We start from the raw sequence: 52,842 nt of genomic DNA, 5'->3' as shown, positions 1-52,842 counted from the left end.
GCCCTGACCCCGCCGCCCCACGATCCCCGTAGCAGCACCTGTCTTGTGGGAGCTGGCTTGCCAGCGAGCTTTTATGGCCCCAACAGCTCGCTGGCAAGCCAGCTCCCACAGGCCGCATCCCATTCCCCACGATTTCATCAAACGGCACTGGACAGATCTCAATATTGCAATGTTATAGTGTAACAAATCTTGTCGAGTAACCCTCCGTGGCTCCCTATCCTCTCTCCACCCTGACCCGCTCCGCGCTCCAGCGCCTGGCCCTGTCATTGCTGCCCCTGGCCCTGCTGTGGGCCGCTGTCGCCTGGGCGGTGGCCATTCCATGAGCGCCGCCGTCATCCTTGAAGACCTGACCGTCACCTACGAACGCCGCGCTGCCGTGCACCACGTCAGCGGCCGGTTCGACGCCGGCAGCCTCACCGCCGTGGTCGGCCCCAACGGCGCCGGCAAGTCGACGCTGATCAAGGCTATCGTCGGTGTGATGAAGCCGGCTCAGGGCCAGGTACGCCTGGGCGGCCTCAGCGCTCGCGCCATCGGCTACCTGCCGCAGGCCGCCGAGATCGACCGCAGCTTTCCCATCAGCGTCGCCGACACTGTGGCAATGGGCGCCTGGGGCCAGATCGGCGCCTGGCACGCGCTCACCGGCGGCCAGGCCCGGCGCACTCGCGAGGCGTTGGTTGCCGTGGGGCTGGAAGGCTTCGAGGCGCGCAACATCGGCTCGCTGTCCTCCGGGCAGTTGCAACGCGTGTTGTTCGCCCGCCTGCTGGTGCAGGACGCACAACTGATTGTGCTGGACGAGCCCTTCACCGCCATCGACGCGCGCACCACCCACGACCTGCTGCGGCTGGTGCGCACCTGGCACGGCCAGGGCCGCACGGTGATCGCGGTGCTGCACGACCTTGAGCAGGTACGCGAACACTTCCCGCAGACCCTGTTGCTGGCCCGCGAAAACATTGGCTGGGGCGCCACCGCCCAGGTGCTGTGCAGCGCCAACCTGCGCCAGGCCCGCAACATGGCCGAGTTCTGGAGCGCCGATGCCGAGCTGTGCCACGCCGATACGGGAGAGCGCCCATGATGCTCTATACCAACCTGGTGCAGCCGTTCGTGGAGTTCGGTTTCATGCGCCGCGCGCTGGTGGCGTGCCTGGCGCTGGGCATTGGCTCGGGGCCGGTGGGCGTGCTGCTGATGCTGCGGCGCATGAGCCTGGTGGGCGACGCCATGAGCCACGCGGTGCTGCCGGGGGCGGCGCTGGGCTTTCTGGTGGCCGGCCTGTCGCTGCCGGCCATGGGCCTGGGCGGGCTGATCGCCGGGCTCACCGTGGCGCTGCTGGCCGGGCTGGTCAGCCGCCTGACCACGCTGAAGGAAGACGCCAGCTTCGCCAGTTTCTACCTGACCTCGCTGGCCGCAGGCGTGATGATCGTCTCGCTGCACGGCTCCAACATTGACCTGCTGCACGTGCTGTTCGGCACCATCCTGGCCATTGATGACCAGGCCATCTACATGGTCGCCGGCATCGCCTCGTTCACCCTGATGCTGCTGGCGCTGATCTTCCGGCCACTGGTGCTGGAGTGTTTCGACCCCGGCTTCCTGCGCGCCGTGGGCGGCCGCGGCTCGCTGTACCACGTGCTGTTCTTGCTGCTGGTGGTGCTCAATCTGGTGTCCGGTTTCCAGGCCCTGGGCACGCTGATGGCGGTGGGCATGATGATGCTGCCGGCCACCGCCGCGCGCTTCTGGGCCACCTCGCTGACCGCGCTGATGCTGATCTCGACCCTGATCGCGACGCTGTCAGGGCTGATTGGACTGATCGTCTCTTATCACTTGGGCGTGGCTTCCGGCCCCGCCATAGTGCTCACCGCCAGCGCTTTCTACGGCGTGTCGGTGCTGTTCGGTCGCAGCGGCATGCTGCGGCGCTTCTTCCCCCAACCCCACCTGTCAAACTGAAGGACCACCATGAAACGCACCCCCCTTGTGGCTGCCGCCGTGTTCACCCTGTCCGCGTTCAGCAGCCTGGCCCAGGCCAAGCCCCTGGAAGCGGTGGCCTCGTTCACCGTGATTGCCGACATGGTGCACACCGTGGGTGGCGAGCACGTGCACGTGACCTCGCTGATCGGCCCAAACGGCGACCCCCATGTGTACGAGCCGACCCCGGCGGATGCCCAGGCCCTGCGCCACGCCGACCTCACCTTCGTCAGCGGCCTGCACCTGGAAGGCTGGATGGACCGCCTGATCACCGCCTCGGGCTACCAGGGCACGCCGGTGGTGCTGTCCACGGGCATCAAGACCCGCAGCATGGAGGAGGACGGCCAGCAGATCACCGACCCGCACGCCTGGAACAGCGCCGCCAATGGCGTGGTGTATGTGCGTAACATCGTCGCCGCGCTGAAGCAGGCCGACCCCGCCGACGCCGCCGAATTCCAGGCCAATGGCGACCGTTACATCGACCAGTTGCAGGCGCTGGACCGCTACGCCCGCAGCGAGATTGCCAGCATCCCCAAGGCCCAGCGCAAGGTGCTGACTTCCCACGACGCCTTCGGTTATTTCGGTGATGCCTATGGCGTGACGTTCCTGTCGCCGCTGGGCTTCTCCACGGAGAACGAAGCGTCGGCGGCGGACGTGTCGAAGCTGATCCGGCAGATCAAGGGCGAGCACGTCAGCGCCTACTTCTTCGAGAACTCCGGCGACCCGCGCCTGGTCAAGCAGATTGCCGCGGCCACCGGCGCGCAGCCGGGTGGCGAGCTGTACGTGGAGGCCCTGAGCCCGGCGGACGGCCCGGCGCCCACCTACGCGAAGATGTTCCATTACAACGTCGACAAGTTGGTGGCGGCGATGAAGGCAGGGCATTGATCCCGAACGCAATCGCGTAGCAGCGGCCGCCACGCCGCGTCATATCAACGCCAGCGCCGCCAGCAACGCCGGCGGCATCACCAGCGCCCCCAGCCGCAGGAACCCCAGGGCGCTGACGTGCCCCCCCTCGCGCCGTACCGCGATCAGCCACAGCAGCGTCGCCAGCGAACCGGTCACCGACAGGTTTGGGCCCAGGTCCACGCCAATCAGCAACGCGGCGGTGGTGGCCGTGGGCAGCGGCGCGATCTGGTTCATTGAGCCGGCGATCAATCCCGCCGGCAGGTTGTTGATCAGGTTGCTGGCCACGCCAATCACTACGCCACCCAGCCAGCCGGCCTGGGTGGGTGACTGTGCGGCCAGCGCTGCCAATTCCCGCGCCAGCCAGGTGGTGAGCCCGGTTTGGGTCAGCCCGGCCACCAGCACGAACAGCCCGGCCACCAGCGGCAACACCCCCCACGCCACATGGCGCAGCACCGGCAGCGGGCTGGCGCGTTCCAGCAGGTGCACGCCCAGCACGGTGGCCAGGCCGGCGCAGAACGTTGGCAGCCCCAGTTGCCAGTCCAGTGCCGAGGCCAGCAATAACACTGCCGCCGTCAGGCCGATGCCCCAGGCCGTCAGCCGCGCGCTGGTGGTCAGCGGCTGCGTGGTGAACTCGGTAGCCAGCGGCGCGCGCAGCGCATGGCGCTGGGTGAAGCGCAGCACCGCGTAGGTCAGCACGATGGCGGCCAGCGACGGCAGGCCGAAGTGTGCCAGCCAGGTCAGCAGCGGCGGCATGTGGCTGCCGAACACCACCAGGTTGGCGGGGTTGGAAATCGGCAGCACGAAGCTGGCAGCGTTGGCGATGAAGGCACAGACGAACAGGTACGGCAGCGGCTCGGCGCGAGCCGCGCGGGCGGCTGCGTACACCGCCGGGGTCAGCACCACGGCGGTGGCGTCGTTGGACAGCAGTACGGTCACCAGGGTGCCGACCAGAAACACCAGGTCGAACAGCCGCGTTGCCGAGCCCCTGGCGTGGCCGGCGGCGACCATGGCCAGCCAGTCGAACAGGCCTTTCTGCCGGGCCAGTTCCGCCAGCGCCATCATGCCGATGAGGAACAGGTAGACGTCGGTGCCCTTGGCCACTGCCGCCAGCGCGCTGGGCAGCGGGATCAGCCCGGTGACGGTCAACAACAGCGCGGCGCCTGCGGCCCAGGCGTATTCCGGCGAGCGCCAGGGGCGCAGGACAATACCCAGGGTGGCCAGCAGGGCGACGGCCCAGATCAGCAGTTGCGTGGGGGTGAAGGGCATTCAGCGGGCTCGGGCAAGGGTAGGGGAAGTGTCTGTGGCGGGCAGTGTCTCCGGCATTTTCAACCACAGCAACAGCAATGCCGCGCAGGCCACTGCGGCCAGGGTCAGGAAGCCGGCGCTGTAGCCGCCCCATTGCACCACCAGCCCGGCTAGCCCGGCGCTCAGTGCGGCGCCCAGGCCGAAGACGGTGGTCACTGCGCCCAGGGCCACGTTGAAGTGGCCGGTGCCACGGGTCAGGTCCTTGACCATCAGTGGCAACAGCGCGCCGAACAGGCCGGCGCCGATGCCGTCGAGGGTCTGGATGGCCACCAGCCAGACAGCGTCATCGGACAGGGTATACAGCACCCCGCGCAACGGCAGAATCAGGAAGCCGGCCAGCAGCAGCGGCTTGCGCCCCCACTGGTCGGCGCGGGCACCGACCAGCCAGGCCATGGGCACCATCACCAGCTGGGCGGCGATGATACAGGCCGAGGTGAGTGGCGTGGCCAGGGCCAGGTCATGCAACGCCAGCTTCTGGCTGACCAGCGGCAGCATGGCTGCGTTGGCCAGGTGGAACAGCGCGCAGCACAGCGCCAGGGTACGCAGCGGGCGGTTGCCCAGCAGCACGTCGAGGGCCGGGGTGGTGGCGGCTTGCGCGGTGTGCGCAAGGCCGCGGGCCTGTTCATGGTCGATGGCGCTGGCGTCGATGCGCCAGGTGGCGAACACACTGGCCAACGCCATGAACGCCATCAGGTAAAACACTGCCGTGGGCCCCAGCCACAGGGCCAGGGCGCCGGCCAGTAGCGCGGCCACGGCGTTGCCGGCATGGTTGAAGCCTTCGTTGCGCCCGGTGCGGCGGGTGAACGCCTGCGGCCCCACAAGGCCCAGGGACAGGGCAGCGATGGCCGGGGCGAACACCGATGCCGCCACGGCGCTGAGCGACTGGGTGATGGCCACCCAGGTGAACGACGCGGTCCAGGGCAGCACCAGGCAGCTGGCGGTCACCAGCAGGGCGGCGATGATCACCGTGGCGCGCTTGGCGTGGGTGCCGTCGATGAGCGCGCCGGCGGGCGTCTGCGCCACCAGTGCGGCGAGGCCGGCCAGGGTCATCACCGTGCCGATCTGCGCGGCGGTCCAGTGATGTTCGGCCAGCAGGTAAATGGCCAGGTACGGCCCCAGGCCGTCGCGCACATCGGCCAGGAAGAAGTTCAGCGCGTCCAGCGCCACACCGCTCTGGTGGGACGAATTGGTGTTCAAGCGCAAGCCTCGGGGCGGGGCCGCGACCGGTGTGGACGGGCGTCACAATGACTGACCGAAGCGGCGCGCAAGTAGTTTCAGCGGCGCGCAAAAAATGCCTGTGCCAGTTGAAATCCCGGCAGCACCCCGACAGAATCGCCGCCCGATCCGGCCGCCAGGGCTGGACGTTCGCGGTAGCAAGGGGTTTGCAGTTGAACCAACAGACATTGTCCGCGCGCCTTGCGCGCGTGGCCGCGCAGGTGCCGGCCGGGGCGCGCCTAGCCGATATCGGCTCCGACCACGGCTACCTGCCGGTGGCGCTGCTGCGCCGTGGTGCGATTGCCGCGGCGGTGGCCGGCGAGGTGGCGCTGACGCCGTTCCAGGCGGCCCAGCGCACGGTGCGCGACAACGGCCTGGAGGCGCTGGTGACCGTGCGCCTGGCCAATGGCCTGGCGGCCATCGAGGCGGGCGACGGCATTACCGCCATCACCCTGTGCGGCATGGGCGGAGAGACCATCCGCGATATCCTCACGGCTGGCGCCACGCGGCTGAGCGGCCGCGAGCGGCTGATTCTGCAGCCCAATGGTGGCGAGCAGCCGTTGCGGCAGTGGTTGATGGACAACCACTACCGCATCCTCCACGAGGAAGTGCTGCGCGAGAACCGGTTCGACTACGAGATCATCGTTGCCGAACGCAGCGGGCCGGTCAGCTACAGCGACCGCGAGCTGTATTTTGGCCCGTTGCAACTGCAGGCGCGCAGCCCGGCGTTTTTGCTCAAGTGGCAGCATGTGCTGCGCCAGCGGCGTAAAACCCTGGCGCAGTTTGCCCGTGCGCGGCAGCCGGTGCCGGCGGCGAAGCTGGCGGAGGTGAACCAGCAGGTGGGGTGGATCAGCGAGTTGTTTGGCGCGCCCTGACGCCGCCTTCGGGTTCTGTGGGAGCTGGCTTGCCAGCGAGCTTTTGGGGCTTCAACAACTCGCTGGCAAGCCAGCTCCCACAAAAAACCGGTTGCGGTGCTCAACCGGCCTTGCGCAGGGTGAAGTTGATGCGCTGCGGGCCCATCACCGCGTGCGTGCCTTCCTTGAGCGGCAGCACGCCGTGGAAGCGCAGGCGATCCACGCCGCCCCATACCATCACGTCGCCGTGCAGCAGCGGCACCCGCAACGGGCGGTCGCTGCGCGCAAGGCCGCCCATCTGGAACATGGCCGGCAGGCCCAGGGACACCGACACGATGGGGGCGTCGTAGTCGCGCTCGTTTTTGTCCTGGTGCAGGGACATGCGCGCGCCGGGCACGTAGCGGTTGATCAGGCAGGCGTCGGGCACGAAACCTGCGAACCCTGCCTGCGCGGCGGCTTCGCTGGCCAGGCGGCGGAACACCTCGGGCAGGCTTGGCCAGGGCAGGCCGGTGCTTGGGTCGCGCGGGGTGTAGCGGTAGCCGTGGCTGTCGGTGGTCCAGCCCAGGGCGCCGCAGTTGCTCAGCGCCACCGACATGGTCTGGCCGCCGGGGGTGACCATGCGCCGGAACGGCGCGGCCTTGAGCACGCTGCGCAAGGGGGGCAGCAGCTCATCGACGAAAGGCAGGGCGAAGGCGCGCAGCACGAAGGTCTGCGGGCCTATTTGCTCGGCCCGTGGCGGCTGGCGCGTGGCCGCCTCGTCGAACAGTTCCAGGCTCATGGCATGGCAGGCGGGGCAGGGCGCCTACAGCGCCTTGCTGACGCGGATCTCGGTGATGGGCTCGTCGCTGTCACCGTGGATGGCCGCCAGGGCCGCCTGGGCTTCTTCCAGCGAGCCGGTTTCCAGGTGGGCGAAGTCCCAGCGGCGTTCGCCGTTGATTTTGTAATGGATCACGTACTTGGTCACGAGGGTTACCTGCGAAGGGAATCAGCTGAACTTGGAGGCCGAGCGGCGCACGATCTTGATCTTGTGGGTGAACGCCTTGCGGTGCGCGCCCATGGCCAGCTTGGCGCCGGTGGTGTCGATGGTGATGTTCCAGAAACCGGTGCTGGGCGCGGTGATCTTGGCCGGGAAGGTATCGAACTGGCCGCCATGGTAGGTGTGACGCCCGCCGTTCTTGAAGCTGCGGAAGTTGGCGTCGCTCATCAGGCGGATGTTGCAGCGCTGGGAGCACTCGATGACGACCAGGTCATCTTCGTTGAGGTGCTCGCGCTGGTGTACGAATTTCATGTGAATCTCCGGGATGCATCTTTTGGCAAACCAAAACGATACCATGGCAGGCTTCGCGACGCCGCGTTTCATGCAGTGCGCAGGAAAATTTGCGACCAGGTGGAGCAAATGGCCACTTGAGCGGTCACAGAGTCTTTTGCAAGGGAGTTCGTCTATGAAATGGGCGTGGGTGGCAGTGGTGGCTTTGCTGGGCGGTTGCGCCAGTGTCTCGGACATCGAGAAAACGCCCGAGACAATGGGCGTCATTTCCGGGAAATCGCCCCGCGAATACAGTGATTGCGTGGTCAAGCACCTGGCCCAGACCCGCAAGCCGTCGACGGTCGAACCCTGGCGTGAAGGGTACCGGGTGATCGTGCCGCAGAAACTGTCGTCGGACCCGGCGGCGGTTATCGACATCGAGAAGCGCTCCAACGACGGCAGCAGCATTCGGCTGCATGAACGTATCGCCAACGTGCCGATTCGCCCGCATGACGTGCAGCGGGCGGTTACGGCGTGTATCTCTGGCGAGTAGGGCTACGGGTTATTTGCACATGATGGTCAGGGTGCGGCTGGTGTAGTTGCCGAGGTCGGCGCCCAGGGTCTTGTCGCTGTCCTTGGGCCCGGCGCCGCTGGTGCCCACGGTGTCATAGCGGCCACTGGTGCAGGCGTCGGCGGCTTTCTGGTAGCAGGCATCCCAGGACGCGGCGGCGCCCGAGCAGTCGATGCTCACGCCCTGCTTGCCGTTCTTCAGCACCGTGGGGGTAGCGGACGCGCACCCACCCAGGGCCAGGACCGCGAAAAGTACCAGGAATCTGTTCATCGATTGTTTCATCACAGGAAAATGTGGAAGGGCGGCGGCACGAGCGGCGGCCATCCTGCCGGGGCGCAGGCTGCGCCATCGGGGACGCCTGATGCTATACAAGGCGGTGGGCGGCGAATAGCCCTGGCGTGAAATTCTGCCTTGCGCCTGGCGCAATTGCTGCTAAAACCAGTACGGTGGCGTAAATTTGTATCCCGCGCGGAACTATCCGTAACAGGTTTTCTCTATTTCTCCATTGGTTGGCCGGGGGGCGGGGCATTGTAACGTGGCCTCCGCCTGATTAGACTGCGCCGAAACTCGTAAGCACAGCCCTTTGTAAGGACTCATATGATCAAGAAATGCTTGTTCCCAGCAGCCGGTTACGGCACTCGCTTCCTCCCAGCGACCAAAGCCATGCCCAAGGAAATGCTGCCGGTGGTCAACAAGCCACTGATCCAATACGGTGTCGAAGAGGCATTGGAAGCTGGCCTGAACCAGATTTCCATCGTGACCGGCCGCGGCAAGCGCGCCCTGGAAGACCACTTCGACATCAGCTATGAGCTGGAAAACCAGATCAAGGGCACCGACAAGGAAAAATACCTGGTCGGTATTCGCAAGCTGTTGGACGAATGCACCTTCTCGTACACCCGCCAGACCGAAATGAAAGGCCTGGGCCACGCCATCCTCACCGGCCGCCCGCTGATCGGTGACGAACCGTTCGCCGTGGTACTGGCGGACGACCTGTGCGTGAACCTGGAAGGCGACGGCGTGCTGGCCCAGATGGTCAAGCTGTACAACCAGTTCCGTTGCTCGATCGTGGCCATCCAGGAAGTCGACCCGTCGGAAACCAACAAGTACGGCGTCATCGCCGGCGAAATGATTCGCGACGACATCTACCGCGTCAACAGCATGGTCGAGAAGCCAAAGCCTGAAGATGCGCCGTCGAACCTGGCCATCATTGGCCGCTACATCCTGACCCCGGACATCTTCGACCTGATCGAACAGACCGAGCCAGGCAAGGGTGGCGAGATCCAGATCACCGACGCCCTGATGAAACAGGCCCAGGCCGGTTGCGTGCTGGCGTACAAGTTCAAGGGCCAGCGTTTCGACTGCGGCGGCGCCGAAGGCTACATCGACGCCACCAACTTCTGCTTCGAAAACTTCTACAAGACCGGCAAGGCGTTCTGACGCCAGGCGGGTAAGCGCAGTACCTGACGCCGCGGCCCCCAAAGGCCGCGGCGTTTTCGTTTGCGCTTTGCGATATATTGGCCCTCTGCCAAGGAGACTCAAGCAATGGCCCACGATTTTGATCTGTTCGTAATAGGCGCCGGTTCCGGCGGTGTACGCGCGGCGCGCTTTGCCGCCGGTTTTGGCGCCAAGGTGGCCGTGGCGGAAAGCCGCTACCTGGGCGGTACCTGCGTCAACGTTGGCTGCGTGCCGAAAAAACTACTGGTGTACGGCGCCCACTTCGCCGAGGACTTCGAGCAGGCCCAAGGCTTCGGCTGGACCCTGGGCGAAGCCGATTTCAACTGGCAAACCCTGATCGGCAACAAGAACCGCGAGATCCAGCGCCTCAACGGCATCTACCGCAACCTGCTGGTCAACAGCGGCGTGACGCTGCTCGAAGGCCATGCGCGTATCGTCGATGCCCACCACGTGGAAGTCGATGGCCAGCGTTTCAGCACCGAACGCATTCTGATCGCCACCGGTGGCTGGCCGCAGATTCCGGACATTCCGGGCCGCGAGTACGCCATCACCTCCAACGAGGCGTTCTTCCTGCCCCAGTTGCCCAAGCGCGTGCTGGTGGTGGGCGGCGGCTACATCGCCGTGGAGTTCGCCGGGATTTTCCACGGCCTGGGCGCCGATACCACGCTGCTGTACCGCAAGGACCTGTTCCTGCGCGGCTTCGACCGCTCGGTGCGCGAGCACTTGAGCGAAGAACTGACCAAGCGCGGCCTGAACCTGCAGTTCAACAGCGACATCCAGCGCATCGACAAGCAGGCCGACGGCACCCTGGCCGCCACCCTCAAGGATGGCCGCGTGCTGGAGGCGGACTGCATCTTCTACGCCACCGGGCGCCGCCCGATGCTCGACAACCTGGGCCTTGAGAACGTCTCGGTGAAGCTCGACGACAAGGGCTTCATCGCCGTGGACGAGCAGTTCCAGACCAGCGAGCCGTCGATCCTGGCCCTGGGTGACGTGATTGGCCGCGTGCAGCTGACGCCGGTGGCCCTGGCCGAAGGCATGGCCGTGGCCCGCCGCCTGTTCAAGCCCGAGCAGTACCGCCCGGTGGACTATGCCTACATCCCCACTGCCGTATTCAGCCTGCCGAACATTGGCACCGTGGGCCTCACCGAGGAACAGGCGCTGGAGCAAGGCCATGAGGTGAAAATCTTCGAAAGCCGCTTCCGCCCCATGAAGCTGACCCTCACCGAGTGCCAGGAACGCACGCTGATGAAATTGGTGGTGGATGCCAACACCGATCGCGTCCTGGGCGTGCACATGGTCGGCCCGGAGGCCGGCGAAATCATCCAGGGGCTGGCGGTGGCCTTGAAGGCCGGCGCGACCAAGCAGGTGTTCGACGAAACCATCGGCGTGCACCCGACGGCAGCGGAGGAATTCGTGACCATGCGGACTGCTACACGCTGATACGTATCAAAATGTACTGCGTGTAAGGTTCAGGAGGTCTCGGTGGATCCCTTTCAGGGCATCTGCCGGGGCCTTTTTTTTGCCTTTTACGTTTCCAGTTACATCTTTTAAAACCGCGGTTTAGCGCTGCCATGCCGGGGTTGAAAATCCTTTCCGATAATCTCGGCACGTAGTTCCTACACGTTCGGCAGCTTCCTCTGACGTTCCTTTTGAGTAGCCAAATTACATACTGGCTGGGCGCACTACTGCGCTCCGGCAGCGATTGAACGCTGTCGGTCATCTCAATCTGGACGAGGAACACTTCCATGAAAACTCACTATGCTGCGTTGCTGGCTGGCGTTTGTGCCGTGCTGGCCCTGCCGGCTGCCATGGCCGCCGATGGCAAGATCCAATTCAACGGTGAAGTCACCGGCAGTACCTGCGACATCAACGCCGGCCATCCCGATTTAATCGTCACCCTGCCGCCTGTTTCCACTACCGCGCTGAAGGTGGCGGGTGCCGGGGCAGGCACCACTCGTTTCAACCTGGTGTTGAGCAACTGCGACCCCGATACCGGCAAGGTTGCCACCTACTTCGAGGCGGGTCCCACCATCAACCCTGATACCGGCCGGTTGATCAATGGTTTCGGTGTGAACCAGGCGAGCAATGTCGAAGTGGCCCTGCTCAATGACCGCGCCGAGCCGATGTTGCTGAACCGTGCAGCCGGGGCGCAGAACTCCCAGGTGGTGGACATCGCGGGTGGCGGCGCCTCGCTCGATTACTTCGCCCAGTACGTCGCTACTGCAGACAACAGCGTGACCGCTGGCCAGGTCAGTACTCACGTCTTCTACTCCCTCGTGTACCAGTGATAGACCTGCGCCGGCCCGGCTCTGCGCCGGCCGGCGCACCCCGTTGTGTGTGAAGGGAAGCCCTCGATGTTCAAACCTGTTCTTGTGCTGCTCGCCGCCTTGCTGCTGGCAGGGCCTGCCTGCGCCAGCGTGATCATTGGCGCCACGCGTGTGATCTACCCGGCTCATTCAGCCGAAGTGACGGTGCAATTGCTCAACCGCGACCCTACGCCTGCGTTGCTGCAGGTATGGGTGGACGAGGGGGATGCGAATGCCGATCCCCAGACCCTCAAGGTGCCGTTTCTGGTCACCCCGGCCATGTTTCGCATGGAGGCCGGCAACGGCCAGGCCTTGCGGCTGATGCACACCGGCGAGCCCCAGGCGGCCGACCGGGAAACCTTGTACTGGCTGAACGTGCTACAGATTCCGCCGCGCGGTGAGGAGGCCGGAAACTCGTTGCAGATGGCCATCCGTACCCGCATCAAACTGATATTCCGCCCTGATGGGCTCGCCGGCCAGGCCGCCCTGGCGCCTGCAGGCGTTGGCTGGACGGTGGTGCGCGACGGTGCGCAATGGTTCGTCGAGGCAAGCAACCCAAGCCCGTTCTTCGTCAACCTGGGCGCGGTCAGCCTGGAGGTCGCAGGCGGTATTCTGGACGCCGGTGCAGGCTACGTGCCGCCGCTGGGGCACATGCGCTTTGCGCTGCAGGGTAATCCTGGACGAGGCGGTACCGCCCAGGTGAGCTACATCGCCCTGGATGATTATGGTGCGGGTCGGCCCGGCAAGGTTGCGGTCGGGGTGCCATGAACTGCCTGTGCAAGCGCCTGCTGGCTGCGCTGGCGGGCGGTTATCTGCACATGGCCTGGGCCACCGAAGCCACCCATTTCGAGCAGCGTTTCCTGCGCCCCGGGGTTGCCGGCGATGTCGACCTGAGCGCTTTCGCCCAGCCGGCGCGGGTACTGCCTGGCGAATACTGGCTGCAGGTGGCGGTGAACCAGCAGCCGGTAGGGCGGCTGCTGGTTCCCTACCGGCTCGCCCCAGGCGAAGACAGCGCACAGGCCTGCCTCGATGTGCCGTTGCTGCGGCGCCTGGGCGTGGCGGTGGAGGCGTTGCCAGACGATGCCGCGCAGTGCCGCGCGCTGCATCAATGGATCGCCGAGGCCGCCGAGCACCTGGATTTTTCCGAGCAACGCCTGGCGCTCGACATTCCCCAGGCCTGGCTGGTGCGCCAGCCCAGTGGCTACGTGCCCGCCGACCTCTGGGACTGGGGCGTGAGCACCGCCTTCAGCAGCTACGACCTGAGCCTGTACGACGTGAACGGTGATCAGGGGGGCACCACCCAGGGGTATGCCGGGTTTTCCAGTGGGGTCAACCTGGGCACTTGGCAATGGCGCCACCAGGGTAATGTGTCGAGTAGCGGCGGCTATCAACCCCTGAGCCATTACCTGCAGCGCGAGCTGGCGCCTTGGGGCGCGCAGTTGCGCGTGGGCCAGGTTCGCACTCAGGGTGACCTGTTGGACGCCCAGCCCCTGCTGGGGCTGCACTTGTTCAGCGACGAGCGCATGCTGCCGGCCTCGCGCCGCGGCTTTGCACCGGTGGTACGTGGTGTGGCACGGGGCAGCGCCAGGGTGGCGATCCGTCAGGGTGACCGGCTATTGCGCGAGGTGCTGGTGCCCCCGGGCCCCTATGTGATCGACGACCTGTACAGCGCCAGCCAGGGGGCCGACCTGGCGGTCACCGTTACCGAAGCCGATGGCAGCAATCAGCATTTTACCGTGACCAACGCCGCCGCGCCGCTGGCTTTGCGCGCAGGGCAGTCGCGCTTTGGCCTGAGCGTGGGCCAGTTGGATGATCGTACGCTGGGCACCTCGCCGTGGTTTGGCCAAGGTACCTGGCAACGGGGTTTGAACGACCAGGTGACTGCTTACACCGGTGTGACCATGGCCGTTGAATACCGCCAGCTGCTGTTGGGCGCTGCGTTGAATACCACGGCGGGTGCCGTGGGCCTGGACGTGGCGCGCGCCCAGGCACAGTCGGCGCAGGGCGAGCGCCTGCGCCTGTCATACGCAACCGTGCTGACGGCCAGCGACACGCGCCTGGGGTTGGCCTATCAGCAGGCCACCAACCCTGGCTACCAGCCGATGGCTGAGGCCTACCGCCGGCAAACCGGGGCCTGGCACGAGCGTGCGCGTGCCTCGGCGTCGCTAAACCAGCCCTTGGGCAGCCGCTGGGGGCAGCTCAATGCCAGTGCCTGGCAGTCCAGCGCCTGGCAAGGCGCGGTTCGCCAAGGGTATTCGCTGGGGTATGCCCACCGCTTTGGTGTGCTCAGCTACAGCCTTGGCGCCAGTCGTGAGCATGACCGCCTTGGCGTGCAGGACACTGTGTGGCAGCTGAGCCTGAGCCTGCCTTTGGCCGAGCGCCAGGGCAGCCTCTCGGCCGGCGTCAACCACGGGGCGCTGGGTAGCCAGGCGCAGTTGGGCTTGCGCACCGGCAGCGAGCGCTTCAACTACGGCGCGACGGCCAGCGCCAGCGACCGCCCGGGCGCCGGCAGCGTAGCCGCTCATGGTGGTTGGCGCGAACCCTTTGGCGAGTTCAGTGCCTCGCTGGGGCAAGGCCAGCACAGCCGGCAGCTGTCGCTGGGCGCGCGCGGCGGCGTGGTCGCGCACCCGGGCGGTTTCACCTTGTCCCAGCCGTTGGCGGAAACATTCGCCGTGGTCCAGGTGCCCGATGCCAAGGGCGCACGGGTGGTCAACGGTAGCCAGCTGCGGGTCGACCGCAACGGTCATGCCGTGGTGCCGCACCTGGCGCCCTACCAGCTCAACCGCATCGACATAGACCCCAAGGGCTTGCCGCTGGAAGTGGAACTGAGCACCAACAGCCAGGAAGTGGCCCCCCGCGCCGGCGCGGTGGCGTTCGTGCGCTACCCGACCCGCTCGGGGCGCACGGCGGTGATCGAGCTGAGCCTGGCTGATGGCGGCACGTTGCCGTTTGGTGCCCAGGTCACCGATGCCAGTGGCGAGGTGCTGGGCAGGGTGGGGCAGGCCAGTCGCGTACTGGCCCGGGGCGTGCAGCGCCAAGGCCGACTGCACGCCCGTTGGGGCGAGCAGGGCAGCCAGGGCTGCGTCGCCGACTACGAAATCAAGGAGGAGGGCGCAGCGTGGCAGATGATCAGCGCGCTGTGCCTGCCAGAGCAAGGAGAGCGGTCATGAAAGCATTGATGAAACATGTTCTGGCCAGCCTGGTGGTCGTCGCCGGCGTGGCCCGGGCCGAGTGCGAATTCTACCCGGGCAGTGGCACGGCGGTGACCCAGGCGGTGCTGGCGGAACGCATCGTGGTGTCGGCGCAGATCAGTGATGGTGGGGTGCTGTTCAGCCAGAGTTTTTCCGGTGCTGGTGCCGGATTGCAGTGCAGCCAGGCCGATACCCTGGATGTCGGCTGGACCGTTGAACCCGGTCCCCAGCAGGGCGGTGATGGGGTTTATGCCACCAGCGTGCCAGGGGTGGGGTTGCGCATCAGGGAACTGGCCGAGCAGCAGACGCAGTACTGGCCACGGCGCGTCAGCCCGGTGAATGCCGGCCATTACACACCGTTTGCATCCTATATCGTTGAATTGATCAAGACCGGGCCTTTGCAGGAGGGGCGCCTGCAGCTGGCGAACCTGGCCGCTTCGCGACGTTATGGCACGCTCCAGGCTACTCGCCTGGAGCTTTCGGGCGCCCCGTTGGTGGTGCTCGATAAACCCACCTGCAGCGTGGCGCCCGCCAGCACCGAGCTCAGGGTCAACCTGGGCGAGCACCGCGCGCAGGATTTCAACGGGCCGGGCAGCGGCTCGCCACTGGTGCCATTCAGCGTGCGCATGAACTGCGAAGGCGGCGGTGGTGGCGGCAGGTTGTTCGTGTGGATGACCCTCACTGACGCCACCGACCCGGGCAACCGCAGTACCGTGCTCAACTTGAGCAACGATGCCACTGCCCGCGGCATCGGCGTGCAGGTACTGCGCGCCGATGGCCAGGTCGTCAGCCTGGGCGCCGATTCCAGCCAGCTCGGCAACCCTGGGCAATGGCACGCAGGCTCCGTGGCCCATGGCCAGGCAGTGTTCGAAGTGCCGCTGCGGGCGCGCTACATCCAGACAGCGCCGGCGGTTTCCGCCGGCAGCGCCGGGGCCCTGGCGACATTCACCTTCGCCTACAACTGATCTTCATGCAATTCTTCTATATATTAGGTTCCGTGATAGGGAAAACCAATCACGCACATCAGCTTTGCCAATGAGCGCTCGGGTGCTCACTTGGCTAGGATGAGCCCTACAAAGTTTTCACCCCCTTCGACAACCCATGGAGATTTACTGATGCCGATCATCAACAGCCAAGTCAAACCTTTCAAAGCCCAGGCTTACCACGGCGGCAAGTTCGTAGAAGTCACCGAAGCCGATCTGAAAGGCAAATGGTCTGTCGTGTTCTTCTACCCAGCCGACTTCACCTTCGTCTGCCCAACCGAACTGGGCGACCTGGCTGACAACTACGCTCAATTCAAAGACCTGGGCGTAGAGATCTACGGCGTGTCCACCGACACCCACTTCACCCACAAAGCCTGGCACGACACCTCGGAAACCATCGCCAAGATCCAGTACCCACTGATCGGCGACCCGACCCACGTCATCTCGCGCAACTTCGACGTGCTGATCGAAGAAGCCGGTATCGCTGACCGTGGCACCTTCGTGATCAACCCTGAAGGCCAGATCAAAATCGTTGAACTGAACGACGGCGGCGTTGGCCGTGATGCTTCCGAGCTGCTGCGCAAGGTCAAGGCTGCCCAGTACGTCGCTGCCCACCCAGGCGAAGTCTGCCCAGCCAAGTGGAAAGAAGGCGAAGCCACCCTGGCTCCATCGCTGGACCTGGTCGGCAAGATCTAAGACCTCATGACGATGATGAGTCGCGTCATCCCGTAACACCATCATCGCCCTGAAAGCGCCCGGGCGAATTCGCCCGGGCGTTGTTTTTTATACTGTATTGAAAAGGAATCGCCCGCATGTTGGACGCCAATCTTAAAGCCCAGTTGAAGTCGTACCTGGAACGGGTCACCCAACCGATCGAGATCGTCGCGTCCCTTGATGACGGCGCGAAATCCCAGGAATTGCTCGCCCTGCTGCGTGACATTCAGTCCGCTTCGGACAAGATCACGCTGCTGGACAATGGGAATGATGCGCGCAAGCCGTCGTTCTCCATCAACCGCCCTGGCGCGGATATCAGCCTGCGTTTTGCCGGTATCCCCATGGGCCACGAGTTCACCTCGCTGGTGCTGGCCCTGCTGCAGGTGGGCGGCCACCCTTCGAAAGCGAGCGCCGATGTGATCGAACAGATCGCCGGGCTCAAGGGTGAATTCAACTTTGAAACCTACTTCTCGCTGTCGTGCCAGAACTGCCCGGACGTGGTCCAGGCCCTGAACCTGATGGCTGTGCTCAACCCCAACGTGCGCCACGTGGCTATCGACGGCGCGCTGTTCCAGGCCGAAGTCGACGCCCGCCAGGTGATGGCGGTGCCCAGCCTGTACCTCAACGGTGAGGTGTTCGGCCAGGGCCGCATGGGCCTGGAAGAAATCCTCGCGAAGATCGACACCAGCGCCGGCGACAAGGCCGCCGAGAAACTCAACGCCAAAGAGGCGTTCGACGTACTGGTAGTGGGCGGTGGCCCGGCCGGTTCCGCAGCGGCCATCTACGCCGCGCGCAAAGGTATCCGCACCGGCGTTGCTGCCGAGCGCTTTGGCGGCCAGGTGCTGGACACCATGGCCATCGAAAACTTCATCTCGGTACAGCACACCGAAGGCCCGAAACTGGCCGTGGCGCTGGAAGAACACGTCAAGCAGTACGACGTCGACATCATGAACCTGCAGCGCGCCGAGGCGCTGATTCCGGGCAAGGACGGCCAGCTGCATGAAGTGCGCTTCGCCAGCGGCGCGAGCCTGAAGGCCAAGACCGTGATCCTGGCCACCGGCGCGCGCTGGCGCGAAATGAACGTGCCAGGCGAGAAAGAGTACCGCAACCGCGGCGTGGCCTACTGCCCGCACTGCGACGGCCCGCTGTTCAAGGGCAAGCGCGTGGCGGTGATCGGCGGCGGCAACTCGGGTGTCGAGGCGGCCATCGACCTGGCCGGTATCGTTGCCCACGTGACCTTGCTCGAATACGACAGCCAATTGCGTGCCGACGCGGTGCTGCAGCGCAAGCTGCACAGCCTGCCCAACGTCACCGTGATCACCAGCGCCTTGACCACCGAAGTGACTGGCGATGGCCAGAAGGTCAACGGCCTGCGCTACAAGGACCGTCAGGGCGGTGAAACCCACACCGTGGAGCTGGAAGGTATCTTCGTGCAGATTGGCCTGTTGCCAAACACCGATTGGCTCAAGGGCACCATCGAGTTGTCGCCGCGTGGCGAGATCATGGTGGATGCGCGGGGTGAGACGGACTTGCCGGGTATTTTTGCGGCGGGGGATGTGACCACGGTGCCGTTCAAGCAGATCGTGATTGCGTTGGGGGAGGGGGCCAAGGCTTCGTTGGCGGCGTTTGATCACTTGATTCGGACTTCTGCGCCGGCCTGATTGCATCTGGCCATAAAAAAGCCCGCTGACCGTGAGGTCTGCGGGCTTTTTTAATCCCCGCAGAACGCGAAAACGCCGCGGACTGCGTTTGATCTTGATCCCGTGCGGCCGTTGATCTTGATGGTGTTCCCCATAAAGCGTCAGGGCCGACTGGAGTAATGGATATGTTCGCGGATTCTGTATCCCGCTTCGGCGATGTCGAATATATCCATTTTCGCGGTGCGACCACCGACCGTTTCGGCCTTACGCCGACTCACTTTTTTTCAGACGCCAAAAAAAGTAAGCAAAAAACGCTTGCCCCTGCTTGGGCCCTACGCTGCGCTACGGGTCCCCTCCTTCCGGCGCCGCTCAACGGGCAGACGGTACCCGCTATAGAAGCCTGCGGGTTACCGTCTCTTCGGCCTGCGGCCTCGGCCCTTCGGGCAGCCCGTTGATCGACGCCTCCAATCGGCCCGGGCGCTTTACGGGGCATACAATCAAGATCAGAAGCCAGATCAAGATCACAAGCAGATCACAAGCAGATCACAAGCAGATCACAAGCAGATCACAAGCAGATCACAAGCAGATCACAAGCAGATCAAACGCGGTTGCGCGGCGCTTGGCTGGGTTTAGAAGTTCGGCTGGATAATCTCTACCCAGTAAGCATCCGGGTCCTTGATAAACGCAATATTCTTCATGCGCCCATCAGTCAAACGCTTCTGGAAGTCCACGCCCAGCGCTTCAAAGCGCTCACACGCCGCCTGAATGTCAGGCACCGACACGCAGATGTGACCAAACCCACGCGGGTCGGTGTTGCCGTTGTGGTAAGCGAAGTCGGCGTCGTTTTCGGTGCCGTGGTTGTGGGTCAGTTCCAGGATGCCTGGCATCGACTTCATCCAGGTGTGGCGCTGGGCGTCGTCGGTCGGGATCTGGGCCTTGTCCACCAGGGCCAGGAAGTACAGGCTGAACTCGGCTTCAGGGAAGTCGCGTTTTTCAACCAGGCTGAAACCCAGCACGCGGGTATAGAAGTCCAGCGACTTCTCGATGTTCTTCACGCGCAGCATGGTGTGGTTGAAGACGAAGTTGCGGGTGGCGGCATCAGGTTCGGCGGTGACGCCAGGGAAGGTGTTCAAATCGTGCAGGCTCATGGGAACTCCAGAACAGGAAAAAAGAATATCGACGCAACGACCGGGCATGGCGCCGTGGCGGGATAAGAGTTCTTGTAAGGGCTGCCATGATACGCAACTGTAGCGCCCAGGCCAAATGCCAAGTGGGGAAATAGCAAATCGCAGGCAATAAGAAGCCCGCCGAAGCGGGCATTGGGGCGCTATTCCATTAGCAGATTCCATCCTGGAAGATCCGGTGTGAAAATCCTGTGAAAAAAAATTGTCCGCCCCACCTTTCGTCAGCCGCGTAGCCAGCTTTCAACCGTGTCGCGCCCGTACTGCAGCTTCCACGCCTTGAGGCCGCGGTGGTTGCCGCCCTTGGTCTCGATCAGCTCGCCGGTGTGGGGGTTCTCGTAGACCTTCACCACGCGTGGCCGGCGGTGTGCGCGCACGTGCTGGAAGGGCTGGCGCGGCAGGTCGCGGTTGGGGTCGAGGATGGCGACCACGTCGCGCAGCCCCTTGTCGTACTCCTTCATCAGTGCCTGCAGCTTGTGCTCGAACTCGATTTCCCTTTTCAAACCGGCGTCATTCTTCAGGGATTCCAGCTGGGCAAGCTGGGCCTGTAGGGCTCTTTCTGCGGCGCGGAACTCGGCGAGTCTGGACACTTTTATTCTCCAATCATCTATTAAGGCCTGGCGGGCTGTGGTGGGGCGACAGTGGCCTTGCGACGGCGCCTGGGGCCAACTTGCAATGTCACGGAATTGATAATTCGATGGTCCTGCGGCAACAGAGAATAGTGGCAGCCAGTGCCTCTGTAAATGGCGTATTTAAATGTTTTGTGCGAACAGCGAATTGTTTTATCCATGAAGCGGCGGGGGTGTTGGTCAATTCGCGGTGCAGATGTAGGACGTCAAGTTTTGAAGTTTCCGATAATGCTGTAAGAACTTTCTGAGCGTGACTGATAAGTTTCCGATTAGGTATTAATCAATTAGTGCAAGTTCGTTATTGGGCGATTGGCTGCAAGCCTTGAAACACGGGGTTTTGCCATGGCCGGATGGCCGGCCGGGGTACGGGCGTACCCCGGGCGGAAGGGAAAGTCAGCTCAGCTGGTGGCGGTAGGGCAGGTCAGGGCCGACCTTCGCACAGGTGAGCGCCGCCGCCTGCACCGCGAAGTGCAGAATTTCCTGAAGTTGCTCCCGTTGCAGCGTCGCCAGGCCACGTGGCGAGTCCAGTTGGTGCTCGGCCAGCCACGTCAGCAGGGCCGCCTGGAAGGTGTCGCCGGCGCCCACGGTGTCGGCCATCGCCACCGCTTGCGCGGGTGCGCTCAGGTGGCCGTGCTGGCGGCTGTACACGCTGGCGCCGTCAGCGCCTTGGGTGACGAATACCAGCTGGCAGTGCTCGTTGAGCCATTGGCCGGCGATGTCGTCGGGGGTGCGGTCGGGGTACAGCAAGGCCAAGTCCTCGGCGCTGACCTTGATCAGGTGCGCAAGGCCCGCGAATTCGCCGATGCGCCGCCGCCACAGGCCGATGTCCGGGGCTGGATTGAGGCGCACGTTGGGGTCCAGGCTGATCAGGCGCTGGTCGTGTTCGCGCCGCGCCAAGGCCAGCAGCGTGCTGCCCACCGGTTCCACCACCAGCGAGAACGAGCCGAAGTGCAGGCCGTGCACGCTGTCGTCCAGCACGGGCAGGTGGGCCAGGGTCAGCAGCCGGTCGGCGCAGCCCTGGCCGCGGAAGCTGTACTGCGGGCTGCCGTCGGCGCCCACGGCGACCATGGCCAGGGTAGTGGGCGCATCGAAGCCGTGCAGGTAGTGGTCGGCCACCCCTTCGCCGGCCAGCACCGTACGCAACCGTTGCCCCAGAAAGTCGTCGGACACCCCGGCGAACAGCGCCGAGCCCACCCCCAGGCGCGCCAGGCCCACTGCCACGTTGAAGGGCGAGCCGCCGGCCACCGCCTCATAACCCAGGCGCGCGGCCTGGCCATAGCGCTCGGGCTCGCAGAAAAAATCGAACAGTGCTTCGCCACACACCAGATACATAATGACTCCCTATGAATTCACAGCGCCTCAAGGCGCTGACGATAGTGCCGGTACGCCTGTTCGTAGGCCTGCACGTTGGCGGCAATCGGCTGCGCGCCGTGGGCAGGGTCCAGCTGCACGCAGCGCTGGCACAGGCTGGCCAGCTCGCCTGCGCCGTCGCACCAGGCGGCCTGGATGGCCGCGCCCAGGGCGGCGGCCTCGGTGTGCCGGGGGCAGGTGACTTCGGTGTTCATGATGTCGGCCACCATCTGCCGCCAGACCGCGCTGCGTGCACCGCCGCCGATCAGGCGGATACTGTGGCTGGCCAGGCCCCCTGCGCGCAACAGGTCCAACCCGTAGCGCAGGCCGAAGGTAGTACCTTCCACCGCGGCGCGGCACAGGTTGGCGGCGTTCAGGTTGGCGGCGGTCAGGCCCTGCAGGCTGCCGGTGGCCAGGGGCAGGGCGGGCACGCGCTCGCCGTTGAGGAACGGCAGCATCAGCACGCCGTCGGCGCCGATGGGGGCCGTTTCCACCTGGCGGTTGAAGGCCTCGATGCTCAGGGCGAACAGCTCGCGCACGGCGCTGGTGACGTTGGTCAGGTTCATGGTGCAGATCAGCGGCAACCAGCCACCGCTGGAGGAACAGAAGGTCGCCACCTCGGGCTCGGGGCTCACCGTGGGCTCGGCGCTGTAGGCGTACACGGTGCCCGATGAGCCCAGGCTCATGGTCACCACGCCCGGCTGAATGTTGCCGGTGCCGATAGCGCCCATCATGTTGTCGCCGCCACCACTGGCCACACGCACCTGCGGGCTCAGGCCCAGGCGCCGCGCCACGTCGGGCAGCAGCGTGCCGACGCTGTCGCGCGGGCCAATCAACTCCGGCAGCGCCTGCTGCAGGCGGCCGTCGGGGTCGATGTCGCGCAGCAGTTGCACATCCCACTGGCGGTTGCGCACGTCGAAGTAGCCGGTGCCGGAGGCGTCGCCATACTCGGCGCAGGCGCGTCCCGTCAGCCAGAAGTTCAGGTAGTCGTGGGGCAACAGGATGCGCGCAATGCGGCGGAACACGTCGGGGTGTTCTTCCTGGGTCCATAGCAATTTGGACACGGTGTAGCCGGGGGCGATGGCCACGCCCAGGCGCTCCAGCGACCCCTCGGTGCCACCCAGTTGTTCGAGCAGGCGCTGGTTCTGCACGGTGGACTCGGTGTCGCACCACAACTTGGCGGGGCGCAGCACCTGGCCGCTGGCGTCCAGCAGCACCAGGCCGTGCTGTTGCCCCGATACGCCCAGGCCGCGCACCTGCTTGCCGTCGACGCCAGCCTCGGCCAGCGCCTGGGCCACCGCCGTGCACAGCGCCTCCACCCACTGCGCCGGGTCCTGTTCGCGGCGGCCATTGGCGGCGCTGATCATGTCATGGTGTGCGCTGCCCTGGCCCAGTACCTGGCCGCTGGCCGGGTCCAGCAACAGCGCCTTGGTGCCTTGGGTGCCGCAGTCGATGCCCAGGTACATAGGCTTATTCCTCGTAGCTGAGCAGGCGTTCCAGGGTCTTGTCGACCCCCAGTTGGCGCAGGTGCTTGAGCTGGTTTTCGAAGGCAGCGACAAAGGCCGCCGACTGCGGAATGGCCTTGCCGAAAATCTCTTCCACGCCCAGCAGGCGCTGGGTCAGCATTACATCATCGGCTACCAGCGCCTGGCAGAACTCCGCGCGCGGGTCGGGAATCTTGTAGTGGGTGCCGTTTTCATCCACGCCCTTGAGGTACAGGGCCCAGGCAGCCACCACCAGGGCGGCGCGGTCCAGCGAGGCGCCGGCTTCGATGAGCTTGTTGAGGGTGGGCACGGTGAACTTGGGGAATTTCGACGAGCCGTCCGAGCACACCCGCTCCAACTGGTCGGCGATGGCCTGGTTGCTGAAGCGCTCGATCAGGGTGTCCTTGTAGCCTTCAAGGTCGATACCCGGCACCGAGGCCAGCTGCGGGGTCACGTCGCGGTCCATGTAGGCGCGGATGTAGCGCACGAACAGCGGGTCGTTCATGGTCTCGTGGACGAAACGGTAGCCTTTCAGGAAGCCCAGGTAGGTGAGCGCCAGGTGGCTGCCGTTGAGCAGCTTGATCTTCATTTCCTCGTAGGGGGTGACGTCGTCGGTGAACTGTACGCCGACCTTCTCCCACGCCGGCCGGCCGTTGCCGAACTTGTCTTCCAGCACCCACTGCACGAAGGGTTCGCACACCACCGGCCAGGCGTCGTCGACACCGTGCTGCTCAAGCAATTGGCGTTTGTGCGCGGCGCTGGTCATGGGCGTGATGCGGTCGACCATGGCGTTGGGGAAGCTTACGTGGCGGGCGATCCAGTCGCGCAGGGCCGGGTCGCGCAGGTCGGCGAACGCCAGCAGTGTTTTGCGCGCCACGGCGCCGTTGTGCGGCAGGTTATCGCAGGACATCACCGTGAACGCCGGAGTGCCGGCGTCACGCCGTTTGGCCAGGGCCGCGCAGAGGAAGCCGAACACCGTGCGCGGCGCCTCTGGGTGGGCCAGGTCGTGCTGGATGGCCGGCAGGTGCGCCATGAACTCGCCGGTGCTGTCGTCGATGCAGTAGCCGCCTTCGGTGATGGTCAGCGAGACAATGCGAATGGCCGGGTCGGCCAGCTTGTCGATCAGCGCCTGGGGGCTGTCCTCGCCCAGCAGCATGCCGCTGATGGCAGCGATTACCCGCACTTCGTGGCCGGTGCCGTCGCCCAGTTCCACCAGGGTGTAGAGCGAATCCTGGGCCTTGAGTGCGTCGTGCATGGCGCGGTCGTCGCTGCGCAGCCCGGCGCCGCAAATGGCCCAGTCCAGGCCCTCGCCGGTGTTCATCAAGGCGTCGGTGTAAAACGCCTGGTGGGCGCGGTGGAAGCCGCCCACGCCAATGTGCACGATGCCTTGGCGGGTGTCGGCGGTGGCATAGCCGGGGCGCTTGATGTGCGCCGCCAGTTTATTCAGGTTGTCGCGGGTCAGTTTCATCGCTAGGGGTCCTCGTCAGGCCGCGGCCAGCAGCGGCTTGGCCACGGCGATGCCTTGGGCATCGAACAGGTGGCAGTGGGTGGGGTCCAGGTGCAGGTTCAGGCGCTCGCCATACTGGCTGGCCAGGTCACCGCGAATACGCAAGGTCAGCGGCTCGCCGGAGTCGGTGACCACGTGGCAGAAGGTGTCGCTGCCCAGCCGCTCGCCGACATCGGCGGTCACCGCCAGGCCGGGCTGCCCCGGTTGCGCCAGCTCCAGGTGCTCGGGGCGAATGCCCAGGGTTACCTCGCTGCCCACGCTGAGGCTGGCGCTGCTGCGCGGCAGGCTGATGCGCGTGCCGGCAGCCAACTCCACTTCGCAGCCGTGGCTGTCGACGCGGCTGACGCGGCCCTTGAGGAAGCCCATTTTCGGCGTGCCGAGGAAGCCGGCGACGAACAGGTTGGCCGGGTGGTGGTACAGCTCCAGCGGCGACCCCACCTGTTCGATGCGCCCGGCGCTGAGCACCACCACCTTGTCGGCCAGGGTCATGGCTTCCACCTGGTCGTGGGTGACGTAGATCATGGTGGCCTGCAGTTCCTTGTGCAGCCGCGCCAGTTCCAGGCGCATCTGCACGCGCAGGGCGGCGTCGAGGTTGGACAGCGGCTCGTCGAACAGGAAGATGCGCGGGTTGCGCACGATGGCGCGGCCGATGGCCACGCGCTGGCGCTGGCCGCCCGACAGCTGCTTGGGCTTGCGCTCCAGCAGCGGCGCCAGTTCCAGGATGCGCGCGGCTTCGTCGACCTTGCGCTGCACTTCGGCCTTGTCGGCGCCGGCCAGGTCCAGGGCGAACGACATGTTCTTGCGCACGCTCATGTGCGGGTACAGGGCGTAGGTCTGGAACACCATGGCCAGGTCGCGCTTGGCCGGGCTTACCTGGGTGATGTCGCGGCCGTCCAGCTCGATGGTGCCGCCGGTGACCTCTTCAAGGCCGGCGATCAGGCGCAGCAGCGTGGACTTGCCGCAGCCCGAGGGGCCGACGAACACCACGAATTCCTTGTCGTTCACCTGCAGGTCGATGCCCTTGATGATGGACAGGCCCTCGAAGCCCTTTTGCAGGTTTTTTATTTTCAATGTGGCCATGGGATCACTCCTGCCAGTCTGAATGTGTGGGAGCTGGCTTGCCAGCGAGCTGTTGGGGGCCTGAAAGGCTCGCTGGCAAGCCAGCTCCCACAGAGAATTCCCGAAACAGTGGAAACATCATTTGACGGCACCGAAGGAAAGGCCGCGCACCAGCTGCTTCTGGCTGATCCAGCCAAATATCAGGATCGGCGCACACGCAAGCGTCGACACCGCCGACAGCTTGGCCCAGAACAAGCCTTCGGGGCTTGAGTACGAGGCAATCAGCGCAGTCAGGGGCGCGGCGTTCGAGCTGGTCAGGTTCAACGACCAGAACGCCTCGTTCCAGCACAGAATCAATGACAGCAGCAGTGTCGAGGCCAGCCCGCCCTTACTGATCGGCAGCAGCACCCGTACCATCTCCTGCAGCAATGTGGCACCGTCCAACCGCGCCGCTTCGAGGATGTCGCGCGGGATGTCCTTGAAGTAGGTGTACACCATCCACACCACGATCGGCAGGTTGATCAGGGTGTAGATCACGATCAGCACCAGCTTGCTGTCCAGCAGGCCGAAACCCTTGGCCAGCAGGTAGATGGGCATCAGCACGCCCACCGGCGGCAGCATCTTGGTGGACAGCATCCACAGCAGCGTCTGCTTGGTACGCTTGGTCTCGTAGAAGGCCATGGAGTAGGCGGCTGGTACCGCGATCAACATGCACAACAGCGTGGCGCTGAAGGAGATAAGCACCGAGTTCCAGGCGAAGTGGAAGTAGTCGCTGCGCTCCTGGATGTGGATGTAGTTCTCCAGCGTCGGGGTGAAGATGAACTGCGGCGGCGTGGCGAAGGCATCGATCTCGGTCTTGAAGCTGGTCAGCACCATCCAGAAGATGGGGAAGAACAGCAACAGCGCGATGGCCCAGGCCAGCAGGCCCAGCAGTACGCTTTGCAGGCGCCGGTGTTGCTTGAGTGTCAGGGTCATGGCGCGGGCCTCAAGGCTGGTCGGTGAGGTTTTTGCCGATCATCCGCACCAGGATGATGGCGGCGATGTTGGCGATCACCACGGCGATCAGGCCACCGGCCGACGCCATGCCGACGTCGAACTGCACCAGCGCCTGGTTGTAGATCAGGTAGGCGAGGTTGGTGGATGCAAAGCCCGGCCCGCCGTTGGTGGTGGTGAAAATCTCGGCGAACACCGACAGCAGGAAGATGGTCTCGATCATCACCACCACGGCAATCGGCCGGGCCAGGTGCGGCAGGGTCAGGTGCCAGAAAATCGCGATCGGCCCGGCACCGTCCAGGCGCGCGGCTTCCTTCTGCTCCTGGTCCAGGGACTGCATGGCGGTCATCAGCAGCAGGATGGCGAACGGCAGCCACTGCCAGCTGACAATGATGATGATCGACAGCAGCGGGTAGTTGGCCAGCCAGTCTATTGGCTGCGCGCCGAAGAACCGCCACAGGTCGGCGAGAATGCCCGACACCGGGTGGAAGATCAGGTTCTTGAACACCAGCGCGCCCACCGTGGGCATGATGAAGAACGGCGATATCAGCAGCACCCGCACGATGCCGCGGCCGAAGAATTCGCTGGCCTCCAGCAGCGCGGCTATCAGCACGCCCAGCACCACGCTGATCAGCAGCACGCTGCCCACCAGCAGCAAGGTGTTGGTCATGCCCGGGATAAACCCGTCGTCAGTGAAGAAGAACTGGAAATTGCCCAGCCCGGTGAAGGTTTTCTCGCCGCCGTCCAGCAGGTTGTAGCGCATCAGCGAGAAATAGACGGTCATGCCCAGCGGCACGATCATCCACAACAGCAGCAGCGCTACCGAAGGGGTGACCAGGAACCAGCCGGGGTTGTTCAGGCGGCGCTTGCCCGGGTCGTGGTGGACCTGTGGCTGCGCCTTGGCAGTAGACGTGCTCATGATGGGTACCTTGAAAGGCTGGCCAGCCCCGGGGCGGGCTGGCCATCGCGGGCCAGTGACCTGGGCCGGCTACTTGGGATAGCCGGCGCGTTTCATTTCGCGCTCGGTGGTCGACTGCGCGTCGGCCAAGGCTTTTTCGACCGTGCTGGTGCCCACCAGCGCGCCGGCGAACAGCTTGCCCACCTGGGTGCCGATGCCCTGGAACTCGGGGATGGTGACCAGCTGGATGCCCACGTAGGGCACCGGCTTGGCCGATGGGCTTTTCGGGTCCACGGACTTCAGCGATTCCAGGGTGATTTTCGCGAACGGCGCAGCCTTCATGTAGGCATCGCTGTAGGTAGAGGCGCGGGTGCCTGGCGGCACGTTGCTGATACCGTCCTTGTCGGCCACAAGCTTGGCGTAGGCCTGGGAGGTGGCCCACTGGGTGAAGGTGCTGGCGGCGTCCTTGGCCTTGGAACTGGTAGGGATGGCCAGGGCCCAGGAATACAACCAGGCCGAGCCCTTGTCGGTTTTCTCGTGGGGGGCGTAGGTGAAGCCGACATTATCGGCAACCTTGCTCTGGCTCTTGTCGGTGACGAATGAGCCAGCCACGGTGGCGTCGACCCACATGGCGCACTTGCCGCTGTTGAACAGCGCCAGGTTCTCGTTGAAGCCGTTGCTGGAAGCGCCCGGCGGGCCGTATTTCTTCATGGTGTCGACGTAGAAGGTCAGCGCGCCGGTCCATTCGGGGCCGGTGAATTCAGGCTGCCATTTCTCGTCGAACCAGCGCCCGCCCCAGCTGTTTGCCACGGTGGTGATCAGCGCCATGTTCTCGCCCCAGCCGGCCTTGCCGCGCAGGCAGATGCCGTACTGGCCCTGGTCGGGCTTGTTGAGCTTGGCGGCGAACTCGGCCATCTGGGTCCAGGTAGGGTGGTCGGGCATGGTCAGCCCGGCCGCCTTGAACAGGTCGGTGCGGTAGTAGGTCATCGAGCTTTCGGCGTAGAAGGGCAGGGCGTACAGCGTGCCCTTCACCGACAGGCCGTCGCGCACCGAAGGGAACACGTCGTCCAGGTTGTAATCGGCGGGCAGGTCTTTCATCGGTTCCAGCCAGCCCTTGGCACCCCACAGTGCCGCTTCGTACATGCCAATGGTCAACACGTCGAACTGGCCACCCTGGGTGGCGATGTCGGTAGTGAGGCGCTGGCGCAACACGTTTTCTTCCAGCACCACCCATTTCAGCTTGATGTCGGGGTGCTGTTCTTCGAAGGTTTTCGACAGCCGCTGCATGCGGATCATGTCGCTGTTGTTGACGGTGGCGATGGTCAGCGTCTGGTCGGCGTGGGCCGTGACGCAGAGCCCCAGCAGGGCGGCGAGGCTGGCGCGGGCAAGCAGGATTCTGGCGGGCATCGACATTGCACTCCTCTTCGGTGCCCGGTGGGCACGAAGCCTGGTTATTGTTGTTGTGTCTTCCTGAAGCGTGGGAAGCAGCTGGGATTGATTACAGACCCAAAATGGGCGGGTTACAAATCCTTGGAGGCAGGCGTGTCGATACTATTTTGCACTGTGGCATGGCGGGACGCGGCCTTTGGCCGCTGCTACAGGGTTTGCGGGAGGGGCGGGCGGGGGGGCGCGTAGCAGCTGCCGAAGGCTGCGTCCGCAGTCTCAGGCGCCCAGGTTCTGCTCGGTCAAGCGCTGCACCGCCAGGCGCCGGTAGTGGCTGGGGGTCATGCCCTTGAGCTGCTGGAAGCGGCGGTTGAAGTTGGAGATGTTATTGAAGCCCGACTCGAAACACACATCGGTCACCGGCTTGTCGCCATCGGCCAGCAGCTCGCAGGACTTGCTGATGCGCAGGCGGTTGACGAACTCCACGAAGCAACGTCCGGTGGCCTGCTTGAACACGCGGGAAAAATACGTGGGCTTCATGCCCAGGTACTGCGCCACTTCCTCCAGCGGCAGTTCGCGGCCGTAGTGGCTGAAGATGTAGTCCACGGCGCGGTTGGTGCGGTCGATGCTGTGCTCGTCGGCCAGTTGCGGCGAGTTGCCGTCCGACAGCAGCTGATAGTCCTCGCAGGCGGCCAGCAGCTCCATCAGGATCAGGAAGTGCCCCAGCCGGCTTACGCCACGGCTGTCGGCGATGCGTTGCATCAGTTCGGTGGCCTGCGCCAGGGTGTGCGGGCAGCGGAATTCGATGCCGTGGCGCGCGCGCTCCAGCAGCGGGCCCAGGGTTTTCAGCTCGCTGAATACCGGCAGGGCGCTGTCGAACAGCTCATCGGTGAAGTTCACCAGCATGTCGCGCTTTTCCACCACCTGGTCAGGGCCGACTTGGCTGATCCAGTTGTGCGGCAGGTTGGGGCCGGTGAGGAACAGGCTGTTGGGGGTGAAATTGCCGATGTAGTCGCCGATGAACACCTTGCCGGCGCTGGCGACAATCAGGTGCAGCTCGTATTCCTTGTGGAAGTGCCAGCGCACCAGCGGGCACGGGAAACCGTGCTGGCGGTAGATGATCGACAGGCCTTCGTGATCGTCCATCAACTCATAGGACGGGTCGGTGATTCTGCTGGGTCGGGTCATGCCATGGCCGCTTATTGTTGTTTGCCAATGGCTGCCAGAGTAATCAAACGCCCGCCGGCTGCGCAATGGCCGGTCAGCCTGCCGGGTCGCTGCCGGTGCGCTGTATGTAGGCCAGGGCGTCCTCGGCCAGGCGAATGGACTGGTTCACCGGCTCGCTGTTGCGCAACCGCACGGCAGTGGCCAGCGCTTCAATGACCGCCACCAGCGCCACCTTGGAGTTGCGCAGCACCGGGTGGGCGGGGGAGGCGTACAGGCAGTGGTCGGCGATGTCGGCCATGGGCGAGGCTGGCGAATCGGTGATGGCCAGCACGGTGGCGCCGCGGCCCAGGGCGTACTGCGCCATGCGCAGGGTGTCGCGGGTATAGGGGGGCAGGGCCAGGGTCAGCAGCACGTCGCCTTCGTGGATGGTGGCCAGGCGGTAGGTGGCGTTTTCGCTGCCGCCTTCCATGTTCAGGGTGATCACGTGGGCGCAGTGTGGGATCAGGCAGCTGGCTGCCAGCCCGGCCAGGTAGTGGCTGTTGCCGAAACCCAGGATGTACAGGTTGCCGGCGTGGCTGATGCTGCTGACCACGGCTTCGAACTGCGCATCGTCATTGGCGTTGAGCACCGCTTCAAGGTTGCCATTGCTCAGGCGAACCTGTTGCGCCAGGTCGAAGCCGCGCTCGGGGTGGTGGGCCACTTCGTGCTGCACAAGGTCGACCGGCGACACCAGTTCCAGCAAGTGCTGCACCAGCGCCTCGCGCAGGCCGGTAAAGCCATTGAAGCCCATGTGGTTGGCCAGGCGGTTTACCGCAGCCGTCGAGGTGTGGGCGCCCTCGGCCATGCGCTCGATGTTCAGGGTGGGCGTCAGCCAGGGGTTCTGCAGAATGTAGTAGGCCACCTTGAACAACGCCGTCTGCTTCTCCCCGCTGGCCCCGGAGCGGTGGCGTAACTGGTCGGCCACCTGGATTATCTGCTGCATGAAGGGCGTTTTGTAGACCTTGTGGGAAAGGTCGGGGTTAGGGGTGTCCATCATGGTGGCAGCGTCCTGGGGATGAAAAGGAGCAGGCGTTTTGTATTATTCCGAAAGTGTAGATGGAATTTAAAAACGCGGATCCAATTCTCCGAAGAATTTTGCTACCCCTTTGCCAGCCGGTTTCTACGGCTGTGCAAGCACAGCCTTGACCTTGTCGCGCAACTGGTCGATGGAGAAAGGCTTGCCGATCATGTGCATGTCGGCGGGCAGCTCGATGTTCTCCGCGTAGCCGCTGGCGAACAGCACCGGCAGGCCGGTGCGCAGCTCTCGTGCTTTGGTGGCCAGGGCCGTGCCTTCCATGTCCGGCAGGCCCTGGTCGGTCATCATCAGGTGAATGATGTTGTCCTCGCGCAGAATTTTCAGTGCCTGTTCGCCATCGGCAGCCTCGAGCACCTGATACTCCAGCTCCTCCAGCACATCGACGATCAGCATGCGCACGATGTCGTCATCCTCGACGACAAGAATGGTTGGGGCGGTGGCGTTTGGCATTGGAGCAGTCCTGGGCGGTGACGGAAAAGGCAGGGCGCGACGGGCGCCGCCAGTCTTTAATGAGTAAGCAGGGGCGCCGGCAAGTTCCGTACGACGGTTACCAAAACGCAAAAACAGTGGCACAAGGATACCGGCGTGCCAGTGATATGCAAAATAAAGCCGCATTTGCTGGCCAAAACCGCCGCCGCCTTCTAGAAAGCGTAAGAGAACATGGAAAGTTCCGTGCGAAATTTCTCATGTTGATGCGGGAAAATTTGGATCTTTTACGTGGAATTCCGGCAAACTCTGCCGTTTTACCACCTCACCAGGGACGCAAGGGACATGAGCAAACCCTCCAGCATCGATGAGCAGAGCTTTCGCAAGCTGCTGACCCGCAACGTCAGCCTGCCCTTGGGCGTGGGCCTGCTGAGCGGCGTGGTGTTCGTCAGCATCATCGGCTACCTGATGAATACCATTGATTGGGTGGAACACACCGATCGGGTCATCAACAATGCCAACGAAGTCGCCAAGCTGTCCATCGACATGGAAACCGGCATGCGCGGCTACCTGCTGACCGGCAAGGAAGATTACCTTGACCCCTTCGAGCTGGCCAAGCCGCGGCTCGCCGCCGAGGTCCCGGCGCTCCAGGAACTGGTGGCCGACAACACCGCCCAGGTCGACCGCCTGACCCGTATCGCCGCGCTGCAGAAGGAGTGGATGAATTACTCCCAGTCGATGATCGACCTCAAGCGCAGCACCGGCGACTACTCCTCGGTGGTGCAGACCGGCCGTGGCAAACGCCTGACCGACGCGGTGCGTGGCGAGTTCGATGACTTCCTCGCCATGGAACACAACCTGCGCCAGCAGCGCAGCCAGGACGTGGCCCATACCATCACCCTGTCGATCACCCTTTATATTGCCTTCCTGGTGCTGATCAGCGCGGCGCTGGCCTATTTTGGCCGGCGCGACATGCTCACCCTGTCCACTACCTACGGCGACAACCTCGACGCCCAGCGCCGCAGCGCCGAGCGCCTCGAAGCCCAGGCCTGGCTGCGCACGGGCCAGACGCAACTGGCCGAGCAGGTGCTGGGGCAACTCACCCTGCAAATGCTGGGGCGCAACGTGCTGCAGTTCTTCGCCAACTACCTGGGCAGCGTGGTGGCCGCGGTGTATGTACGTGAAGAGCACGGCAGCCTGCGCCGCGTGGCCACCTACGGCTTCTCACGCGAGCAGGAAGGCCGCGAGCAGATCATCATCAACGGCGAAGGCGTGATTGGCCAGGTGGCGCAGAGCGGGCGCCTGATGCGCCTGGATGACGTGCCCCAGGACTACTTCAAGTTCACCTCGGGCCTGGGCGAAGGCCTGCCGCACAGTGTGCTGATCGTGCCGACCCATAACGACGACGGCATCAACGGCGTGGTGGAACTGGGCTTCCTGCGCCCCTTGAGCGAACGCGACGTGGAACTGCTGGAGCTTTTGGCCAGCAACCTGGGCACCTCCATCGAGGCCGCGCGCTACCGCCAGCGCCTGCAGGAAGTACTGGCCGAGACCCAGCAGCTCAACGAAGAGCTGCAAGTGCAGCAGGAAGAGCTGAAAACCGCCAACGAAGAACTGGAAGAACAGTCGCGGGTGCTCAAGGAGTCCCAGGCGCACCTGGAAACCCAGCAGGCGGAACTGGAGCAGACCAACGAACAGCTGGCCGAACGCACCGACGCCCTGGCCGAGCAGCGCGATGCCCTGGACGCCAAGAACCTGGAACTCAACCGCGCCCAGGTGGAGCTGGAAGAGCGCGCCGAGGAACTGCAGCGCTCCAGTAAGTACAAGTCCGAATTCCTCGCCAACATGTCCCACGAGCTGCGCACGCCGCTCAACAGCTCGCTGATCCTGGCCAAGCTGCTGTCGGAGAACGCCGAGGAAAACCTCACCGGCGAGCAGGTCAAATTCGCCGAATCCATCTATTCCGCCGGCAACGACCTGCTGAACCTGATCAACGACATCCTCGATATCTCCAAGGTGGAAGCCGGCAAGCTCGACGTGCGCCCGGAAAACACCAGCACCGCGCGCCTGGTGGACGGCCTGCGCACGATGTTCGAGCCGCTGGCCGCCGACAAGCGCCTGGACTTCTCGGTGGCGCTGCTGGACGGCGCGCCGCCCATGCTGTTTACCGACCGCCAGCGCGTGGAGCAGATCCTCAAGAACCTGCTGTCCAACGCGCTGAAGTTCACCGAGCAGGGCCAGGTGACGCTGACCGTGGCGCCGCAGCCGGACAACGGCATTGCCTTCCATGTGCGCGACACCGGCATTGGCGTTGCCACCGACCAGCAGCAGGCTATTTTCGAGGCCTTCCGCCAGGCCGACGGTACCACCAACCGCCGCTACGGCGGCACCGGCCTGGGCCTGTCGATTTCCCGCGACCTGGCCAACCTGCTGGGCGGCTACATCAGCGTCAGCAGCACCCTGGGCAAGGGCAGCGAGTTCACCCTGGTGCTGCCGCAGCGCTACGAGGAAATGCAGCGCGACGAGGTGCACCCGGCACCTACCGTCATTCCGGCGCCGCAGCACGCCGTTGCCGCGCCCGAACCTGCGTTGCTGCCAGAGGTGGTGATCGCGCGCTTCCCCGATGACCGCGAAAAAGGCCCGTTCGAGCGCCGCTGCATTCTGGTGATCGAGGACGAGCCGAACTTTGCGCGCATTCTCTTCGACCTGGCCCACGAGCTGAACTACCACTGCCTGGTGGCCCACGGCGCCGACGAGGGCTTCAACCTGGCCGCGCAGTTCGTGCCCGACGCCATTTTGCTGGACATGCGCCTGCCCGACCATTCCGGCCTGACCGTGCTGCAGCGCCTCAAGGAACTGCCCGCCACCCGCCATATCCCGGTGCACGTGATTTCGGTGGAAGACCGCGTCGAGGCGGCCATGCACATGGGCGCCGTGGGCTACGCCGTCAAGCCCACCACCCGCGATGAGCTGAAAGACGTGTTTGCGCGCCTGGAAGCCAAGCTCACGCAGAAGCTCAAGCGCATCCTGCTGGTGGAAGACGACGACCTGCAACGCGAGAGCATCGCGCGCCTGATCGGTGACGAGGATATCGAGATCACCGCCGTCGGCCTGGCCCAGGAAGCCCTGGACCTGCTGCGCGACAACGTCTACGACTGCATGATCATCGACCTCAAGCTGCCGGACATGCTCGGCAACGACCTGCTCAAGCGCATGTCCACCGAAGAGATCTGCGCGTTCCCGCCGGTGATCGTCTACACCGGCCGCAACATGACCCGCGACGAAGAGGCCGAGCTGCTGAAGTATTCGCGCTCCATCATCATCAAGGGCGCGCGCTCGCCAGAGCGGTTGCTGGACGAGGTGACATTATTTCTGCACAAAGTCGAATCGCAGCTGTCCCAGGAAAGACAGAAGATGCTCAAGACCGCGCGCAGCCGCGACAAGGTCTTCGAGGGCCGCAAGATTCTGGTGGTGGACGACGACGTGCGCAACATCTTCGCCCTCACCAGTGCCCTGGAGCACAAGGGTGCGATCGTCGAAATCGGCCGTAACGGCCGCGAGGCCATCGACAAACTCAATGAAGTGGAAGACATCGACCTGGTGCTGATGGACGTGATGATGCCGGAGATGGACGGCTACGAAGCCACCCGCGAGATCCGCAAGGACACGCGCTGGCGCAAGCTGCCGATCATCGCCGTGACCGCGAAGGCCATGAAGGATGATCAGGAGCGCTGCCTGCAGGCCGGCGCCAACGACTACCTGGCCAAGCCCATCGACCTGGACCGGCTGTTTTCCCTGATACGCGTGTGGTTGCCACAGCTGGAGCGCATTTAGTGCCGCAAAACCTTGACCTGCGAGGCCACCGTTGATGACGGTGGAGCGCAATACCGACATCGAGATCCGCTTGCTGATCGAGGCTATCTACCTCAAGTACAGCTATGATTTTCGCGATTATTCCGGCGCCTCCATCAAGCGCCGGATTCACCACGCCCTGCGCCAGTTGGAGTGCGCGACCATTTCCGCGCTGCAGGAGCGGGTGTTGCACGACCCCACGGCGTTCATGCAGTTGCTGCAGTACCTGACTATCCCGGTGAGCGAGATGTTTCGCGACCCCGAGCACTTCCTGGCGATCCGCCGCGAAGTGGTGCCGCTGCTGCGCACCTATCCCTCGATCAAGGTGTGGATCGCCGGCTGCAGCACGGGCGAGGAGGTGTATTCGATGGCCATCCTGCTACGCGAGGAAGGCCTGCTGGAACGCACCATCATTTACGCCACCGACATCAACCCGCAGTCCCTGGAGAAAGCCAAACAAGGCATCTACTCCATGGAAAGCGTGCGCACCTACACCGAGAACTACCAGCGCGCGGGCGGCCAGCAGGCGTTTTCCAACTACTACACCGCCGCCTACGGCAACGCCATTTTCGACAGCAGCCTGCGCGAAAACGTGACCTTCGCCGACCATAGCCTGGCCACCGACAGCGTGTTTTCCGAAACCCAGCTGGTGTCGTGCCGCAACGTGCTGATCTACTTCAACAAGAAGCTCCAGGACCGCGCCTTCGGGCTGTTCCACGAGTCGCTGTGCCACCGCGGCTTCCTGGTGCTGGGCAGCAAGGAAACCCTCGACTTTTCCGCCTACAGCGACAGGTTCGAAGCACTGGCCAGGCCTGAACGGATCTACCGCAAGACATGAAGGCAGGCGCCGGGTACGCAGCGGTGGTGGTGGGTGCATCGGCCGGCGGGGTCGAGGCCCTGCTGCGCGTGTACGGCATGCTGCCGCCAACGTTCGCGCTGCCGGTGCTGACCGTGCTGCACCTGCCCGATGACCGCCACAGCCAGCTGGCCGAGGTGTTCGCCCGGCGCATGCAACGCGCTGCCAAGGAGGCAGTGGACAAGGAAGACATACAACCAGGGATGTTTTATTTCGCCGGCCCCGGCTACCACCTTTCGGTGGAGCAGGACCGCAGCCTGTCGTTGAGCCAGGAAGACCGGGTGCATTACTCGCGCCCCTCCATCGACCTGTTGTTCGAATCGGCCGCCGATGCCTACGGCCCGCAACTGATCGGGGTGCTGCTCACCGGCGCCAACGAAGACGGTGCGCGCGGCCTGGCAACCATTGGCGAGCGCGGCGGTCTGACCATTGTCCAGGACCCGGCTGAAGCGCGCGTGGCGATCATGCCCGAAGCTGCGCTGAAGCTGCGCCGGCCCGACCATATACTCCCATTGAACGGCATAGGCTTATTGCTCGCCGAGCTGGAACAAAGCGCATGCCAAGCCCAATAAAAGCAAAACTGCTGATCGTCGATGACCTGCCGGAGAACCTGCTGGCCCTGGAAGCGCTGATCAAGGCTGACGACCGTGAGGTACACAAGGCACTGTCGGCCGACGAAGCCTTGTCGCTGTTGCTGCAACATGAATTTGCCCTGGCCATTCTCGATGTGCAGATGCCGGGCATGAACGGTTTCGAGTTGGCCGAGCTGATGCGCGGCACCGAGAAAACCAAGAGCATTCCCATTGTCTTCGTCAGTGCCGCCGGGCGCGAGCTCAACTACGCCTTCAAAGGCTATGAAAGCGGTGCGGTGGACTTCCTGCACAAGCCGCTGGAAATCCATGCGGTAAAGAGCAAGGTCAGCGTGTTCGTCGACCTGTATTGCCAGCGCAAGATCCTCAAGGAACAGCTCGACGCCCTGGAGCGCAGCCGCCAGGAACAGGAGGTGCTGCTGAAGAAACTGCAGGCCACCCAGAACGAACTGCAGCACGCGGTGCGCATGCGCGACGACTTCATGTCCATCGTCAGCCACGAGGTGCGCACGCCGCTCAACGGCCTGATCCTGGAAACCCAGCTGCGCAAGCTGCACCTGGCCCGGGACAACGCCGATGCGTTCAGCCTGGAGAAGATGCGCGGTATGGTCGACCGTGACGAGCGGCAGATCCAGAGCCTGATCCGCCTGATCGAAGACATGCTCGACGTTTCGCGCATCCGCACCGGCAAGCTGTCGATCCGCCCCAGCGAATTCGACCTGACGCAGCTGGTGGCCAACCTGCTGGACAACTTCGCCCCGCAGGTCGCCGCCGCCGAGTGCAGCATCAGCCTGCACGCCACTGAACCGGTGATCGGCACCTGGGACGAATTCCGCGTGGAGCAGGTGATCTCCAACCTGGTGTCCAACGCCCTGCGCTATGGCGGCCGTGGCCCCATCGAGGTCAGCGTGTACGCGCAGAAAGGCGCGGCGCTGGTGGAGGTGCGCGACCACGGGATCGGCATCAGCAAGGAAAACCAGGCGCGCATCTTCCAGCAGTTCGAGCGCGTGTCGGCCACCCACGTGGTGGCAGGGCTGGGCCTGGGGCTGTTCATTTCCGAGCAGATAGTGGTCGCCCATGGCGGCTCCATCACGGTGCAGAGCGCGCTGGGCGAGGGTTCGACGTTTATCGTCAGCCTGCCGCTGTAACAAGCGCCAGGCGGCACGCAACCTCTACGGGCGGCCACGGTCACATAGGCAGCCAACCTAAAAGTACATAGGCGTTACCATGAGTGAAGATGCACAAGACGTTGTCCTCATTGTCGAGGATGAACCCTCGATTCTGATGGTGTTGTCCGACTACCTGAAAGGCGAGGGGTACCACGTGCTGGAGGCCGAGAACGGCGCCCAGGCGTTCGAGATCCTGGCGCGCAAGCCGCACCTGGACCTGATGGTCACCGATTATCGCTTGCCGGGTGGCATTTCGGGCGTGCAGATCGCCGAGCCGGCGCTGAAGCTGCGCCCGGAGCTGAAGGTGATTTTCATCAGCGGCTACCCGCAGGAAATCATCGAGTCCGGCAGCCCGATCACGCGCAACGCGCCGATTCTGGCCAAGCCGTTCGACCTTGATACCTTGGGTGAAAAGATCCAGCAATTGCTGGTGTGAGGACGCGGCCTGCGGCCGCTGCTACAGCCGTATAGCAGCGGCCGCAGGCCGCTTCACACCTCGATCATCTCCCGCACCTTCGCCGTCAGCAAATCAAACGCAAACGGCTTGGTGATCATCTGCATGCCCGGGTCCAGGAAACCGCCGCGCACGGCCGCGTGTTCGGCATAGCCGGTGATGAACAGCACCTTGAGCCCCGGCCGCAGCTGGCGGCCGATCTCCGCCAGCTGCCGGCCGTTCATGCCGCCAGGCAGCCCTACGTCGCTGATCAGCAGGTCAATGCGCTGGGGTGAATTGAGGATGGGCAGGGCGCCCGCCGAATCGGCAGCCTCCATCCAGGTGTAACCCAACTCGCGCAGCACCTCGCCCACCAGCACGCGCACGGCGCTGTCGTCCTCGACAATCAGCACGGTTTCGCCACTGCGTGCCCGCCGTGGGCGCGCCACGGGGGCATCTGGCTGGTCGGGCAGCTCACCGCGAAAACGCGGCAGGTACAGGCTCACCGTGGTGCCCTTGCCAATTTCGCTGCGGATGGCCACGTGGCCCTGGGACTGCTTGCTGAACCCGTAGATCATCGACAGGCCCAGGCCGGTGCCCTGGCCGATGGGCTTAGTGGTGAAGAACGGGTCGAAGGCACGGTTGATCACGCTTTGGGGCATGCCGCAGCCGTTGTCGCGCACGCTCAGGCACACGTAATCGCCCACGGCCAGGTTGCTCTGGCCGCGGGTGAAGGTGGCGTCCAGGTGGCAGTTGCGGGTTTCCACCAGCAGTTCGCCACCGTTGGGCATGGCGTCGCGGGCGTTGATCACCAGGTTGAGCAGGGCGCTTTCCAGCTGGTGCGGGTCTGCCTCGGCCACCCACAGGTCGGCGCCCAACTTCATGTGCAGGCGAATGCTTTCGTCGAGGCTGCGTTGCAGCAACTCGTCCATGGCCAGCACCAGGCGGTTCATCTGCACCGGCTGGCTGTCCAGCGACTGCCGGCGCGAGAACGCCAGCAGCCGATGGGTCAGGCCGGCGGCGCGGTTGGCCGAGGTCACGCCCAGGTCGATCAGGTTGTCGAGGTCATCGGTGCGCCCACGCGCCAGGCGCCGGCGCATCAGTTCCAGGCTGCCGATGATGCCGGTCAGCATGTTGTTGAAGTCGTGGGCAATGCCCCCGGTCAACTGGCCCACGGCTTCCATTTTCTGCGCCTGGCGCAGCGCTTCCTCGTTCTGGTTGATCTGCGCGGTACGCTCTTCCACCTGCTGTTCCAGGGTTTCGTTCAGCTGGCGCAGGCGTTCCTCGCCCAGCCGGCCCGCAGTCAGCGCGCTTTGCAGGCGCTGCTGGCTGTCGCTGAGGTCGTTGAGGCGGTCGCGCGCTTCGTACTGGCGGCGGCGCCCACGAATGGCGGTGTTGATAAGGCTGACCAGCGCCACCGGGTGGAATGGGCGCTCCAGGAAAGTGACGTTGCCCAGTTGCGCGCCCAGCCGCATGGAGGGCACGTGGTCGGGGCCGCCGTGGTGGGTCATCAGCACGATGGGCAGGTCGGACCAGGTGGGCTGGTCGGCCAGGAACCGGATCAACGGCCCCAGGTCGACGCCAGCCAGCGCTTCTTCGGCGATCACGGCCATGCCGGCACCTTGCTGCAGCTGTTGGCACAGGTCGGCGAGGTCGGCAGCCGAAGCGCCGCTGAAACCCGCTTCGCCCAGTATCGTCAGGGCCACCTCATTGTCGCGCCCCAACGGCGCGAGGATGATCGCGGTTTCGGGGGCCGGGGCTTGTGGGCTCACGGCTGTTGTTCCTGCAGCAGCGGCTTGCCTTCGCCCACGTAGGTGGGCACCCCGCGCAGCACACCCTGGAATTCATGCAGGGGCTCGCCGATGGTCATGCCCAGGCTGCCAATCTTGTATTCGCGGATGGTCGCCTCGTGGCCGCCGTAGCGTTTCTTGATCACCGACATGGCTCGGCGCACCTGGCCCAGCGCTTCGAAATAACGCAGCAGAATCACCGTGTCGGCCAGGTAGGTGAGGTCTACCGGGGCCTTCATGTCGCCCACCAGGCCTTGCTGGGCGACGGTCATGAAGGTAGCGGCGCCACGGCGGTTGAGGAACAGCAACAGCTCGTGGATGTGCATCACCGGTGAGCCTTCGTCGATCATGGCGGCCTGGTAACCGTTGATGCTGTCGATGACCACGGTCTTGATCTGATGCTCGTCGACCTTGCTGCGCACCCGGTGGGCGAATTCGCCCGGCGACAGTTCGGCGGCGTCCACCTGCTCGATAAGCATGGCACCGCTGTCCTGCATGGCCTCAAGGTCGATGCCCAGGTAGCGCATGCGTTCGAACAGCAGGCCCAGTTCTTCATCGAAGATGAACAGCGCCACTTTCTCGCCCCGGGCCACCGCCGCGGCGGCGAAGACCATGGCGATCAGTGATTTGCCGGTGCCGGCGGGGCCCAGGATCAAGGTGCTGGAGCCGTTTTCAATGCCGCCGCCCAGCAGTGCGTCGAGGCCGGCGATGCCGCTGCTCAGCTGGCTGCGTTCATAGTGGGCGCGGTGCTCGGCGGCCACCAGGCGCGGGAACACCTGCACGCCGTCGTGGTGGATGGTGAAGTCGTGGTAACCACCGCGGTACTTCTGCCCGCGGTATTTGATGATGCGCAGGCGGCGGCGCTCGGCGCCATAGTCCGGGGCTTTTTCCTCCAGGCGAATCACGCCGTGGGCAATGCTGTGCAGGGTTTTGTCCAGCGGCTCGCTGGTCATGTCGTCGAGCAACAGCACGGTGGCGTTGTAGCGAGCGAAGTGGTGCTTGATGGCGAGGATCTGCCGGCGGTAGCGCAGCGAGCTTTGCGCCAGCAGGCGCACCTCGGACAAGCTGTCGAGCACCACGCGGTCGGGCTTCAGGCGCTCCACTACATCGAAAATCTGCCGGGTGGCTTCGCCCAGTTCCAGGTCGCTGGAGTACAGCAGGCTTTGTTGTTGCTGGGCGTCCATCAGCGTCTCTGCCGGGGTCAGCTCGAACACGTTGATCTGCTCGTCCAGCTCCCAGCCGTGGGAACGGGCGCCTTCACGCAGCTCGCGCTCGGTCTCCGACAGGGTGATATACAGGCAACGCTCGCCCGCGGCTGCGCCGTTGAGCAGGAATTGCAGGGCAACCGTGGTCTTGCCCGCGCCAGGTTGGCCTTCGAGCAGAAAAATATGGCCGCGGCTCAAGCCGCCGCACAGAATGTCATCGAGACCGGCAATACCGGTGGCAGCTTTCGACGTCATCAATGCTCAGTCCTCATGTGGCGATCAGGGCGCACAAGGGCCTTGCAAAGGGCCGCTGCACCTACTCTGGACAGCGGCGCTTGGCGGCAAGTTCCGATTATTTAAGGGCTACAGGCCTTGTTGCAACGCCGGGTCATCGGGGTTCTGCTGCTCCAGTTCCGCCAGTAGCACCTGCACGTTCTGCAGCTGCCCGGTCTGCTTCCAGTAGTCGATCAACAGTATCCGCGCCTTGCGGTTGGCCGGCTGCCTGAGCAGGATCTCGTCCAGCTGGCGCTGGGCGGCGTCCACCTGGTCCATCTGGTGCAGGGTCACGGCCAGGCTGTAGCGGTAGTCGCTGTTGTCGGGTTCCAGTTCCGAGGCGCGGGCCAAGGCCAGCAGGGCGTATTCGCCCTGGCCGTGGCGTATCAGCCATTCGCCCAGCTCGTGCTGCAGCAGCGCTGAATCGGGGTGGGCCAGCAGCTGCTCGGCCAGCAGCTGGCGCGAGGCGTCGTTCTGGCCCTGCTTTTCCAGCACCCGCACCTGCACCGCCACGGTTTCCAGGTCGCCGGGCGCCAGTTCATGGGCGTGCTTGAGGGTGGCCAGGGCCTGGGTGTAGTCATCGTTGTACAGGTAGATGCGCGCCAGTTGCAGCTGCCCGTCGGCGTCATCCGGGGTGCTGAGCAAAGCTTGCACGTAATCGTCGAGCACCGCGTTCAGGCGTGCGAAATACAGGCCCAGGTCGTCCGGCGACAGGCCAATGAGCGCGCGCGCGGCGTGGAAGCGAATGTCCTGGTCATCGTCATCCAGCAGCGGCCCCAGCAGCAGGCTGCGCTGGGCGTCGGGCACCAGGTGGGTCACCGCGTCGATGGCGCCGTGGCGCACCAGCAGGTTCTGGCCGTCGGCAAGGTCGGCCTTCACCAGCTTCAGCGCCTGCGGGCTGGGGTAGTTGGGCAGCTCGGCCAGCAGGCTGATGCGCCGGATGGGCGACAGGTCCTTGCGCGCCAGCTGCTGGTACAGCACCCGTGCCGCCCCTGGCTTGCCGTTGTGCGCCTGCGCAAGCGCCCGCGAATAACTGTGCCGCAGCTCCGGCTCGCTGGGGGTGGCCGCCGGCCGGGTCAGGTACCAGGCAGCCCCCAGCACGATGAACAGGGTGAACAGCAGGGACAGGTAGCGGAAAAGCTTGGGCATTGAGCAGTCCATGGCGCAGCGGGCTTTTGCAGGGATGGCCAGCTTGGGACAGGTGGGGGGTGGGAGTCAAACGTGGGGTGCACCTCCAGGCCCCACCGCAATCCTGTAGCCGCTGCCGCCAGTACGTGTAGCAGCGGCCGAAGGCGGCGTCCTGGAGCAACGCAGGACCGCCGCCGGACGCAGCCTTCGGCAGCTGCTACGCGAATGCGGATAACCCATAGATCGCGTCGCCGGTATCGCGGCCATTTCAGGACAGTTGCTGCTACGGGGGAGAAGTACCTGTCATTTCTAACAGGTCACAGAACAAGGCGGTACTGGGATCATGAATCTCCTTCACACACTACAAGAAGCAGATCATGACCAACATCACCGCACCCGGCGCCCTGGACCCTGATTTCAACGGAGGCGCGCGGCAAACCATCACGCCCAGTGGGGTGGCGAGCAAGATCCATTCGCTGTTGCCCTTGGCGAGTGGCGCCATGCTGGTTGCTTCGTCTGGCGATCCCACCAGCACATTTGCGGTCAACCTGTTCAACGCCGATGGCAGCCTGCCGTCCCCTGACGTCTTCGGCAATTCGGTCAGCTCCCGTGGGCATGGCTACTTGCTGGACAGCTTTAGCTCGGCTCGTCCCGTCCCCCAGTTGCACGCATACCGGAACAATGAGTTCCACGTGCTGAGTTTCCAGCGCGAAGGGGTGAACATGGCGCGATACAACGCAGCTGGCCGGCCGCAAGCCCGGCATCTGGTGGAGTTCAGCGCGCTGCCCACCGGCGCGGTCGCCCAAGGGCCGATGCTAAGCGCCGCAGACGGTGAGCTGCTGTACGTCGCGTTCACGGTTACGCTGCTCAACGCCGACACGTTGGTTGCGGTGATGTGCATCACTGCGGACGGTGTGTTGAACCCGGCGTTCAATGGTACCGGCGTGCAGTTGATTCACCTGCCCGATACCGTCACCCGTGCCAGCGCCTTGCGTGGCCTGGCAGTGCAGCGACACGGCGCCAATGCCGGCAAGGTGGTGCTCGCCGGCGGTTGGGCCGTTGGGGCGGCGGACGAGGGGCTGTACCTGACGCGCCTGAGCACCAACGGCGAGCCTGATTCGACGTTTGGCGAGCGCGGTTTTGCCTGGGTGGCTGCTGACCAGTACCGCTACATGCAGTTGATTGTCGACCCGGCCGATACACTGAAATTGTGCGGCTCGGTCAGGGATCGCGAAGCGTCACCGCGTACCCGTGAGTTCGCCATTGCCTGGGACGCGGAAGGGGCGGTGGACCGTGCGTTCAACGATGGCCTTGCGCTGTTGGAAACATACTCGGCTGCCGCGAACGAACTCAGGACGCCCGTCTTCTTCAGCTCCAGCGAGCAGGCTGGAGCCTACCGCCTGGCGTGCCTGAAATGGTTCAACACCCAGCAAATCATCTTGGCTGCGCTTGACGGCACTGGGCATATGGATGAAGCAATGGGGCGTGTGTGGCTCACGGTGGCGGGTTCGATGGGTAACAGCACGGGTGGCGCAGTGGCCCATGACGTCGATGGAAAGATGCTGGCTGGCTGGCATTCTTCGGTGCTCCGCGTGTTGGGGTGATAACGCAGCCCCCATCAATCCCGTAGCAGCTGCCGCAGGCTGCGTCATGGCCACCGCTGTACCTGGTAAATCTTGATGCAGCAGACGCAGCCTGCGGCAGCTGCTACGGGGGGGGGGCGCCGGGGCGCAACGTTTCCGTAGGACCAAACGTAGGACAATTCTGATTTGCTCGGGTAGGCTTGTTTGGCCCGGGTCATGGCAATAACCTCCCTCGTGCCACTGCTTCCAGTGGTCGGGTTTGGTAGCCCGGGCCTTTGTTGTATGCGCATTGCCATTTGTGGTGGCTGCGCGCAGGGCACCTTCGTGTGCGCCGGTTTTACTCGTTGGCCCGGTCTACCAACCTGCGTACAGCCGCCTCCATCGTTTGGTAGCGATGTAGCGGCGCTTAACAACAACGAGGAAACACCATGACATTTGAAACCCCTTCCGATCCACCTTCCACCGCCACCCTGGCATTCGGCGCCACCGACGACTCGGGTGAGCCGTTCTACACCGTACGGGCCGGTATCCCCATGGAGCATGCCTTGGGCCAGATATCGCTGTTGCTGAAAATTGTGCGATTGCCAATTGCAGGAGCGCGGCTTGTTGTGGTCGGCGCTGCATCAGATCGAAGCGGCGAAGGCGTTGACGGATGCATTGATCACCGGGACGTCGCTCAACTGATGGGCTAACAATCCCCGTAGCAGCTGCCGCAGGCTGCGTCATGGTTGGCGCCCCGGACGCAGCCTTCGGCAGCAGCTACAGGGGAGGGGTACCTGTTATTTCTAACAGGTCACAGCGTGAGAGTTTACAGTCATGCTCGGTGCTTCTTCACCAACCTTTGGAAGCACACCATGACAAGCACTAAAGTACCTGGCCAGATGGACCCTGGTTTCAATGATGGCAAGGTGCAATACATTACGCCTGCCAGTCCGTTGAACCAGCTCTATTCTTTGCTGGCATTGCCTGACGGGCGTATGTTGATCGCCTCAAACGGTGTCTCACCGACCAACAATTTTTTAGTCAACCTATTCAACGCTGATGGTTCCCTTCCAAGCATCGATGAGTTCGGTAACGTGCGCGGCCCCCGGGACAATGGTTACCTGGTGGACAGCTTCGGTGCCCTTCGCCCCACGCCTCAGTTGCAACCTTACAACGAGGGCCAATTCCACGTACTGAGTTATCAGTCCACCGGCATTCACTTCCTGCGTTACAACGCATCGGGTGAGCGGCAGCAGGAGCTTCCACACGTGGTCGGCTTCAGCGCCTTGCCCGCAGGTGCCGTTGCCAGGGGGCCGATGTTCAGCGCGGCGCACGGTGAGTTGTTGTACGCAGCCTTCACGGTCACCCTGCTCAACGCCGATACCCTGGTTGCGGTGATGTGCTTCACGGCTGACGGTGTGTTGAACCCGGCGTTCAATGGTACCGGCGTGCAGCTTATCCACGTACCCGATACGGTTACCCGCGCCAGTGAATTGCGTGGCCTGGGCATACAGCGCCATGGCGCCAACGCTGGCAAGGTAGTCATCGTGGGCGGCTGGTCCGCTGGCGCGTCGGAGGAAGGCTTGTACGTGACCCGCCTGACGAGCAACGGCGAGACCGACTTGGCATTTGGCGAGGATGGTTTCGCGTGGGTAGCAGCTGACCGCTATACCCACATGCAATTGGTTGTCGACCCGGCCGATACGCTCAAGGTATGTGGCTCGCTGAGGGACCGCGAAGCGGTGCCGAAGACCCGTGAGGTCGCCATTGCCTGGAGCGCGGACGGTGAGGTGGACCTGGCTTTCAATGGCGGCACCGCGCTTCTGGAAACAACCTCGTCTAGCGCCAGTGAGACCAGAGACAGGGTCTTCTTCAGCTCAGGCGAGCAGACTGGAACGTACCGTTTGGCCTGTCAGAAACGGTTCGGCACCCGGAATATTCTCATGGCGGCGCTTGACGGTAATGGGCGGATGGATGAACTGATGGGGCGAGTGCGATTGGACATGCCAATTGCTGCGACTAACGGCAGTGGTGGTGCGCTAACGCACACTGTTGACGGGAAAATGCTGGCTGGCTGGGGCATGTATGTGTTTCGTGTGCTGGGGGAATAAACTGGCGGCTGCCGCCAGGCTGCGCTGGCCGGTGTGAACCCTGAAGATTTTTAGTGAGGCACAGGGCCAGCGCAGCCTTCGGCAGCGGCTACGCGGTTGCATAGGCACAAAAAAGCCCCGCACGAGGGCGGGGCAAAAAGGTCAGTCAAAAACCAACCAAAGGAGCTCGGTTAAATCACTTGGCCGACGCCACTGCCTGGCCTTTGTCCGGCACTTGCCAGCCGCCGCCCAGGGCTTTGTAGATGGCGACGATGCCGCGGTATTGCTCGATTTCGGCCTGGGCCTGGGCGTCTTCGGCGCTCAGGCGTTCGCGTTCGGCGTCCAGCAGCACCAGGTAGTCGACGGTACCTTCGCGGTATTGAATGGAAGCAAGGTCAGCGGCGGCGCGGCTGGCGTCGCTCTGTTTGTTCAGCGAAGCCAGGCGCTGCTGGATCTTGCCGTAGTCGCTGAAGGCGTTTTCCGACTCTTCCAGGGCCAGCAATACTTGCTGCTCGTAGGTGGCCAGGGCGCCTTCGGCGTCGGCGTTGGCACCGCGGATGCGCGCACGCACGCTGCCCAGGTTGAAGGCCGCCCAGGTAATGCTTGGGCCCAGAGACCAGGCGTTGGCCGCGGCCGAGCCGATTTGCGAGCCGCGCTGGGCAGTGAAGCCCAGGAAGCCGGAGAGGCTGACGCGCGGGAACAGGTCGGCGGTGGCCACGCCGACGTTGGCGGTGGCGGCCGCCAGCTTGCGTTCGGCGCTGCGCACGTCGGGGCGGCGGCGCAGCAGCTCGCCCGGGTCGCCAATGGGCAGGGCCTTGGAGATGGCCGGCAGTTTCGCCGGGCTCAGGTCCACGCTCAATTGGTCCGGGCGCTGGCCCAGCAGGGTGGCGATGCGGTTGCGCGCCCGTACCTGTTCGGCCTGCAGCTGCGGCACGGTGGCTTCGACCCCGGCCAGGCGCGCGTCAGCGCGCACCACGTCCAGTTCGTTGCCCACGCCGGCGTCACGCAGGCTGACGGTGATGGTGCGCGATTCCTGCTGGGTCTTCAGGTTGGCCCGGGCAATGTCTTCGCGCAGTTGCGCGCCGCGCAGGTCACCGTAGGCGTCTACAAGGTCGGCGATCATGGTTACCTGCAGCTGCTGCAGGTCGGCGCGGGCGGCGTCTTCCTGGGCGTCGCTGGCTTCCAGGCTGCGCTGGATGCGGCCGAACAGGTCGACCTCCCAGGCCATGTCCAGGCCCAGGTCATAGCGCTCCTGGTTGACCCGGTCGGTGGTCTGGCCGGGCACCTGGCCCTTGCCCACTTCACTGCTGGCGCGGCTGGTGACCACCGGGAAACGCTCGGTGTTGACGTCGTCGCGGATGGCGCGGGCGGCCTTCAGGCGGGCGAAGGCCACGCGCAGGTCGCGGTTGCCCTGCAGCGAGGTCTGCACCAGCTGGTTCAGGACAGGGTCGTCAAACTGCTGCCACCACACTGCGTCGAAGTGACCGCGGTCGTACTGGCCATCCTTGGCGGCAACGACGTTGGCCGCCGCCGTGTCCGGGGTCTTGTAGTCGGGGCCCACGGCGCAGGCCGCCAGGGCCAGCACCAGCAGGCTGGGCATGAAGAGTTTCAGGCTCATGCTGGGTTCTCCAGGGTCAGAAGCTGGGCGGCCTTGCGGGCCTTTTTCTTTTCCACGCGGTTGCGGATCAGCACGAAGAACACCGGGGTCAGCAGGAGGCCGAAGAAGGTTACCCCCAGCATGCCGGAGAACACCGCCACGCCCATGGCATGGCGCATCTCGGCACCGGCGCCGTGGGACAGCACCAGCGGCACCACGCCCATGATGAACGCGAACGAGGTCATCAGGATGGGGCGAAGGCGCATGCGGCATGCTTCCAGCACGGCGGCCAGCGGGTCCAGGCCTTCCTCCTGCTTGTCCTTGGCAAATTCGACGATCAGGATCGCGTTCTTGCACGCCAGCCCCACCAACACGATCAGGCCGATCTGGGTGAAGATGTTGTTGTCGCTACCGGCGATGATCACGCCAGCGATGGCCGACAACAGCGTCATGGGCACGATCAGGATCACCGCCAGCGGCAGGCTCCAGCTTTCGTACTGGGCGGCCAGCACCAGGAAGGCCAGCAGCACGCACAGCGGGAACACGAACAGCGCGGTGTTGCCCGAGAGAATCTGCTGGTAGGTCAGCTCGGTCCACTCGTAGGTCATGCCGTTGGGCAGCTCTGCTTTCAACAGTTTCTCGACGGCGGCCTGGGCCTGGCCCGAGCTGTAGCCGGGGGCAGCGTTGCCGCTGATTTCGGCCGTGACGAAGCCGTTGTAGTGCATCACGCGGTCCGGGCCCGAGGTGTTGTTGACCTTGATGAAGGTCGCCAACGGGATCATCTCGCCGAGGTTGTTGCGCACTTTCAGCTGGCCGATCTGCTCAGGCTCCAGGCGGAATTGCTGCTCGGCCTGGACGTTGACCTGGTAGGTGCGGCCAAAGCGGTTGAAGTCGTTGGCGTACAGCGAGCCCAGGTAGATCTGCAGGGTGTCGAAGATGTCGCTGATGGCCACGCCGTGGGTCTTGGCTTTCTCGCGGTCGATGGCGGCGTCCACCTGCGGCACGTTCACGGTGTAGCTGGTAAACAGCCCGGCCAGTTCCGGCACGCTGCGGCTCTTGGCGATGATGTTCTGGGTTTCGCTGTACAGCGCGTCATAGCCCAGGTTGCCACGGTCCTCGATCTGCAGGCGGAAGCCGCCGATGGTGCCCAGGCCCTGCACGGGCGGTGGCGGGAAGATCGCCATGTAGGCGTCCTGGATGGCGGCGTACTTGCCGTTCAGGGCGCCGGCGATGGCCGCAGCCGACTCGCTGGGGTCACGGCGTTCATCGAAGTCCTTCAGGGCCACGAAGACGATGCCGTTGTTGGGGCTGTTGGTGAAGCCGTTGATCGACAGGCCCGGGAAGGCGATGGCGTTGGCCACCCCCGGCTGCTTCATGGCGATGTCCGACATTTGCTTGATGACGTCTTCGGTGCGGTCCAGGCTGGCGGCATCGGGCAGTTGCGCGAAGGCCACCAGGTACTGCTTGTCCTGCGCCGGCACGAAGCCCGTCGGGGTGGTGGAGAAGCCCAGCCAGGTCAGGGCGATCAGGCCTGCGTACACCACCAGGGCCACGCCGCTGCGGCGGATCACCCGGCGCACGGTGCCCACGTAGCCATGGCTGGCCTTGACGAAGAAGCGGTTGAACGGCGCGAACAACCAGCCGCCCAGCAGTTTGTCGAGCACCTTGGAGAAACGGTCCTTGGGCGTGTCGTGGCCCTTGAGCAGTACCGCGGCCAGGGCGGGCGACAGGGTCAGTGAGTTGAACGCCGAGATCACCGTGGAAATGGCGATGGTCAAGGCGAACTGCTTGTAGAACTGCCCGGTCAGGCCACTGATGAAGGCGGCCGGTACGAACACCGCGCACAGCACCAGCGCCGTGGCGATGATGGGCCCGGTCACTTCGCCCATGGCGCGCTTGGTGGCGTCCACGGGGTTAAGGCCCAGCTCGATGTTGCGCTCGACGTTCTCCACCACCACGATGGCGTCGTCCACCACGATGCCGATGGCCAGCACCAGGCCGAACAGCGACAGGGCGTTGAGCGAGAAACCGAACAGGTGCATGACCGCAAAGGTACCGATCAGCGACACCGGCACGGCCACCAGCGGGATGATCGAGGCGCGCCAGGTCTGCAGGAACAGGATCACCACCAGCACCACCAGGATCAGTGCTTCGAACAGGGTGTGGATCACCGCTTCGATAGAGCCACGCACGAAAATGGTCGGGTCGTAGACGATGCTGTAGTCCATGCCCTCGGGGAAGCTCTTCTTAAGTTCGGCCATCTTGGCCCGCACTTCATTGGAGATGTCGATGGCGTTGGAGCCGGGGCGCTGGAAGATCGGGATGGCCACCGCCGGCTGGTTGTTGAGCAGCGAACGCAGGGCGTACTGGCTGGAGCCCAACTCCACCCGCGCGATGTCCTTCAGGCGGGTGATCTCGCCATCGGCGCCGGTGCGGATGATGATGTTCTCGAACTCTTCCTCGGTCACCAGGCGGCCCTGGGTGTTGATCGACATCTGGAAGCTGGTGGCGCTGGGCGAGGGCGGCGAACCCAGTTGGCCGGCGGCCACCTGGCGGTTCTGCTCGCGAATGGCGGTGACCACGTCGGTGGCGGTCAGGTTGCGCGAAGCGGTCTTGTTCGGGTCCAGCCACACGCGCAGGGAGTAGTCGCCCATGCCGAACAGCTGCACGTCGCCGATGCCGCCCAGGCGCGCCAGTTCATCCTTGATGTTGAGGATGGCGTAGTTCGACAGGTACAGCATGTCGTAGCGTTTGTCCGGCGAGGTAAGGTGCACCACCATGGTCAGGTCGGGGGAGGCCTTGTCCACGGTGATGCCGATGCGCGTCACCTCTTCGGGCAGCTTGGGCTCGGTACGCGTCACGCGGTTCTGCACCTGCACCTGGGCGTTGTCCAGGTCAGTGCCCAGGGCGAAGGTGATGGTCAGCGTCAGCTTGCCGTCGGCGGTGGACTGCGAGGACATGTACAGCATGTTCTCGACACCAGTGATGGCCTGCTCCAGCGGCGCGGCCACGGTTTCGCCGATGACCTTGGGGTTGGCGCCGGGGAAGTTGGCGCGCACCACCACGGTGGGTGGCACCACTTCGGGGTATTCGCTGATGGGCAACTGGAACAGCGAGATCGCGCCGCCGATCAGGATCAGCAGCGAGAGCACGGCGGCGAAGATCGGCCGCTGGATAAAGAACTGGGAAAATTTCATCGGTCTGTTCCTGTTAACCGCGTGGCGTGGCGACGCTGGCCACGTTCACGCTGGCAGCGGCGGCGGGCGGGTTGCTGGCCTGCAGGGCCTTCAACTGTTCAGCCAGGGCAGCGAGGGTGGCGGGGCTGGCCATCGGCGCATCTTCGGGGTCGACCTGGGCGCCCGGGCGTACCCGCTGCAGGCCGTTGATGACGATGGTGTCGTCCTTGGCCAGGCCGCTGCGCACAATGCGCAGGCCTTCAAGCTTGGGCCCCAGTTCCACGGTGCGGTAGGTGGCCTTGTGGTCCTTGTCCACCACCAGCACGAACTTCTTGCCCAGGTCGCTGGCCACGGCTTCGTCCTTGATCAGCACGGCTTCATAGGTGGCGCTGCCCACCAGCTTCAAGCGCGCGTACAGGCCTGGGGTGTAGCTGCCGTCGCGGTTGTCGAACACCGCGCGGCCACGGATGGTGCCGGTGCGCGGGTTGACCTGGTTGTCGACGAAATCCATCTGGCCCAGGTGCGGGTTGCCGTCTTCGTTGGACAGGCCCAGGTATACCGGGGTAGTGGCGCCGCGCTCGCCCTTGCGCGCCAGTTGGCTGTACTTGAGGTACACGCGCTCGTCGGCGTCGAAGTAGGCGTAGACCTTGTCGGTAGACACCAGGCTGGTGAGCGGCGTGACGTCGGCGGTGACGATGTTGCCGGCGGTGATTTCCGCACGGCTGACGCGGCCGCTGATGGGCGCGGTGACGCGAGTGAAGCTCAGGTTCAGCTTGGCCAGGTCCAGTTGCGCCTGGATGGCGGCTACCGCTGCGCGCGATTCCTGGGCAGTGCTGGTGCGGGTTTCGGCCAGTTCCGTGGAAATGGCGTTGCTGGCCCGCAGGCGCTCGCCGCGCTGGGATTCGCTTTCGGTACGGGTGGCGGTGGCACGGGCCTGTTGCAGTTGCGCGTCGAGGCGGCGCACTTCAGCTTCGAACGGGCGCGGGTCGATCTGGAACAGCAGGTCGCCCTTTTTCACCAGGGCACCTTCGGTGAACGCTACCTGGTCGATCTGCCCGGACACCCGTGGGCGCACTTCAACGGTTTGCGGCGCCTCCAGGCGCCCGGTGAACTCGTCCCACTCGTTGATGGGCTGTTCCAGCACCTTGGCCACGGTGACTTTCGGCGCCGCCGGCGCCTGCGACACCTCGGGGGCACGCCCGCAAGCACTCATCACCACGACCGCCAAGGCGGCCAGAGGGAAGCGTAGATGTTTGATTGACTGTTCCATGGGGCACGTCCACCACTGTATTGAGAATGGGCGGAGTGTGTTCGCTGGACCCCGTTATCGACGAATCGAATGGGGCGAAGGTATATATCATTCGCAATGATATTAGAGTGCCCCGAGGGCTCTGGGACGGGGATTTCGTAAGCTTGCTATCGATTGTGGTGATGCTGGACGCGGCCTGGCGGCCGCTGCTACAGAAGAGGTGGCGCCGCGCAGGGCGTACACCGGTGATCTTCAGCGTGGATCAAGCCCAGCGCAGCCTTCGGCAGCGGCTACATCGCGTGGCAGCAACTGTCTTGTGGGAGCTGGCTTGCCAGCGAGCTTTTATGGCCCCAACAGCTCGCTGGCAAGCCA

At 64.4% G+C, this 52,842-nt stretch carries 46 protein-coding genes; 22 read left to right on the top strand and 24 right to left on the bottom strand.

Annotated elements, in window-relative coordinates:
- The first annotated feature begins 319 nt into the window (after window positions 1-319).
- Genes AC0SZ7_RS06395 through AC0SZ7_RS06385 form a run of 3 tightly spaced genes read left to right on the top strand, consistent with a single transcriptional unit; the run spans window position 320 to window position 2,841 of the window.
- Complete coding sequence (locus AC0SZ7_RS06395) at window positions 320-1,072, top strand: metal ABC transporter ATP-binding protein (RefSeq protein WP_475503583.1); 753 nt, start codon at window positions 320-322, stop codon at window positions 1,070-1,072.
- Entirely contained in the window at window positions 1,069-1,938 is an 870-nt protein-coding gene (locus tag AC0SZ7_RS06390; RefSeq protein WP_475503582.1) for a metal ABC transporter permease, read from the top strand. Before AC0SZ7_RS06395 ends, AC0SZ7_RS06390 begins: the two co-directional genes overlap by 4 nt.
- A 9-nt stretch (window positions 1,939-1,947) precedes the next feature.
- Window positions 1,948-2,841: a metal ABC transporter substrate-binding protein gene (locus tag AC0SZ7_RS06385; protein WP_475503581.1), complete on the top strand. Its 894-nt coding sequence runs from the start codon at window positions 1,948-1,950 to the stop codon at window positions 2,839-2,841.
- A gap of 39 nt (window positions 2,842-2,880) precedes the next feature.
- Here the strand turns inward: AC0SZ7_RS06385 and AC0SZ7_RS06380 are convergent, their stop codons facing one another.
- On the bottom strand, window positions 2,881-4,128 hold the full coding sequence (locus tag AC0SZ7_RS06380) for an arsenic transporter (protein WP_475503580.1): 1,248 nt from the start codon (window positions 4,126-4,128) through the stop codon (window positions 2,881-2,883).
- Window positions 4,129-5,364, bottom strand: coding sequence for an MFS transporter (locus tag AC0SZ7_RS06375; RefSeq protein ID WP_475503579.1), 1,236 nt, complete (start codon window positions 5,362-5,364; stop codon window positions 4,129-4,131).
- A gap of 191 nt (window positions 5,365-5,555) precedes the next feature.
- On the opposite strand from AC0SZ7_RS06375, the gene AC0SZ7_RS06370 reads away from it, so the two are divergent.
- Window positions 5,556-6,257: a tRNA (adenine(22)-N(1))-methyltransferase gene (locus AC0SZ7_RS06370; protein ID WP_475503578.1), complete on the top strand. Its 702-nt coding sequence runs from the start codon at window positions 5,556-5,558 to the stop codon at window positions 6,255-6,257.
- A gap of 100 nt (window positions 6,258-6,357) precedes the next feature.
- Here the strand turns inward: AC0SZ7_RS06370 and alkB are convergent, their stop codons facing one another.
- The 3 genes from alkB to AC0SZ7_RS06355 are packed head-to-tail and all read right to left on the bottom strand — an operon-like array spanning window position 6,358 to window position 7,524.
- Entirely contained in the window at window positions 6,358-7,014 is a 657-nt protein-coding gene (alkB, locus tag AC0SZ7_RS06365) for a DNA oxidative demethylase AlkB (protein ID WP_475503577.1), read from the bottom strand.
- A gap of 24 nt (window positions 7,015-7,038) precedes the next feature.
- Entirely contained in the window at window positions 7,039-7,200 is a 162-nt protein-coding gene (locus tag AC0SZ7_RS06360) for a hypothetical protein (RefSeq protein WP_475503576.1), read from the bottom strand.
- Window positions 7,201-7,221: 21 nt separating this feature from the next.
- Window positions 7,222-7,524 (bottom strand): DUF1883 domain-containing protein, encoded by a 303-nt coding sequence (locus AC0SZ7_RS06355; protein WP_027977603.1) that lies wholly within the window; start codon window positions 7,522-7,524, stop codon window positions 7,222-7,224.
- Between the two features lie 154 nt (window positions 7,525-7,678).
- Here AC0SZ7_RS06355 and AC0SZ7_RS06350 point away from each other — a divergent pair, with 154 nt between their 5' ends.
- Window positions 7,679-8,035, top strand: a complete 357-nt coding sequence (locus AC0SZ7_RS06350; protein WP_475503575.1) for a hypothetical protein — start codon at window positions 7,679-7,681, stop codon at window positions 8,033-8,035.
- A gap of 9 nt (window positions 8,036-8,044) precedes the next feature.
- Here AC0SZ7_RS06350 and AC0SZ7_RS06345 read toward each other — a convergent pair whose 3' ends face one another.
- Window positions 8,045-8,323, bottom strand: coding sequence for a hypothetical protein (locus AC0SZ7_RS06345; RefSeq protein ID WP_475503574.1), 279 nt, complete (start codon window positions 8,321-8,323; stop codon window positions 8,045-8,047).
- A gap of 327 nt (window positions 8,324-8,650) precedes the next feature.
- Here AC0SZ7_RS06345 and galU point away from each other — a divergent pair, with 327 nt between their 5' ends.
- From galU to ahpF, 8 genes are all read left to right on the top strand, one after another.
- Window positions 8,651-9,490, top strand: coding sequence for a UTP--glucose-1-phosphate uridylyltransferase GalU (gene galU, locus AC0SZ7_RS06340; protein WP_027977606.1), 840 nt, complete (start codon window positions 8,651-8,653; stop codon window positions 9,488-9,490).
- 105 nt (window positions 9,491-9,595) lie between these two features.
- Window positions 9,596-10,951 carry a glutathione-disulfide reductase gene (gene gorA, locus AC0SZ7_RS06335; RefSeq protein ID WP_475503573.1) on the top strand — a complete coding sequence of 452 codons (1,356 nt, stop codon included), beginning with the start codon at window positions 9,596-9,598 and terminating at the stop codon, window positions 10,949-10,951.
- A 305-nt stretch (window positions 10,952-11,256) separates the two neighbouring features.
- The gene (locus tag AC0SZ7_RS06330; protein ID WP_475503572.1) at window positions 11,257-11,799 is read left to right on the top strand and encodes a fimbrial protein; all 543 of its coding nucleotides are present in this window, start codon (window positions 11,257-11,259) and stop codon (window positions 11,797-11,799) included.
- Window positions 11,800-11,865: 66 nt separating this feature from the next.
- A complete protein-coding gene (locus AC0SZ7_RS06325) occupies window positions 11,866-12,585 on the top strand; it encodes a fimbrial biogenesis chaperone (RefSeq protein WP_475503571.1) in 720 nt (239 codons plus the stop codon).
- Entirely contained in the window at window positions 12,582-14,987 is a 2,406-nt protein-coding gene (locus AC0SZ7_RS06320) for a fimbria/pilus outer membrane usher protein (protein ID WP_475503570.1), read from the top strand. Before AC0SZ7_RS06325 ends, AC0SZ7_RS06320 begins: the two co-directional genes overlap by 4 nt.
- Entirely contained in the window at window positions 14,984-15,973 is a 990-nt protein-coding gene (locus tag AC0SZ7_RS06315; protein ID WP_475503569.1) for a fimbrial protein, read from the top strand. Before AC0SZ7_RS06320 ends, AC0SZ7_RS06315 begins: the two co-directional genes overlap by 4 nt.
- 150 nt (window positions 15,974-16,123) lie before the next feature.
- A complete protein-coding gene (ahpC, locus tag AC0SZ7_RS06310; protein ID WP_027977611.1) occupies window positions 16,124-16,687 on the top strand; it encodes an alkyl hydroperoxide reductase subunit C in 564 nt (187 codons plus the stop codon).
- Window positions 16,688-16,803: 116 nt separating this feature from the next.
- Entirely contained in the window at window positions 16,804-18,366 is a 1,563-nt protein-coding gene (ahpF, locus tag AC0SZ7_RS06305) for an alkyl hydroperoxide reductase subunit F (RefSeq protein WP_475503568.1), read from the top strand.
- A gap of 608 nt (window positions 18,367-18,974) precedes the next feature.
- Here the strand turns inward: ahpF and gloA are convergent.
- From gloA to AC0SZ7_RS06245, 12 genes are all read right to left on the bottom strand, one after another.
- Window positions 18,975-19,493, bottom strand: a complete 519-nt coding sequence (gloA, locus tag AC0SZ7_RS06300) for a lactoylglutathione lyase (protein ID WP_475503567.1) — start codon at window positions 19,491-19,493, stop codon at window positions 18,975-18,977.
- A 257-nt stretch (window positions 19,494-19,750) separates the two neighbouring features.
- Window positions 19,751-20,116 (bottom strand): histone-like nucleoid-structuring protein, MvaT/MvaU family, encoded by a 366-nt coding sequence (locus AC0SZ7_RS06295; RefSeq protein WP_475503566.1) that lies wholly within the window; start codon window positions 20,114-20,116, stop codon window positions 19,751-19,753.
- Window positions 20,117-20,548: 432 nt separating this feature from the next.
- Complete coding sequence (locus AC0SZ7_RS06290; RefSeq protein ID WP_475503565.1) at window positions 20,549-21,487, bottom strand: carbohydrate kinase family protein; 939 nt, start codon at window positions 21,485-21,487, stop codon at window positions 20,549-20,551.
- Between the two features lie 17 nt (window positions 21,488-21,504).
- Entirely contained in the window at window positions 21,505-22,971 is a 1,467-nt protein-coding gene (gene xylB / locus AC0SZ7_RS06285; RefSeq protein WP_475503564.1) for a xylulokinase, read from the bottom strand.
- A 4-nt stretch (window positions 22,972-22,975) separates the two neighbouring features.
- Window positions 22,976-24,457 carry a mannitol dehydrogenase family protein gene (locus AC0SZ7_RS06280; RefSeq protein WP_475503563.1) on the bottom strand — a complete coding sequence of 494 codons (1,482 nt, stop codon included), beginning with the start codon at window positions 24,455-24,457 and terminating at the stop codon, window positions 22,976-22,978.
- Between the two features lie 15 nt (window positions 24,458-24,472).
- Entirely contained in the window at window positions 24,473-25,576 is a 1,104-nt protein-coding gene (locus tag AC0SZ7_RS06275) for an ABC transporter ATP-binding protein (RefSeq protein WP_475503562.1), read from the bottom strand.
- Window positions 25,577-25,693: 117 nt separating this feature from the next.
- On the bottom strand, window positions 25,694-26,530 hold the full coding sequence (locus tag AC0SZ7_RS06270; RefSeq protein WP_475503561.1) for a carbohydrate ABC transporter permease: 837 nt from the start codon (window positions 26,528-26,530) through the stop codon (window positions 25,694-25,696).
- A 10-nt stretch (window positions 26,531-26,540) separates the two neighbouring features.
- Complete coding sequence (locus AC0SZ7_RS06265; RefSeq protein WP_475503560.1) at window positions 26,541-27,467, bottom strand: carbohydrate ABC transporter permease; 927 nt, start codon at window positions 27,465-27,467, stop codon at window positions 26,541-26,543.
- Between the two features lie 69 nt (window positions 27,468-27,536).
- Window positions 27,537-28,853 carry an ABC transporter substrate-binding protein gene (locus tag AC0SZ7_RS06260; RefSeq protein ID WP_475503559.1) on the bottom strand — a complete coding sequence of 439 codons (1,317 nt, stop codon included), beginning with the start codon at window positions 28,851-28,853 and terminating at the stop codon, window positions 27,537-27,539.
- A gap of 255 nt (window positions 28,854-29,108) precedes the next feature.
- Complete coding sequence (locus AC0SZ7_RS06255) at window positions 29,109-30,017, bottom strand: AraC family transcriptional regulator (protein WP_475503558.1); 909 nt, start codon at window positions 30,015-30,017, stop codon at window positions 29,109-29,111.
- A 73-nt stretch (window positions 30,018-30,090) separates the two neighbouring features.
- Window positions 30,091-31,032 (bottom strand): MurR/RpiR family transcriptional regulator, encoded by a 942-nt coding sequence (locus tag AC0SZ7_RS06250; protein ID WP_475503557.1) that lies wholly within the window; start codon window positions 31,030-31,032, stop codon window positions 30,091-30,093.
- Between the two features lie 123 nt (window positions 31,033-31,155).
- A complete protein-coding gene (locus AC0SZ7_RS06245; protein WP_475503556.1) occupies window positions 31,156-31,521 on the bottom strand; it encodes a response regulator in 366 nt (121 codons plus the stop codon).
- On the opposite strand from AC0SZ7_RS06245, the gene AC0SZ7_RS06240 reads away from it, so the two are divergent.
- From AC0SZ7_RS06240 to AC0SZ7_RS06215, 6 genes are all read left to right on the top strand, one after another.
- A complete protein-coding gene (locus AC0SZ7_RS06240) occupies window positions 31,521-31,868 on the top strand; it encodes a hypothetical protein (RefSeq protein ID WP_475503555.1) in 348 nt (115 codons plus the stop codon). The genes AC0SZ7_RS06245 and AC0SZ7_RS06240 overlap by 1 nt on opposite strands.
- Entirely contained in the window at window positions 31,843-35,331 is a 3,489-nt protein-coding gene (locus AC0SZ7_RS06235; RefSeq protein WP_475503554.1) for a response regulator, read from the top strand. The genes AC0SZ7_RS06240 and AC0SZ7_RS06235 overlap by 26 nt, the downstream gene beginning before the upstream one ends.
- Window positions 35,332-35,365: 34 nt before the next feature.
- Entirely contained in the window at window positions 35,366-36,187 is an 822-nt protein-coding gene (locus AC0SZ7_RS06230) for a CheR family methyltransferase (RefSeq protein WP_475503553.1), read from the top strand.
- Window positions 36,184-36,777, top strand: coding sequence for a chemotaxis protein CheB (locus AC0SZ7_RS06225; RefSeq protein ID WP_475503552.1), 594 nt, complete (start codon window positions 36,184-36,186; stop codon window positions 36,775-36,777). The genes AC0SZ7_RS06230 and AC0SZ7_RS06225 overlap by 4 nt, the downstream gene beginning before the upstream one ends.
- Window positions 36,762-37,943 (top strand): hybrid sensor histidine kinase/response regulator, encoded by a 1,182-nt coding sequence (locus AC0SZ7_RS06220; RefSeq protein ID WP_475503551.1) that lies wholly within the window; start codon window positions 36,762-36,764, stop codon window positions 37,941-37,943. The genes AC0SZ7_RS06225 and AC0SZ7_RS06220 overlap by 16 nt, the downstream gene beginning before the upstream one ends.
- Window positions 37,944-38,022: 79 nt before the next feature.
- Window positions 38,023-38,400, top strand: a complete 378-nt coding sequence (locus tag AC0SZ7_RS06215) for a response regulator (protein WP_416424760.1) — start codon at window positions 38,023-38,025, stop codon at window positions 38,398-38,400.
- A 53-nt stretch (window positions 38,401-38,453) separates the two neighbouring features.
- On the opposite strand, the gene AC0SZ7_RS06210 is transcribed toward AC0SZ7_RS06215, so the two are convergent.
- From AC0SZ7_RS06210 to AC0SZ7_RS06200, 3 genes are all read right to left on the bottom strand, one after another.
- The gene (locus tag AC0SZ7_RS06210; protein WP_475503550.1) at window positions 38,454-40,169 is read right to left on the bottom strand and encodes an ATP-binding protein; all 1,716 of its coding nucleotides are present in this window, start codon (window positions 40,167-40,169) and stop codon (window positions 38,454-38,456) included.
- Complete coding sequence (locus tag AC0SZ7_RS06205) at window positions 40,166-41,647, bottom strand: ATPase domain-containing protein (RefSeq protein ID WP_475503549.1); 1,482 nt, start codon at window positions 41,645-41,647, stop codon at window positions 40,166-40,168. Before AC0SZ7_RS06205 ends, AC0SZ7_RS06210 begins: the two co-directional genes overlap by 4 nt.
- Window positions 41,648-41,755: 108 nt before the next feature.
- Window positions 41,756-42,814, bottom strand: coding sequence for a tetratricopeptide repeat protein (locus tag AC0SZ7_RS06200; protein WP_475503548.1), 1,059 nt, complete (start codon window positions 42,812-42,814; stop codon window positions 41,756-41,758).
- A 356-nt stretch (window positions 42,815-43,170) separates the two neighbouring features.
- Here AC0SZ7_RS06200 and AC0SZ7_RS06195 point away from each other — a divergent pair, with 356 nt between their 5' ends.
- The 3 genes from AC0SZ7_RS06195 to AC0SZ7_RS06185 all read left to right on the top strand — a co-directional run bounded on the left by AC0SZ7_RS06195 (window position 43,171) and on the right by AC0SZ7_RS06185 (window position 46,469).
- Entirely contained in the window at window positions 43,171-44,397 is a 1,227-nt protein-coding gene (locus AC0SZ7_RS06195) for a hypothetical protein (protein WP_475503547.1), read from the top strand.
- Between the two features lie 407 nt (window positions 44,398-44,804).
- Window positions 44,805-45,068: a hypothetical protein gene (locus AC0SZ7_RS06190; RefSeq protein ID WP_475503546.1), complete on the top strand. Its 264-nt coding sequence runs from the start codon at window positions 44,805-44,807 to the stop codon at window positions 45,066-45,068.
- Between the two features lie 162 nt (window positions 45,069-45,230).
- Window positions 45,231-46,469, top strand: coding sequence for a hypothetical protein (locus tag AC0SZ7_RS06185; RefSeq protein WP_475503545.1), 1,239 nt, complete (start codon window positions 45,231-45,233; stop codon window positions 46,467-46,469).
- Window positions 46,470-46,644: 175 nt separating this feature from the next.
- On the opposite strand, the gene AC0SZ7_RS06180 is transcribed toward AC0SZ7_RS06185, so the two are convergent.
- From AC0SZ7_RS06180 to mexE, 3 genes are read right to left on the bottom strand one after another with little or no spacing between them, the layout of a single operon-like run.
- Window positions 46,645-48,066, bottom strand: coding sequence for an efflux transporter outer membrane subunit (locus tag AC0SZ7_RS06180; protein WP_475503544.1), 1,422 nt, complete (start codon window positions 48,064-48,066; stop codon window positions 46,645-46,647).
- Window positions 48,063-51,242, bottom strand: coding sequence for an efflux RND transporter permease subunit (locus AC0SZ7_RS06175; RefSeq protein WP_475503543.1), 3,180 nt, complete (start codon window positions 51,240-51,242; stop codon window positions 48,063-48,065). The genes AC0SZ7_RS06180 and AC0SZ7_RS06175 overlap by 4 nt, the downstream gene beginning before the upstream one ends.
- A 13-nt stretch (window positions 51,243-51,255) precedes the next feature.
- A complete protein-coding gene (gene mexE / locus AC0SZ7_RS06170; protein ID WP_475503542.1) occupies window positions 51,256-52,491 on the bottom strand; it encodes a multidrug efflux RND transporter periplasmic adaptor subunit MexE in 1,236 nt (411 codons plus the stop codon).
- Window positions 52,492-52,842 lie beyond the last annotated feature (351 nt).

It is taken from the genome of Pseudomonas sp. JC1203 (assembly GCF_056175065.1).
This window is presented reverse-complemented; position numbering and strand designations above follow the sequence as displayed.

Bases quoted from the DNA above. Each gene is read 5' to 3' on its own strand.
- AC0SZ7_RS06180 (WP_475503544.1), bottom strand. From the start codon at position 48,066: ATGAGCCTGAAACTCTTCATGCCCAGCCTGCTGGTGCTGGCCCTGGCG.
- AC0SZ7_RS06200 (WP_475503548.1), bottom strand. From the start codon at position 42,814: ATGCCCAAGCTTTTCCGCTACCTGTCCCTGCTGTTCACCCTGTTCATC.
- AC0SZ7_RS06275 (WP_475503562.1), bottom strand. From the start codon at position 25,576: ATGGCCACATTGAAAATAAAAAACCTGCAAAAGGGCTTCGAGGGCCTG.
- AC0SZ7_RS06395 (WP_475503583.1), top strand. From the start codon at position 320: ATGAGCGCCGCCGTCATCCTTGAAGACCTGACCGTCACCTACGAACGC.
- AC0SZ7_RS06195 (WP_475503547.1), top strand. From the start codon at position 43,171: ATGACCAACATCACCGCACCCGGCGCCCTGGACCCTGATTTCAACGGA.
- AC0SZ7_RS06350 (WP_475503575.1), top strand. From the start codon at position 7,679: ATGAAATGGGCGTGGGTGGCAGTGGTGGCTTTGCTGGGCGGTTGCGCC.
- AC0SZ7_RS06345 (WP_475503574.1), bottom strand. From the start codon at position 8,323: ATGAACAGATTCCTGGTACTTTTCGCGGTCCTGGCCCTGGGTGGGTGC.
- AC0SZ7_RS06385 (WP_475503581.1), top strand. From the start codon at position 1,948: ATGAAACGCACCCCCCTTGTGGCTGCCGCCGTGTTCACCCTGTCCGCG.
- alkB (WP_475503577.1), bottom strand. From the start codon at position 7,014: ATGAGCCTGGAACTGTTCGACGAGGCGGCCACGCGCCAGCCGCCACGG.
- AC0SZ7_RS06175 (WP_475503543.1), bottom strand. From the start codon at position 51,242: ATGAAATTTTCCCAGTTCTTTATCCAGCGGCCGATCTTCGCCGCCGTG.
- AC0SZ7_RS06380 (WP_475503580.1), bottom strand. From the start codon at position 4,128: ATGCCCTTCACCCCCACGCAACTGCTGATCTGGGCCGTCGCCCTGCTG.
- AC0SZ7_RS06320 (WP_475503570.1), top strand. From the start codon at position 12,582: ATGAACTGCCTGTGCAAGCGCCTGCTGGCTGCGCTGGCGGGCGGTTAT.
- AC0SZ7_RS06315 (WP_475503569.1), top strand. From the start codon at position 14,984: ATGAAAGCATTGATGAAACATGTTCTGGCCAGCCTGGTGGTCGTCGCC.
- AC0SZ7_RS06260 (WP_475503559.1), bottom strand. From the start codon at position 28,853: ATGCCCGCCAGAATCCTGCTTGCCCGCGCCAGCCTCGCCGCCCTGCTG.
- AC0SZ7_RS06205 (WP_475503549.1), bottom strand. From the start codon at position 41,647: ATGACGTCGAAAGCTGCCACCGGTATTGCCGGTCTCGATGACATTCTG.
- AC0SZ7_RS06220 (WP_475503551.1), top strand. From the start codon at position 36,762: ATGCCAAGCCCAATAAAAGCAAAACTGCTGATCGTCGATGACCTGCCG.
- AC0SZ7_RS06215 (WP_416424760.1), top strand. From the start codon at position 38,023: ATGAGTGAAGATGCACAAGACGTTGTCCTCATTGTCGAGGATGAACCC.
- AC0SZ7_RS06280 (WP_475503563.1), bottom strand. From the start codon at position 24,457: ATGAAACTGACCCGCGACAACCTGAATAAACTGGCGGCGCACATCAAG.
- AC0SZ7_RS06255 (WP_475503558.1), bottom strand. From the start codon at position 30,017: ATGACCCGACCCAGCAGAATCACCGACCCGTCCTATGAGTTGATGGAC.
- AC0SZ7_RS06225 (WP_475503552.1), top strand. From the start codon at position 36,184: ATGAAGGCAGGCGCCGGGTACGCAGCGGTGGTGGTGGGTGCATCGGCC.
- AC0SZ7_RS06390 (WP_475503582.1), top strand. From the start codon at position 1,069: ATGATGCTCTATACCAACCTGGTGCAGCCGTTCGTGGAGTTCGGTTTC.
- AC0SZ7_RS06265 (WP_475503560.1), bottom strand. From the start codon at position 27,467: ATGAGCACGTCTACTGCCAAGGCGCAGCCACAGGTCCACCACGACCCG.
- AC0SZ7_RS06290 (WP_475503565.1), bottom strand. From the start codon at position 21,487: ATGTATCTGGTGTGTGGCGAAGCACTGTTCGATTTTTTCTGCGAGCCC.
- AC0SZ7_RS06235 (WP_475503554.1), top strand. From the start codon at position 31,843: ATGAGCAAACCCTCCAGCATCGATGAGCAGAGCTTTCGCAAGCTGCTG.
- gloA (WP_475503567.1), bottom strand. From the start codon at position 19,493: ATGAGCCTGCACGATTTGAACACCTTCCCTGGCGTCACCGCCGAACCT.
- ahpF (WP_475503568.1), top strand. From the start codon at position 16,804: ATGTTGGACGCCAATCTTAAAGCCCAGTTGAAGTCGTACCTGGAACGG.
- AC0SZ7_RS06270 (WP_475503561.1), bottom strand. From the start codon at position 26,530: ATGACCCTGACACTCAAGCAACACCGGCGCCTGCAAAGCGTACTGCTG.
- AC0SZ7_RS06330 (WP_475503572.1), top strand. From the start codon at position 11,257: ATGAAAACTCACTATGCTGCGTTGCTGGCTGGCGTTTGTGCCGTGCTG.
- galU (WP_027977606.1), top strand. From the start codon at position 8,651: ATGATCAAGAAATGCTTGTTCCCAGCAGCCGGTTACGGCACTCGCTTC.
- AC0SZ7_RS06245 (WP_475503556.1), bottom strand. From the start codon at position 31,521: ATGCCAAACGCCACCGCCCCAACCATTCTTGTCGTCGAGGATGACGAC.
- AC0SZ7_RS06355 (WP_027977603.1), bottom strand. From the start codon at position 7,524: ATGAAATTCGTACACCAGCGCGAGCACCTCAACGAAGATGACCTGGTC.
- ahpC (WP_027977611.1), top strand. From the start codon at position 16,124: ATGCCGATCATCAACAGCCAAGTCAAACCTTTCAAAGCCCAGGCTTAC.
- gorA (WP_475503573.1), top strand. From the start codon at position 9,596: ATGGCCCACGATTTTGATCTGTTCGTAATAGGCGCCGGTTCCGGCGGT.
- mexE (WP_475503542.1), bottom strand. From the start codon at position 52,491: ATGGAACAGTCAATCAAACATCTACGCTTCCCTCTGGCCGCCTTGGCG.
- AC0SZ7_RS06325 (WP_475503571.1), top strand. From the start codon at position 11,866: ATGTTCAAACCTGTTCTTGTGCTGCTCGCCGCCTTGCTGCTGGCAGGG.
- AC0SZ7_RS06250 (WP_475503557.1), bottom strand. From the start codon at position 31,032: ATGATGGACACCCCTAACCCCGACCTTTCCCACAAGGTCTACAAAACG.
- AC0SZ7_RS06185 (WP_475503545.1), top strand. From the start codon at position 45,231: ATGACAAGCACTAAAGTACCTGGCCAGATGGACCCTGGTTTCAATGAT.
- xylB (WP_475503564.1), bottom strand. From the start codon at position 22,971: ATGTACCTGGGCATCGACTGCGGCACCCAAGGCACCAAGGCGCTGTTG.
- AC0SZ7_RS06190 (WP_475503546.1), top strand. From the start codon at position 44,805: ATGACATTTGAAACCCCTTCCGATCCACCTTCCACCGCCACCCTGGCA.
- AC0SZ7_RS06230 (WP_475503553.1), top strand. From the start codon at position 35,366: ATGACGGTGGAGCGCAATACCGACATCGAGATCCGCTTGCTGATCGAG.